The sequence below is a fragment of the Vagococcus proximus genome (assembly GCF_029143285.1).
Classification (GTDB): domain Bacteria; phylum Bacillota; class Bacilli; order Lactobacillales; family Vagococcaceae; genus Vagococcus_D; species Vagococcus_D proximus.
The window spans coordinates 57672-115342 of record NZ_JAPDSH010000007.1; the positions used below are offsets into that span (position 1 = coordinate 57672).

General features: G+C 35.1%; 51 protein-coding genes, 1 pseudogene and 1 other annotated feature (1 of these 53 only partly in view). Of the genes and pseudogenes, 40 read left to right on the forward strand and 12 right to left on the reverse strand.

What is annotated here, in order from left to right:
- Window positions 1-120 precede the first annotated feature (120 nt).
- The 7 genes from rpmG to OL233_RS09235 all read left to right on the forward strand — a co-directional run bounded on the left by rpmG (window position 121) and on the right by OL233_RS09235 (window position 4788).
- Window positions 121-270 (forward strand): 50S ribosomal protein L33, encoded by a 150-nt coding sequence (rpmG, locus tag OL233_RS09205; RefSeq protein WP_023606847.1) that lies wholly within the window; start codon window positions 121-123, stop codon window positions 268-270.
- A gap of 87 nt (window positions 271-357) precedes the next feature.
- Complete coding sequence (locus OL233_RS09210; protein ID WP_275472029.1) at window positions 358-912, forward strand: 5-formyltetrahydrofolate cyclo-ligase; 555 nt, start codon at window positions 358-360, stop codon at window positions 910-912.
- A gap of 1 nt (window position 913) precedes the next feature.
- Window positions 914-1660, forward strand: a complete 747-nt coding sequence (locus tag OL233_RS09215; protein ID WP_275472030.1) for a rhomboid family intramembrane serine protease — start codon at window positions 914-916, stop codon at window positions 1658-1660.
- Window positions 1661-1730: 70 nt separating this feature from the next.
- Window positions 1731-1779 (forward strand) — a sequence feature (sodium ion sensor (DUF1646 type); this cis-regulatory element may regulate processes involved in with the transportation of sodium ions).
- Window positions 1780-1832: 53 nt separating this feature from the next.
- On the forward strand, window positions 1833-3005 hold the full coding sequence (locus OL233_RS09220) for a cation:proton antiporter (RefSeq protein WP_275472031.1): 1173 nt from the start codon (window positions 1833-1835) through the stop codon (window positions 3003-3005).
- Window positions 3006-3182: 177 nt separating this feature from the next.
- Window positions 3183-3383: a YqgQ family protein gene (locus OL233_RS09225; RefSeq protein WP_126832496.1), complete on the forward strand. Its 201-nt coding sequence runs from the start codon at window positions 3183-3185 to the stop codon at window positions 3381-3383.
- A gap of 20 nt (window positions 3384-3403) precedes the next feature.
- On the forward strand, window positions 3404-4366 hold the full coding sequence (locus OL233_RS09230; RefSeq protein ID WP_275472032.1) for an ROK family glucokinase: 963 nt from the start codon (window positions 3404-3406) through the stop codon (window positions 4364-4366).
- A 26-nt stretch (window positions 4367-4392) separates the two neighbouring features.
- Window positions 4393-4788: a rhodanese-like domain-containing protein gene (locus tag OL233_RS09235; RefSeq protein ID WP_275472033.1), complete on the forward strand. Its 396-nt coding sequence runs from the start codon at window positions 4393-4395 to the stop codon at window positions 4786-4788.
- Between the two features lie 82 nt (window positions 4789-4870).
- Here OL233_RS09235 and rnjA read toward each other — a convergent pair whose 3' ends face one another.
- Together rnjA and OL233_RS09245 are read right to left on the reverse strand one after the other, a co-directional pair.
- A complete protein-coding gene (rnjA, locus tag OL233_RS09240) occupies window positions 4871-6547 on the reverse strand; it encodes a ribonuclease J1 (protein ID WP_275472034.1) in 1677 nt (558 codons plus the stop codon).
- A 1-nt stretch (window position 6548) separates the two neighbouring features.
- Complete coding sequence (locus OL233_RS09245) at window positions 6549-6764, reverse strand: DNA-directed RNA polymerase subunit epsilon (RefSeq protein ID WP_126832503.1); 216 nt, start codon at window positions 6762-6764, stop codon at window positions 6549-6551.
- Between the two features lie 457 nt (window positions 6765-7221).
- Here OL233_RS09245 and OL233_RS09250 point away from each other — a divergent pair, with 457 nt between their 5' ends.
- The 3 genes from OL233_RS09250 (at window position 7222) to OL233_RS09260 (ending at window position 11786) form a co-directional block, all read left to right on the forward strand.
- Window positions 7222-8952, forward strand: coding sequence for an ABC transporter ATP-binding protein (locus tag OL233_RS09250; RefSeq protein WP_275472035.1), 1731 nt, complete (start codon window positions 7222-7224; stop codon window positions 8950-8952).
- The gene (locus OL233_RS09255) at window positions 8949-10721 is read left to right on the forward strand and encodes an ABC transporter ATP-binding protein (RefSeq protein WP_275472036.1); all 1773 of its coding nucleotides are present in this window, start codon (window positions 8949-8951) and stop codon (window positions 10719-10721) included. The genes OL233_RS09250 and OL233_RS09255 overlap by 4 nt, the downstream gene beginning before the upstream one ends.
- A 183-nt stretch (window positions 10722-10904) precedes the next feature.
- Entirely contained in the window at window positions 10905-11786 is an 882-nt protein-coding gene (locus tag OL233_RS09260; RefSeq protein WP_275472037.1) for a YitT family protein, read from the forward strand.
- A 27-nt stretch (window positions 11787-11813) separates the two neighbouring features.
- Here OL233_RS09260 and OL233_RS09265 read toward each other — a convergent pair whose 3' ends face one another.
- The 3 genes from OL233_RS09265 to OL233_RS09275 all read right to left on the reverse strand — a co-directional run bounded on the left by OL233_RS09265 (window position 11814) and on the right by OL233_RS09275 (window position 15372).
- The gene (locus OL233_RS09265; RefSeq protein ID WP_275472038.1) at window positions 11814-12479 is read right to left on the reverse strand and encodes a type 1 glutamine amidotransferase; all 666 of its coding nucleotides are present in this window, start codon (window positions 12477-12479) and stop codon (window positions 11814-11816) included.
- 1 nt (window position 12480) lies between these two features.
- A complete protein-coding gene (locus OL233_RS09270; RefSeq protein ID WP_275472039.1) occupies window positions 12481-13824 on the reverse strand; it encodes a Mur ligase family protein in 1344 nt (447 codons plus the stop codon).
- Between the two features lie 147 nt (window positions 13825-13971).
- Window positions 13972-15372: a TrkH family potassium uptake protein gene (locus OL233_RS09275; protein ID WP_275472040.1), complete on the reverse strand. Its 1401-nt coding sequence runs from the start codon at window positions 15370-15372 to the stop codon at window positions 13972-13974.
- Window positions 15373-15594: 222 nt separating this feature from the next.
- On the opposite strand from OL233_RS09275, the gene OL233_RS09280 reads away from it, so the two are divergent.
- From OL233_RS09280 to OL233_RS09380, 21 genes and pseudogenes are all read left to right on the forward strand, one after another.
- Window positions 15595-17307, forward strand: coding sequence for a DNA-binding protein (locus tag OL233_RS09280; RefSeq protein WP_275472041.1), 1713 nt, complete (start codon window positions 15595-15597; stop codon window positions 17305-17307).
- Window positions 17308-17445: 138 nt separating this feature from the next.
- Entirely contained in the window at window positions 17446-19833 is a 2388-nt protein-coding gene (locus OL233_RS11445; RefSeq protein WP_275472042.1) for a cell division site-positioning protein MapZ family protein, read from the forward strand.
- Window positions 19834-19976: 143 nt separating this feature from the next.
- The gene (locus tag OL233_RS09290; protein WP_275472043.1) at window positions 19977-20546 is read left to right on the forward strand and encodes a thymidine kinase; all 570 of its coding nucleotides are present in this window, start codon (window positions 19977-19979) and stop codon (window positions 20544-20546) included.
- Window positions 20547-20591: 45 nt separating this feature from the next.
- The gene (gene prfA / locus OL233_RS09295) at window positions 20592-21674 is read left to right on the forward strand and encodes a peptide chain release factor 1 (RefSeq protein ID WP_275472044.1); all 1083 of its coding nucleotides are present in this window, start codon (window positions 20592-20594) and stop codon (window positions 21672-21674) included.
- Window positions 21658-22506: a peptide chain release factor N(5)-glutamine methyltransferase gene (prmC, locus tag OL233_RS09300; RefSeq protein WP_275472045.1), complete on the forward strand. Its 849-nt coding sequence runs from the start codon at window positions 21658-21660 to the stop codon at window positions 22504-22506. The genes prfA and prmC overlap by 17 nt, the downstream gene beginning before the upstream one ends.
- A 31-nt stretch (window positions 22507-22537) precedes the next feature.
- Window positions 22538-23560: an L-threonylcarbamoyladenylate synthase gene (locus OL233_RS09305; RefSeq protein ID WP_275472046.1), complete on the forward strand. Its 1023-nt coding sequence runs from the start codon at window positions 22538-22540 to the stop codon at window positions 23558-23560.
- Window positions 23561-23621: 61 nt separating this feature from the next.
- Window positions 23622-24866: a serine hydroxymethyltransferase gene (gene glyA / locus OL233_RS09310; protein ID WP_275472047.1), complete on the forward strand. Its 1245-nt coding sequence runs from the start codon at window positions 23622-23624 to the stop codon at window positions 24864-24866.
- Between the two features lie 134 nt (window positions 24867-25000).
- Window positions 25001-25630: a uracil phosphoribosyltransferase gene (gene upp / locus OL233_RS09315; protein WP_126832529.1), complete on the forward strand. Its 630-nt coding sequence runs from the start codon at window positions 25001-25003 to the stop codon at window positions 25628-25630.
- A 158-nt stretch (window positions 25631-25788) separates the two neighbouring features.
- Window positions 25789-26781: an alpha/beta hydrolase gene (locus OL233_RS09320; protein ID WP_275472048.1), complete on the forward strand. Its 993-nt coding sequence runs from the start codon at window positions 25789-25791 to the stop codon at window positions 26779-26781.
- 92 nt (window positions 26782-26873) lie between these two features.
- Entirely contained in the window at window positions 26874-28058 is a 1185-nt protein-coding gene (locus tag OL233_RS09325; protein ID WP_275472049.1) for an FtsW/RodA/SpoVE family cell cycle protein, read from the forward strand.
- A 120-nt stretch (window positions 28059-28178) separates the two neighbouring features.
- Complete coding sequence (locus OL233_RS09330; RefSeq protein WP_126832535.1) at window positions 28179-28535, forward strand: arsenate reductase family protein; 357 nt, start codon at window positions 28179-28181, stop codon at window positions 28533-28535.
- A gap of 32 nt (window positions 28536-28567) precedes the next feature.
- Window positions 28568-28900, forward strand: coding sequence for a glycine cleavage system H family protein (locus OL233_RS09335; protein WP_275472050.1), 333 nt, complete (start codon window positions 28568-28570; stop codon window positions 28898-28900).
- Window positions 28901-29273: 373 nt separating this feature from the next.
- Entirely contained in the window at window positions 29274-30311 is a 1038-nt protein-coding gene (locus tag OL233_RS09340; RefSeq protein WP_275472051.1) for a methionine ABC transporter ATP-binding protein, read from the forward strand.
- A pseudogene (locus tag OL233_RS09345) lies at window positions 30304-30984 on the forward strand (methionine ABC transporter permease); the annotation flags it as partial. The gene OL233_RS09340 and the pseudogene OL233_RS09345, both read left to right, overlap by 8 nt.
- A complete protein-coding gene (locus OL233_RS09350) occupies window positions 30973-31824 on the forward strand; it encodes a MetQ/NlpA family ABC transporter substrate-binding protein (RefSeq protein WP_275472099.1) in 852 nt (283 codons plus the stop codon). The pseudogene OL233_RS09345 and the gene OL233_RS09350, both read left to right, overlap by 12 nt.
- Window positions 31825-32025: 201 nt before the next feature.
- Window positions 32026-33297: a glycosyltransferase family 2 protein gene (locus OL233_RS09355; protein WP_275472052.1), complete on the forward strand. Its 1272-nt coding sequence runs from the start codon at window positions 32026-32028 to the stop codon at window positions 33295-33297.
- Window position 33298: 1 nt separating this feature from the next.
- On the forward strand, window positions 33299-34411 hold the full coding sequence (wecB, locus tag OL233_RS09360; protein WP_275472053.1) for a non-hydrolyzing UDP-N-acetylglucosamine 2-epimerase: 1113 nt from the start codon (window positions 33299-33301) through the stop codon (window positions 34409-34411).
- Between the two features lie 163 nt (window positions 34412-34574).
- Window positions 34575-34961 carry a DUF1033 family protein gene (locus OL233_RS09365; protein ID WP_275472054.1) on the forward strand — a complete coding sequence of 129 codons (387 nt, stop codon included), beginning with the start codon at window positions 34575-34577 and terminating at the stop codon, window positions 34959-34961.
- Window positions 34882-36969, forward strand: a complete 2088-nt coding sequence (locus OL233_RS09370) for a DNA topoisomerase 3 (RefSeq protein WP_275472055.1) — start codon at window positions 34882-34884, stop codon at window positions 36967-36969. The genes OL233_RS09365 and OL233_RS09370 overlap by 80 nt, the downstream gene beginning before the upstream one ends.
- Window positions 36970-37647: 678 nt before the next feature.
- Window positions 37648-38001: a hypothetical protein gene (locus OL233_RS09375; protein WP_275472056.1), complete on the forward strand. Its 354-nt coding sequence runs from the start codon at window positions 37648-37650 to the stop codon at window positions 37999-38001.
- A gap of 337 nt (window positions 38002-38338) precedes the next feature.
- Complete coding sequence (locus OL233_RS09380; protein WP_275472057.1) at window positions 38339-40747, forward strand: FtsK/SpoIIIE family DNA translocase; 2409 nt, start codon at window positions 38339-38341, stop codon at window positions 40745-40747.
- 63 nt (window positions 40748-40810) lie between these two features.
- On the opposite strand, the gene OL233_RS09385 is transcribed toward OL233_RS09380, so the two are convergent.
- Window positions 40811-42928: a cation:proton antiporter gene (locus OL233_RS09385; protein WP_275472058.1), complete on the reverse strand. Its 2118-nt coding sequence runs from the start codon at window positions 42926-42928 to the stop codon at window positions 40811-40813.
- A gap of 176 nt (window positions 42929-43104) precedes the next feature.
- Between OL233_RS09385 and OL233_RS09390 the strand changes: the two genes are divergently transcribed.
- The gene (locus OL233_RS09390) at window positions 43105-43530 is read left to right on the forward strand and encodes a YrvL family regulatory protein (protein WP_275472059.1); all 426 of its coding nucleotides are present in this window, start codon (window positions 43105-43107) and stop codon (window positions 43528-43530) included.
- Between the two features lie 77 nt (window positions 43531-43607).
- A complete protein-coding gene (gene rlmN, locus OL233_RS09395; RefSeq protein ID WP_126832556.1) occupies window positions 43608-44684 on the forward strand; it encodes a dual-specificity RNA methyltransferase RlmN in 1077 nt (358 codons plus the stop codon).
- A gap of 45 nt (window positions 44685-44729) precedes the next feature.
- Here the strand turns inward: rlmN and OL233_RS09400 are convergent, their stop codons facing one another.
- The 4 genes from OL233_RS09400 to OL233_RS09415 all read right to left on the reverse strand — a co-directional run bounded on the left by OL233_RS09400 (window position 44730) and on the right by OL233_RS09415 (window position 48350).
- On the reverse strand, window positions 44730-45551 hold the full coding sequence (locus tag OL233_RS09400) for an NUDIX domain-containing protein (protein ID WP_275472060.1): 822 nt from the start codon (window positions 45549-45551) through the stop codon (window positions 44730-44732).
- Between the two features lie 129 nt (window positions 45552-45680).
- On the reverse strand, window positions 45681-46055 hold the full coding sequence (gene gloA, locus OL233_RS09405; RefSeq protein ID WP_275472061.1) for a lactoylglutathione lyase: 375 nt from the start codon (window positions 46053-46055) through the stop codon (window positions 45681-45683).
- A 59-nt stretch (window positions 46056-46114) separates the two neighbouring features.
- Entirely contained in the window at window positions 46115-47491 is a 1377-nt protein-coding gene (locus tag OL233_RS09410) for an HD domain-containing protein (RefSeq protein WP_275472062.1), read from the reverse strand.
- 4 nt (window positions 47492-47495) lie between these two features.
- On the reverse strand, window positions 47496-48350 hold the full coding sequence (locus OL233_RS09415; protein ID WP_275472063.1) for a lipoate--protein ligase family protein: 855 nt from the start codon (window positions 48348-48350) through the stop codon (window positions 47496-47498).
- A gap of 182 nt (window positions 48351-48532) precedes the next feature.
- Here OL233_RS09415 and OL233_RS09420 point away from each other — a divergent pair, with 182 nt between their 5' ends.
- The 6 genes from OL233_RS09420 to holA all read left to right on the forward strand — a co-directional run bounded on the left by OL233_RS09420 (window position 48533) and on the right by holA (window position 54459).
- Entirely contained in the window at window positions 48533-48973 is a 441-nt protein-coding gene (locus OL233_RS09420) for a YwiB family protein (protein ID WP_275472064.1), read from the forward strand.
- 100 nt (window positions 48974-49073) lie between these two features.
- On the forward strand, window positions 49074-49673 hold the full coding sequence (rpoE, locus tag OL233_RS09425; protein WP_126832568.1) for a DNA-directed RNA polymerase subunit delta: 600 nt from the start codon (window positions 49074-49076) through the stop codon (window positions 49671-49673).
- Between the two features lie 67 nt (window positions 49674-49740).
- The gene (locus OL233_RS09430) at window positions 49741-50415 is read left to right on the forward strand and encodes a helix-hairpin-helix domain-containing protein (protein WP_275472065.1); all 675 of its coding nucleotides are present in this window, start codon (window positions 49741-49743) and stop codon (window positions 50413-50415) included.
- A 99-nt stretch (window positions 50416-50514) separates the two neighbouring features.
- Window positions 50515-51027, forward strand: a complete 513-nt coding sequence (locus OL233_RS09435; protein WP_275472066.1) for a ComE operon protein 2 — start codon at window positions 50515-50517, stop codon at window positions 51025-51027.
- Window positions 50987-53356, forward strand: a complete 2370-nt coding sequence (locus OL233_RS09440; RefSeq protein WP_275472067.1) for a DNA internalization-related competence protein ComEC/Rec2 — start codon at window positions 50987-50989, stop codon at window positions 53354-53356. Before OL233_RS09435 ends, OL233_RS09440 begins: the two co-directional genes overlap by 41 nt.
- A 77-nt stretch (window positions 53357-53433) precedes the next feature.
- Entirely contained in the window at window positions 53434-54459 is a 1026-nt protein-coding gene (gene holA, locus OL233_RS09445) for a DNA polymerase III subunit delta (protein WP_275472068.1), read from the forward strand.
- 40 nt (window positions 54460-54499) lie between these two features.
- Here the strand turns inward: holA and rpsT are convergent, their stop codons facing one another.
- The gene (rpsT, locus tag OL233_RS09450; RefSeq protein WP_126832579.1) at window positions 54500-54754 is read right to left on the reverse strand and encodes a 30S ribosomal protein S20; all 255 of its coding nucleotides are present in this window, start codon (window positions 54752-54754) and stop codon (window positions 54500-54502) included.
- A gap of 206 nt (window positions 54755-54960) precedes the next feature.
- Here rpsT and OL233_RS09455 point away from each other — a divergent pair, with 206 nt between their 5' ends.
- Window positions 54961-55977, forward strand: coding sequence for an inorganic phosphate transporter (locus OL233_RS09455; protein ID WP_275472069.1), 1017 nt, complete (start codon window positions 54961-54963; stop codon window positions 55975-55977).
- Window positions 55978-55997: 20 nt separating this feature from the next.
- Here the strand turns inward: OL233_RS09455 and OL233_RS09460 are convergent, their stop codons facing one another.
- Window positions 55998-57671: the 3' portion of a heavy metal translocating P-type ATPase gene (locus OL233_RS09460; RefSeq protein WP_275472070.1), read on the reverse strand. The gene runs 210 nt beyond the window's last position; the window shows 1674 of its 1884 coding nt (coding positions 211-1884); its start codon lies off the right edge, out of view; it ends in the stop codon at window positions 55998-56000.

A 57671-nucleotide genomic window follows, 5' to 3' on the forward strand; every position in this document is an offset into this window, starting at 1 on the left:
TTTGTAAAGTAGTTTTACTTAACAAATTTGCTCAAAAGGGTAGAAATTCATGATAAAAGATGATATTATAGTTCAAGTGAGGTAATATCACATATACTTATACTATTTGGAGGTCATATCATGCGTGTTCATATCACTTTAGAATGTACAGAATGTAAAGAACGTAACTATTTATCTAACAAAAATAAACGTAACAACCCGGATCGTTTAGAAGTTAAAAAATATTGTCCGCGTGAGCGTAAAGTAACGCTTCACCGTGAAACAAAATAACAACAGTTAGCGCAAGCTACTGTTGTTTTTTTTGTTTAAATTTCATAGAGTATGATACTATATAAGTACTAGATTGGGGTGAAGAGTGTGAAAGATAAGAGGCGTAAACAAGGTTTAGAGCTGCTTAAAACCTTAAAAAATGACCCAAAGAAAAAAGGTGAGTTAGAGGTTAACATTTTTAATCAACTATTTGAGACGAGTGTATGGCAAGAAACGAAAATTATAGCCATAACGATGAGTTTACCTTTTGAATTTAACACAGGACCTATTATTGAAGAAGCATGGCGAACCGGAAAGAAATGTTACGTTCCTAAAGTCTTAAATAATCACGAGATGGCCTTTATACCAATTACACCTGATACAGAATATGAAAAAGGCGTATTTGGAATAGAAGAGCCAATTGGCGAACCAATTTCTGGATTTTCTAAAGAAGCTTTAATGATTGTACCGGGTTTAATTTTTAATCGACAAGGCTATAGAATAGGCCAAGGCGGTGGCTACTATGATCGTTATTTATCAAAGTATGAGGGAAAGACCTTAAGTCTTGTTTTTCCTCAGCAACTATCTGAAGACTGGTCACCAGAAGTATTTGATCGGCCAGTAGACTATATTATCACAAAAGAAAAAGTAATCGAGGTGTAGAATGGGACAAACGATAAAAAGAAAATTTAAATTACTCAATACAAAACCTATAATAGTATGGTTATTTTTAGCTATTCAGGTTCTTGTGTTTTTAGCAATGACTTTTGAGGGATTTCGTAATGGACTTGGTTTTAATGGTTCTCAATCTTCCGAAGTATTAGTGAAATATGGCGCATTAAATAAAAATTTAGTGATGTATTATGGCGAGTATTGGCGTCTACTAACGCCTATGTTTGTTCATATTGGAATCATGCACTTATTAGTAAACTCTGTAACCTTGTATTTTCTGGGGAGTCAATTGGAAGGCTTGATAGGGCATTGGCGTTTTGCAGTTGTATATTTATTGGCAGGGTTTAGTGGGAATGTCTTGAGTTTTGCTTTGAATAATCCTCAAGGTATCTCAGCAGGTGCCAGTACAGCTTTATTTGGACTGTTTGGGTATTTTGTTGCTCTAGGGAGAGTGTACCCGTATAATTCAGCCATTCGTTATATGGCTAAGCAGATGGGGACACTTATCTTTATTAACTTACTCTTTAACCTATTCAGCACAACAATTGATATGTGGGGACATATTGGTGGTGTTATCGGAGGATTCTTATTAGGCTTTATTGTATCTGTTCCTAAAATAAGAGGAACGGCTAATGGTGAATCGGCAGGTGATATTCATCGTAAAATACGAGCAGCAATGGTTTATATCTTTATGATTCTATTCTGTTTGTACTATGTTTACCGCCAATATTTAGTATAGAAAACTTATAATCGTTAACTTTGATATTAGAATAAATATGTGTCATAATAGTATTATAAATTAAATAGACGGTTGGGCAGCTATGCTTTCAAGGTTTTTTCTTCAAAGGGCGGGAAGAAAATTTGAAAGTGGAGCTGTCTATTTTTTTGTCTAAATTGAAAGGAATGTTAGGATGTTAGAAGAATTATTGATTGCTTTGATTGTTATTTTATTAGGAACTAAATTGGCTGGACACTTATGCCAATTGATTAATGTACCTGCTGTTATAGGGGAATTATTGGTGGGGATCTTAGTAGGTCCTGCGGTGTTACAATTAGTTCATCCTTCAGATATGATTCACGTATTTTCTCAGATTGGTGTGATATTGCTGATGTTTTTAGCAGGTCTTGAAAGTGATTTAGATTTGCTCAAAAAATATTTAAAACCTTCAGTATCCGTCGCAATCATGGGGATATTATTGCCGCTTATTTTATGTGGTCTAGTTGGTTCGCTCTTTAATCTTTCTCTGATGAGTTCATTATTCTTAGGGATTGTATTTAGTGCAACATCTGTTAGTATCTCTGTTCAAGTCTTACGTGATTACCGTCGTCTTGATTCACAGGAAGGTTCTGTTATATTAGGAGCGGCTGTGGTGGATGACATCGTTGTTGTTTTATTGGTAAGTATTTTCTCGACAGTTTTAAATATGGAAGGGAATTTTAGTTTAAGTCCTGCTTTTTTCTGGGATTTATTAGGTAAAAAATTATTATTCTTTGTAGTCGTTTATCTTGTTGCTAAATTCGCTATTCAACCGATTTTGAAATTTAGCAAACGTATTATTGCAACAGAAGCTGAAACTGCTATTGCTCTTGTTTTATGTTTTGCTTTTGCTGTTATGTCAGAAATGCTTGGTATGAGTGATGTTATCGGTGCTTTCTTTATGGGGCTGATGTTATCTCGTCAACCGGCTAAAGAAACTATTGAAAAACGTGTGGTTACAATCGGTTATGCCTTATTTATTCCAGTATTCTTTGTTTCTATTGGATTAGATTTGCAGTTCTCAGCTTTTAAAGAGCACGGTCTATTTATTTTAGTTTTATCAGTTGCAGCGATTGTTTCAAAACTTGTAGGAGGATACATCAGTGCTCGTACCTCTAAAATTGACCGTCATAAATCTTGGATTGTAGGTGCAGGAATGGTATCACGTGGGGAAATGGCACTGATTATTGTACAGATGGGTAAAACGTTAGGTTTAGTAACGGGAAGTATTTATTCTGCCATCGTAGTAGCGATTATTATTGCAACACTAGTGTCACCACTTCTAATCAAATTCTTTGTAGAACGTGAACAAAAATTATCAGCTTAAAAAAAGACCTCTATTTTAGAGGTCTTTTTAGTTAGGGTAAAGTAGTAAAAAGTATTTAAAATTAAGGTTGGAAAAGTAGTTGTTATTTAGGTATAATCACAAGGGACAGAAAAAGAAAAAATCACAGTAAAAATGTGTGTTTTTTCATATTTAATGGTATTATAAAGGATGTGTACGATGAGAACACTTTATGATGTTCAGCAATTATTAAAAGGGTTTGGATCAGTTATCTATGTCGGAAAACGTCTATGGGATATCGAGGTAATGGGGATAGAATTAGATAGTTTATATAAAGCAGAGGTTATTGATTTAAAAACGTATCACGCTGCAAAAGTTGTCTTAATAAGAGAACATGAATTAGAACTTAAGAAGCAATAACATTAAAGGAGGACGAGTTTGTGAGTCGTAAATTAATTGGTATTGATTTAGGAGGGACAACTGCAAAGTTTGCCATCTTAACTGAGTTAGGAGAAATTCAACAAAAGTGGAGTATTCCAACAAATATAGCAGAAGAAGGTAGTTTAATCGTTTCAGATATTATTGAATCAATTAAACATCGTTTAGCTATGTATGATATGACAAAAGAAGATTTTATTGGAATTGGTATGGGAACGCCTGGTACTGTAGACCGTGAAAATGGGACAGTTATTGGAGCGTATAACCTTAATTGGAAAACATTACAGCCTGTTAAAGAACAAATTGAAAGTGCTTTAGGTATTCCCTTTGCTATTGATAATGATGCGAATGTGGCGGCTTTAGGTGAAAGATGGCAGGGAGCTGGTGAGAACAGTTCGGATGTTACTTTTATTACACTAGGTACAGGTGTAGGAGGCGGAATTATAGCTGAAGGACATCTTTTACATGGTGCAGTTGGAGCTGCAGGTGAGATTGGTCATATTACAGTTGATCCAGAAGGATTTGATTGTACATGTGGTAAGAAAGGGTGTTTAGAAACAGTTGCTAGTGCAACAGGTGTTGTAAAATTAGCACGGACTCTTTCAGAGGAATACTCTGGTGACTCTAAATTGAAATTCATGATAGATGATGGGCAAGATGTTTCGAGTAAGGATGTCTTTGAATTAGCTGAAACAGGTGATGAATTTGCTTTAATCGTTGTTGATAAAGTATCATTCTATTTAGGATTAGCATGTGGTAATATTGGAAATATGTTAAACCCAACGGATATTGTTATTGGTGGAGGTGTATCAGCTGCAGGTGAATTTTTACGCAGCCGTGTACAAGAGTATTTCAATCAATTTACATTCCCGCAAGTTCATGAAAGTACAAAAGTTAAGTTAGCACAATTAGGTAATGAAGCTGGCGTTATTGGTGCAAGTTCATTAGCTTTAAAATTTAAATAGGGTAAGATAAGGAAGGAAGAATTAGAGTGAGATTTATCGTAGGTTTAAATATTATATTAGCAGCTATTCTTTTAGGAGTAGCAATCAATTGGTTATATATGAAAATGATGGCTAAGCGTTCAGCAACAGAGATTGATCAAGACGAATTTAAAGAAAAAATGCGTAAGGCACAAATCATTGATGTCCGTGAAAAAGATGCTTTTGATGCAGGACATATTATGGGCGCACGTAATATTTCATATTCAACTTTCAAGCAATTACACGGTTCTTTAAGACATGACTTACCGATCTTTTTATACGATCAAAGAAAATCTTTAAGTGTACGAGCTGCAAATATCTTACGTAAAAATGGCTATACTAATGTTTATATCTTAAAAGGTGGCTATAATGACTGGACAGGTAAAGTGAAACGTAGAAAATAGATCATTTAATAAAAATAATCCTATTATAGGGTTATTTTTTTATAAAAAAATAGCAGACACATATGTGTCTGCTATTTTAAGATTAATTATCTTGAGTTAAGACCATCGGCATAATCATTGGATGGCGCTCTGTTTTTTCGATTAAGAATGGTTCTAATGTTTTTGTAATAACGTCTCTAAGCATTGCTTCGTTACAGTTAGGATCTTGTAAGGCTTTATTAATAGCGCGTGATAGAATACGTTGCGCTTGGTTAATAAGACTACCAGATTCACGCATGTAGATAAAGCCACGTGATAGGATATCTGGACCGGCTAAGATTTGTTTTTTCTTATAATCCACTGTCGTAACGGCAAGGACTAGCCCTTCTTCTGAAAGAATACGACGATCTTTTAAAACGATATTTCCAATATCACCGATACCATTACCATCAACATAGACATCTCCAGCATTGAAGTGTCCAGCAATTCTTGCGCTATCAGGTGTAAGAGCTAGGACATCCCCATTTTCAAGAATGAAACAATTATCTTTTTCAACACCAGTATCTTGTGCAAGTTGTGTATGAACTTTTAGCATACGATACTCACCATGAACAGGCATGAAATATTTTGGTTTCATTAAGCTTAACATTAATTTTTGTTCTTCTTGGCCACCATGACCAGAAGTATGAATGTTATTTACTTTACCGTGTATTACTTCTGCTCCAGCTTCAGATAAGCGGTTGATTACGCGATTAACACTAGTTGTGTTTCCTGGGATAGGAGAACTAGAGAAGACAACAGTATCACCTGGTTGAATAGCGATTTGACGATGAGTTCCGTTGGCGATACGGCTTAATGCAGCCATAGGTTCGCCTTGAGAACCTGTACATAAAATTAACATTTCGTTAGCAGGGATATTATTAATCTGTCTTGCATCTACGAAGGTATCATCTGGAACATTGATGTATCCTAATTTTTGACCATTAACAATGGCATTTTCCATACTACGACCAAAGACAGCGACTTTACGACCTGTTTTAACAGCAGCCATAGCGGTTTGTTGAAGCCTAAAGATATTTGAAGCAAATGTTGCAAATATGATTCGACCATCAATTTTTTCAAAAATTTGTTCGATAGATTTTCCAATCGTTTTTTCTGATTTTGTGAAACCAGGGACTTCAGCATTGGTACTATCAGATAGCATACATAAAACACCTTCACTACCAATTTTAGCCATTTTTTGTAAATTTGGTGGCTCGCCAACCGGTGTAAAATCAAATTTAAAATCTCCGGTACATACGATGTTACCAGAAGGAGTTTTTACAACAACTCCTAATGCATCAGGAATACTATGTGTTGTACGGAAAAAACTGATAGTAGTTTTACGGAATTTAATAATAGTATCTTCATTTATTTCATGAAGTTCTGCATCTCGTAATAAACCGTGTTCTTCTAATTTATTTTTGATTAAAGCAAGAGCAAGAGGACCTGCGTAAATAGGTAAGTTCGCTTGTTTTAACAAGAAAGGAATCCCACCGATGTGATCTTCATGACCATGAGTAATCACTAGTGCTTTTACTTTATTAAGATTTTGAACAATGTAACTGTAGTCTGGAATAACATAGTCAATACCAAGTAAATCGTCTTCTGGAAACTTGATTCCAGCATCTACGATAATAATTTCGTCTTGGAACTGAACCCCATATGTATTTTTACCAATTTCACCCAAACCACCAATGCCAAAGACACCAGTTTCATTGTTTTTTATATTGGGTTTCATGTTACTTGAACTCCGTTAAAGTAAACTCAGCGTTTTCTTTTTCGTATTCTAAGTGATTTCCCTCAAGTAGTTGAACTAATTCGATGTTATATGGGGTATTGTCTTCAACTAACATGCGCGCGCTAACTTCGCAATCAGCTTCAACGTAAAGCGATTGTGTTTGTTCTCTTTTTGGGTTTCTTACTTTTGTTTCTTGATAATAAACTTTAAAAATCATATATTTTTCTCCTTTATGTACCCTAAAGGTACTCTATTATTTTTTTAAACGACTTAAAAAATGTCGTAGTAATCGTATCCGATATTATAACAAAAATGACCACACTAAAGTGAGGTGACAAGCACCTCTTAAATTATTAAACCAACTAAATCAAATGAAACGGTTTGGTTGGTTTGGAAACATCAGATGTTTCTGTTGTCTAAGCCTTGTGATGTCTAAATTGAATTAACAAACTGTTCGTTATAATTAAGATAATTTTATCATATTTCTGTTCATAAGTATAGGAAGTTAAATTCTCTAATCGGATATAAATTCAGATGAGGTTTGTTATACATTAAATAAATATGATATATTGATACTATAAGAAAAAACAGATGTTTTTTCAAAAAATAGGGTTCGTTAAAGTGTTATAAAATCGTGTCTAAAATAAGAATGAATAAAGGATGGGTTGAACGGTATGAAATTGATGTGGGAGTATGCGGTACGGCAGAAAAAATTACTCGTATTAAATTTTTTCTGTGTATTTGGATTTATTATAATTGAATTAGGTTTACCAACGCTGTTAGCTAAAATGATAGATGTTGGTGTGAGAAATAAAGATTGGCAATATGTTAAGACGATGGGAATATGGATGATTGTGATTACAATTATTGGTGTGTTGATGAATATCATGTTGACATTTGTAGGTGCTAAGATGAACAATCGGATCATTGTTTCAATGCGTGATGATATGTTTGAATCAATGCAACATTTTTCACATCATGAATATGATCAGCTAGGAGTATCATCTTTGATTACGCGTACAACGAATGATGCCTATCAAGTGATGATGTTTTTAGGGATGCTTCTGCGTTTAGGATTTATGACACCAATGATGTTTATGGCGAGTTTATATATGATTATGCGAGAGAGTGTATCATTATCGATGTTTGTTTTTTTAGGGATTCCATTTTTATTAGCAGGGGTTATTTTGCTTGCTAAGTTGTCAGAACCTCTTTCTAAAAAACAACAGCATAATTTAGACAAATTAAATATGATTTTGCGTGAAAACTTATCAGGACTCCGTGTTATTAGAGCATTTGTTAATGAAAAGTTTGAAGAAGGTCGATTTAAAAATGTAAATGAGAATTATGAAAAGAGTTCAACTAAATTATTTAAATTAGTAGCAACAGCTCAACCAGCATTCTATTTCTTATTTAATATTATTATGGTTCTTATTATTTGGTTTGGTGCCAAACAAATTGAGCTAGGTTCGTTAGAATTAGGAAAACTTTTATCATTTATCGAATATGTTTTCCATGCGTTATTTTCATTTATGTTATTTGCATCTGTTTTTATGATGTATCCAAGAGCAGCTGTATCAGCTGGTCGTATTCAAGAAGTATTAGATACAAAAAGTAGTATTCAAGAAAATCCAGAAGGTATCACTCAAACAGAAACTAATGGTGTGATTGAGTTTAAAAATGTAACCTTCGCTTATCCAGGAGCTGCAGAGAGTCCTGTTATTCGTAATGTGAGCTTTGAAGCACGACCTGGTGAGACTGTTGCCTTTATCGGGAGTACAGGTAGCGGGAAATCAACGTTAATTCAACTGATACCCAGATTTTACGATGTATCTGAAGGGGAAGTTTTGATTGATGGTGTTAATGTTAAGGACTACAATTTATCAGCTTTACGAGAAAAGATAGGGTATATTCCGCAAAAAGCATTATTATTCACAGGAACAATTCGTGATAATTTACGTTTTGGTAAATCAGATGCAACGGAAGAAGACTTCGCTTACGCAATTGATGTGGCCCAGGGTACTGAATTTATTAGTCAAAAGAAATTAGGATTAGATGAACCTTTATCAGAAGGAGGGAGTAATTTCTCTGGAGGACAAAAACAACGTTTGGCTATTGCGAGAGCAATTATTAGACGACCGGCTATCTATGTTTTTGATGATAGTTTTTCAGCTTTAGATTACAAGACCGATGCGACACTGCGCAAGCGTCTGAAGAAAGAAACAACGGAATCGACTGTACTAATTGTCGCCCAACGTGTCAGTACGATTATGCAGGCAGATAAGATTATTGTTTTAAATGAAGGTGATGTTGTAGGAATGGGAACTCATAGAGAGTTACTTAAAACATGTGATATTTATTATGATATTGCATCATCTCAGTTATCGAAGGAGGAATTAGCATGAGAGAGTCGTTAAAATCATTGAAACGCTTATGGAGTTACTTAAGACCGTATCGTTTAATGTTTAGTTTTGCAGTGTTATTAACATTGACTGCTGTGGCTCTAAATGCCATTTATCCAGTCGTAACAGGCTTACCGACAACGGAAATTGCTGCCAATTTAAGTGCAGGAACAGGCTTGAATTTTCCATATATAGTCAAAACATTGATTGCCATTATGGCTATTTCTATTTTATATAGTTTATCTCAATACTTTGCAACGTACTTGATGACTCAGGTTGTTCAACGTGGGATGAGAGATTTAAGGAAAGATATCTCTGAGAAAATTAATCGTTTACCCGTATCGTATTTTGATACGCACCAACAAGGTGAAGTATTATCACGGGTAACGAATGATGTGGATGCGGTCAGTAATGCGATGCAACAAAGTTTTATCGCCATTATTACAGCAATTTTAGGTATTACAATGGCGGTTGTGATGATGTTTGTGATTAATGTCAAGTTGGCATTAGTTGCCCTACTAATGATTCCACTGTCAATGGTGATTTCTAAAATTGTAGTATCTAAATCACAAAACTATTTTCAAGGGCAACAAAATGCTTTAGGTGATTTAAATGGTTATGTAACAGAGCATTTGACTGGTTTTAATGTGATTAAACTTTATGGTAGAGAAGACGAAACTTTAGATGGATTTAAAAAGGTGAGCCATACTTTATCAGATTATGGTTTTAAATCTTCTTTTATTTCAGGCTTAATGATGCCGTTGGTACAAATGACTGCCTATTTAGTTTATATTGTACTTGCGATAAGCGGGTGTTTCTTAGTAATTGCAGGTAATTTAACTTTGGGTAATTTACAAGCGTTAATTCAATACGTGTGGCAAATCAATCAACCTATGGGGCAAATTACTCAATTAGCAACGGTTCTTCAAAGTGCTTCAGCGTCAACAGTTAGAATTTTTGAAATATTAGATGAAATCGAAGCGATAGAAAATGAAGTAGATGTAGTGTTACCTGAAGCCATTGATGGAAAAGTATCCTTCAAAAATGTCGCGTTCAGTTATGATCCGTCACGTCCATTAATCAAGGATTTAAGTTTTGAAGTAAAACCAGGTCAGACGGTTGCCATTGTTGGTCCGACAGGTGCAGGTAAAACAACCTTGATTAATCTGTTGATGCGTTTTTACGATGTGGATTCAGGTGCGATTGAAATTGATGGTATAAACACGAAAGATATGAATCGCAGTGATGTGAGGTCATTATTCGGGATGGTACTTCAAGATGCTTGGCTTTATCATGATTCAATTAGTGAAAATATCCGTTTCGGTAAATTAGATGCAACAGATTATGAAGTAGTAGATGCGGCAAAGACAGCCAATGTTCATCACTTTATTAAAACGATGCCGGAAGGTTACGACATGGTCATTGATGAAGAAGCATCAAATGTATCATTGGGTCAAAAGCAATTGTTAACTATTGCTCGTGCAGTTATCTCGGATCCTAAAATTTTAATTTTAGATGAGGCGACAAGTTCTGTAGACACACGATTAGAAGCATTGATTCAAAAAGCTATGGCTAAAGTAATGGAAGGGCGAACAAGTTTTGTTATCGCTCACCGCTTATCTACAATTCGTGAGGCTGATTTAATATTGGTCATGAATCAAGGTGAAATTATTGAGCAAGGGACACATGATAGTTTACTGGCTCAAGGTGGTTTTTATGAACAACTATATAACAGTCAGTTTGATGAAGAAGGCGATTATGAATTAGCTTAATTTAGTCGATAAAGAGCGAAAACTCAATGTTTTTGCTCTTTCTTTTTTTATTAAAAAAAGATTAAAGAAATTGCGGTTATTTTTTAATAAAACATTTGCAAAAACTGAAGAGTTCTAGTATCTTGAAGAGAGGGGCGAACTAGGCGCTTATTTTTTTGAATTTTTTTATAGGAGGGAAGTCAAATGTCAAAAAAGAACAAAACATTTATTATCAACATCTGTAAGATTACATTAGGGGCTTTAATTTTTGCGTTAGCAGTTAACGTGTTTGCTTTACCAAATAATTTGGGCGAGGGTGGCGTTACTGGTTTAACGATGATTTTATACTACACAAATGGGATTTCACCAGCTTTGACCAATGTACTTTTTAATGCTGTCTTAATGGCGATTGGGTATAAATTTTTAGATAAAAAAACGATATGGTACACAGGTTACGCGATTATCATGTTATCTGTTTTCCTTAAGTTAACAGATCATATTCATTTTGTATCAGACGAGGTCATGATTGTCGCTGTAGCAGCTGGAGTTTTAATGGGTATTGGTATGGGGATGATTATGCGAGGAAATGGTACAACAGCAGGTAGTGCTATTTTAGCAAAATTAATGAATAAATATTTGGGATGGAATACAAGTTATGCGCTATTATTCTTTGATTTAATTGTGGTTATTCCATCAGTATTTGTTATTGGTTTTCCTAGCTTGATGTTTACATTAGTATCATTGACAGTATCTACCAAAGTTTTAGACTTTATTTTAGAAGGATTTAATCCGAAAAAAACTGTTACTATTATTTCTGAGAAACATGAAGAGATTGCTCATGAAATCAGTACTAAGTTAGAGCGAGGCATCACTGTTTTAAATGGAACAGGTTACTATAAACAGAACGAAAAGAAATTATTGTATATTGTGATTAGTCGTCAACAATTGTTACCGATCCAAAAAATCATTAATGAGATTGACCCATTAGCCTTTGTTATTATTAATGATGCACAAAGTGTTATTGGTGAAGGGTTTACTCGTGATTTCTTTGAAGAAGAGGAAAATCAAAATCCGAATGAAATGTAAAAAAAGAAGCCTAAGGGCTTCTTTTTTTTAAGCATTGTTATATTTTTTATCTAAGATTAGATCAACTAATCGATGAGCTAGATGTTCATTACGTGCTAAGACAGGACCGTGAAGATAACTGCAGAATGTATTTTTATAAATAGCACCTTCCCCTTTATCTTTACCGTTGTTTCCATCTCCTTCAAGAACCGTTCCCAAAGGTTTTTCACCCTCACCTAAGTAAGTCACACCGTTATGATTTTCAAACCCAACATAGGTTTCATTAAACTCATCGTTATGAATTTTAACTTCTCCAATAAAACGATTGTTATCTTGACTTAATGTGTAATGATCAAGAGCACTAATACCTTGTATTTTAGTTCCGTTAGCGCCGATGTAGTAGTGACCAAGCATTTGGTAACCACCGCAGATAGCAAGCAGGACACCGTTATCTTCAATATAAGATGTGATGCCTTCTTTCTTAGTTTGGATATCTTTAGATACGATAGTTTGCTCGTAATCTTGTCCACCGCCGAAAAAGACAAAATCATATTTTTCAGGGTCAAATTCTTCATAGATACTGATGATTTCAGAAGTGAAAGACACACCTTTTTGTTTAGCTGCATATTCCATCATTAACATATTTCCGTTATCACCATAAGTATTTAATAGGTTACCATATAAGTGACACGCGCGAATTGTTTTATCTGACATCTTACATTCCTCCCTTTAGGTAACCTTGATTTGTTAATTCTTTACGTAATTCTAAAACAGCTGTGTATGTTGCTAAAATAAATACTTTTTCTGTCGGAGCAGATTTGATTTCATCAATTACTTTAGTTAAATCTGTTGATTCAGTGATGATAGAGTCGTCGATCCCCGCTACTTTCATACGTAGGGTCATATCTTTGCGGCGGTCACCACCAGTGATGACTTTTTGAACTCCCATTTCTGAGAATTTTTCATAGTTTCCATCCCAAATCCAGCTGATATCAAGACCGTCAGCATAGTTAGAGTTAAGTAAGCTAACAAGTGAGAATGGACGTGGTGCTAAGTCAATCATATCGATAACTTGGTTAATCCCGACAGGATTTTTAACTAGAATTAATGTACATTCTTTATCGCCAACGTTGATAATCTCTTGACGGCCAAAGACACGTTCGTCATAAGAAAGACCGGCACGAATTTTTTCCGGAGATAGACCATAGTGACGGGCAACAGCTGTCGCTGAAAGGGCATTATATACATTATATAAACCACCAACTTCGATACTGTATTCTTCGCCATCGACTACAAATTCAGCAGATGTGTTTGTCATATTTTTTAATTCGGTTAACTGGTAGTCTAATTCTGGACGCTTAAAGTCACAGTGCGGGCAGTAATATTTTCCTAAACTACTATACGTAATCATTTTATAGTGTAAGATGTGCTGGCAATTTGGACAAAGGACACCATCTGTATTATGATGTGCCATTTGTTCTCTATCTTCTTCATGGTTAAAGCCGTAATACTCACGAGGGTTTTTAGTTTCAACAGAATTGAAGATAGGTAGGTCACCATTAGCTAAAATAGTAGCATCTGGTGCATTGTTAGCACCGTCTACAATTAGTTTATAGGTTGTATAGATTTCACCATAACGATCCATTTGATCACGGAAAATATTAGTGAAAAGGAATAGCTCAGGTTTGATGTATTGTGTCACTTTACTTAAGCTTGCTTCATCAATTTCTAAGACTGCAAATTTCTTTTGACCTTTTACTTTTTTAGCACCTAAGAATGTTGAGACGATTCCTTGCGCCATGTTAGCGCCGGTTGGGTTAGTTAGGACTTCATCGTATTCTTGACGTAAGACGTTAACGGTTAAAGCTGTTGTCAACGTTTTACCGTTTGTTCCGGTTACCACAATAACTTCATAGTCTTTAGCAAGCGTATCTAAAACCTTAGGGTCTAGTTTTAATGCTAATTTTCCAGGATAGCTGCTGCCACCTTTTGTAAATGTTTTTAAAAACCATTGGCTAGATTTACCAGCAAATATGGCAAATTGACTTCTAATAGTCATAATATTAATTCCTCCTGTAATCAGTCATCCTACGATGTTTGATACTAAATTTAATCCAACTTATCATACCACAATTTGTGTTTTTTTTTAATTCTTTTTGTATTCCTTAATAAAAACCTATCCTCTTTAAAGAGAATAGGTTTGATGTTATCCAATAATAATTTTTTCTGTCGGATAGACGTATCCCTTATCTTGCATTTCTTTTGGAACAAATAGCATCAAGGTATACAGCATGCCAATACGACCAATAAACATGAGACCTGCAATAATTAACTTACCAACTGTTGTTAAGTCATCGGTAATCCCCATAGAAAGTCCAGTTGTTCCGAAAGCAGACGTTACCTCAACAATAATTGAAATAAGAGAATGATTTTCAGTAGCTGAAAGTATTAATACAGAAATGAAGCACATTAAAAGTGAGAGGTTGAAAACAACCACTGATTTTTTTATGTCTTCTTCTGAAATACGACGACCAAAGATACTAATTTTTTCTTCACTTTTAATAAATGAGAACATATAAAGGACAAGAATTGCCACTGTAGTTGTACGAATACCACCACCAACGGAACTAGGGCTACAGCCGATAAACATTAGTGTAGCAAAGAGCAGGAGTGTCGGTGTTTGGAAAGCATTTAAATCATGAATTTGAAGACCAGCATTACGAGTGGTCATTGAGTAAAACATCGAATTAATCAGTTGCTGAGTATGCCCCATATCAGCAAATAAATGTTTACGTTCAAGTAAGTAAATAAACAAGCTCCCAAAAATAAATAGAATTAGAAATGACCCAATTGCTAATTTACTAAATAGAGAAAAGCGAAACGGATAGCCGTGTTTTTTCTTTTTAAAGAAAAGCCATTCTTTTATTTCCATGATAACGGGAAAACCAATTCCGCCAATAATGATTAACATAATAATGCTAATTAAGAAGAAGTAATCGTCAGCATAAGGTGTGATGGACGCACCTGTGACATCAAAACCGGAGTTTGTTACGGCAGAAATAGATTGATAAAAACCGTAGAATATTGCTTCTTTTAATTCAGTATGATGGTTAGAGGTATAAAAATGAATAGAAAAAATAATGCCAAAAATAAATTGAAGCCATAATAAAATACCGAGTGTTGTTCGAATAAGACGAACGATACCACTTAATTTAGGCTGGTTCATGTCAGCCATAATGAGTTGTCTTTGTTTTAAAGAAATCTTACGCCTCGACACAATTAAAAAGAAGGTCGAGACCATCATAATTCCTAGACCACCGACTTGGAATAATAATTCTAATAAAATGACGCCTTTGTGGTTGAATACTTCGTTAATATTGAAGGTACTTAATCCAGTCACACTAACTGTACTAACGGCCATAAAGATATCGTCAAGTAGTGTGGTACTCACCCCAGGATTTCTAAAAAAAGGAAGTGAGAGTAGGATGAAAGAAACTAGGGTCAATATAAGATAGTAGATAACTATCATTTGAATACTTGAAACATGAGTGGAAATAAATCGAGCAAAATCTCGTTTATACCCATAAAAAAAACGCCGTTTGGCCATAACACCCGAGGCTCCTTTCATCGATAAGTTCATTGCTTAGTATAGCATGGTTTTAAATAAGTTCAATTTGAATTAAAAAACTATGATAGTTCCCTATGGATAGAAAAAATGATACTCTAAATATATCTATTGAGGTTAAAAGCCCTCAGACTTTAGTCGGAGGTATTTTAGATGTGTAATCGTGTAAAATAAGAGATATAAACGTTTATAAGGAGGAGTTAGATGTTAGGACAATTAGCAATTAGTAGTGTATTACTTTTTATAATAATAGGGAGCTTTATCGCTCGAAAAAAAGGAAGATTGAATAAAAGGCAATGGCAGGCCTTGATTAGCCTGATTATTGTCAGTGAATTAGTTTATAGCTTGTTTATTTGGGTAGCTTTACCAAGTAAGTCATTATTAAATTATTTAGTTATGAATTTAGTTTTAGGTTTGTTAGGGTTAGGAATTACCACAGTAGTCAATCAATTGGATACGTTGGTTATTGATCATAGAAAACAAACAGCGAAGTGGATTTCAGGTATTATCTTGACGGGTATTATTTTAATGGCAGCGTCTTCTGGCTATGAGATCTATAGCAAAAAACAAGTGTATAACACGCTTAATTTAGTAGAAGGAACAGACACACCTGAATTAGATAAAGAAGACACACCGGTGACGATACCACCGAAAACAGTTCGCAATAAAATGAAGAAATCAATGAATCAGTTTGATAATCAACAGTTCTATAATTTAGGAAATTTACAAGTTCAAAAAGTGAAGGGTGAGGTTGTGTACATCGCACCTTTGGAATTTAAAGGATTTTGGCGCTGGTTAAAAGCAGGGGCTTCAGAAGGGTACTTACAAATGTCCGCAACAGATGTTTATGAGCAGCCTGTTCCTGTTAAAAAGCCTATGACCTATATTCCGAGCGCCTTTTTCTTTAAAGACGTGGAGCGAAAAATCTATTTTGCAACAGCAACTTATAAATCAATAGGCAAGCCTCAACTTGAAGTCGCAGACGATGGACACGCTTATTATGTTCAAACATTATATAAACCAAGAGGGCTATCAGAGAACCCAAATTACCGTAAAATGAAAATAGCAGTACTAGATACAGAGAATGGTAAAGTGGAAGTTTACGATTTAAAAGATGTTCCAGAATTTATTGATGCCCCCATCTCACCAGAAATGGCAACGGAGATGAATAGTGTTTACGGTAAATATGAAAATGGTTGGTTGAACAGTCGATTAGCTAAAAAAGGTGTGAAACTAGCAACTGAAAATGGAACAGAAGATCAAGTAACCCCGATTTTTAACGAAAAAGGTGAGATGCTGTATTTCACAGACTTTACATCGCCGTCAAGTTCAGATGATTCTGCGATAGGCTATTCATTTATCAATGCTCGTACGGGAGAAATTACTTACTATAGTAAGAAAAATATGATGGACAGCGAAGGGCTTCTTAATTTAGTGAACCTTGTTTATCCAGAAAAGAAATTAGAAGGAAATATGCCATTACTTTACAATATTGATGGTGTACCAACATGGGTTGTCTCAATGTTGGATGAAAATGGGATATTTAAAAAAGTCGCGTACGTTAATGCAACAGACAGTGATATTTTAGCAATGGAAGATACTGTTGCAAAAACATTACAAACATATCGTTCAAAACAGAAACAAAAAAATGGAAATGTGTCAGCTATTGATCAAGGAAAACCGACTGAAATAAGTGGAAAAGTAAATCGCCTAACACCACCAATTGTTTCTAATGATGCAACAATAATCAAATTTGTTTTAGAGAATGGCAAGCTTTATACAGTAAATGCTAATTTATATGAAGAAGCTGCTTTCGTCGAAAAAGGGGATGTTGTTACATTTAAGGCTACTATTTTAGATGATGACGTTCAGGGATTTGTCGATGATTTTAAAATTGAAGGCTTTGAAATAAAATAGGAAATATTACATATTTATCAATCGTGTAAAGGAATTAGCGAAAGACTTAACATCTACACATGAGATGTGCTAAAATGTTACTATTGAGAGCCTAATTCTTAGGCTATAAAAATGCTAAAAATAGGAAAGTGATGATAAGTGGAAAAGGAATACACCTGTCCGAATTGTAACGTCGTAACTACCGATATTCCATCGATTTGTCCTATTTGCGATCATGAAAATAGAGAAAAGGCACGAGATAATAGATACAAGTGTCAAAAATGTAGCTATTCTTCAGCTAGCGCGTTTAATTGTTGCCCAATTTGTGAACATGATGAAACTAATGCTACTGATAGCGCGATAGAAAATGATAAAGAGAGTGGGACCTGTCCAATTTGTGAGTATGGTCCAGTAAAACAGGGTGAGATTTGTCCGATATGTGAACAGCAAGTACTTGAAAAAAAAGAGGATAAGTCTGTAAAGGCATGTCCATCATGTGACTGTGAACTTGATGAGGATGTATCAACCTGTCCAATTTGTGACTTTGATTTTCTGAGAAGAGATTCTAATCAGGATAAGAAAAAACAAGACGTAATAGTGGAAATACCAACTCAAATTCTAACCTGTTCGTCGTGTGGTTTTGAGGTATCCGATTTTCCTGTAAGCTGCCCGTTCTGTGAAGCGACGTTCTTGCCTTTGGAAGTAGAAGTCCCTGCTGATACTGGGATTACTGAAATGGAAGGGTATTGTCCGAACTGTGAGTATGCATCAGAAGAATCGTTTGAACGTTGTCCGATTTGTGAGTATCAGGTTGTATCTGATGTTGTAAAGATTGATACACCAGAGGACCAAGAAAAAAGATGCCCAAATTGTGGAGAAGTATCTACTGAGGATGCTAACTATTGTCCGAACTGTGATGGAATAGAGGCTTTAAGAAGGCAAGTTCTTGGCCAATTACCACTGGTTAAAGTAGCGCAATCAGACGAATTAGTAACGAAAGAAACAATACAAAAAGAAGAAGTAAAAGATGTTAAGGACATAACATCAGAAGAAAATAACTCTGGAGGCTGTGCAATAATGACAGATAAAAAAATGAATGATGATAAAAATTTAGTAGATTCGGTTTTAGGAGCTACTAAACAACATGCAAATGAAAAAACAGCACCAAAAATAGAGTCCAACTCTAATACGTCAAACAGACAACCAAAAGAACCTAAAGAGCCTAAAAAACAAATTAATAAAAAACCACTTATTACAGTTGCAGCAGTCGCTGTCTTATTAGGTGGAGGTTATATTGGTGCGACTAAGTATCAAGAAAATATTGAAACACAACGTTTAACAACAATCAAAACACGTAAAGAAAATGTTGAAAAGAACTTAAAAAAACTTTACTTGAATGATGAGAAGATATTCTTAAGCGAAACGTTTGAAGAGCAACATTTAAATGAACTAGCTAAAGAAGTAGCATCGATTGAAGATCCTAAATTTGTGGACAAAGTGTCACCTGATGTTGAAGATTTGACTGCTCGTGCGACACTTCAAGGTAAAGTGAATGATTTATTTGAAGAACCACTTATTGTAGGTGATAAGTTATCAGAAAAAGCAGCTCTTAAAGAAGAGTCACCAAAACTTCCTGATGCTATCAAAGAGCCAAAAGATGGTTTAGAGAAACTATTCAACAAAGGTATTGATAAAACGAAAGAACAAATCAAGACAATTGAAGAGGCTAAAAAAGCCGTGGCAGTAGTTTTCGATAAAGATGTAAAAAAAGAGGCGACTGCTAAACAATTGGATGAGGCTAAAAAATCTGTAGAGAAATTAAAACCTGGTAAATTAAAAGATGGCTATTTAGCTAAGTTAGATAAAGTTTCTGCTACGCTTGATAAAGATAAGAAAGCTAAAGCAGATAAAGATAGTAAAGAAGAAAAAGAGAAAAAAGAAAAAGCTGCTAAAGAAAAAGAAGCAAAACTAAAAGAAGAAGAAAAAGTCAAAAAAGAAGCTGATAAAGCGAAGAAAGATAACGAAGAAGCAGAAGCATTAGCAGATAACGATGCTGGCATATCAGAAGGTGAAACACCGGCAGTACCAGGTGAAGGTGAAGGGGCACAAGCGCCAGCTGAAGTACCACAAGAAGAGCCAACTCAAAATCAAACTAATCAACAGCCAGCACCAGAACAACCTACGGTTCAAAAACAAGGTAATGGAGATGTTACTTATGTTGATCCGGAAACAGGTAAAAAGACAGCTGTTAAAGACGGTATCTCGATTAATGAACGCACACCAGGTTCTACCACAACCGGTGATTGGTCATGGGCTCCCGGAATCTATGATAACTTTATTGCTACAAGTATTGCTCGTGGCTATATTGTTCCTGGTGGTTATGAAATCCGTCAGAGTGAAATCATTAATGGTGAACCATACTATGATTTATATGCTACAAACTTAGAGTCACCAGTTTCAAAAGCATTCTCTGAAAATGAACTGCCGATATTTATTGTTAAAGTAAATGCTAAAACAGGTTGGTTCAAAGGGACTGCTCCTTACTAAAAAATAAAAAAACCATACTCATAGGATTGAGTATGGTTTTTATTTTACTAGAAGTGCCGATAAGTAAGTGATTTTGGATAGATTTTTTTTAAAAAGTAAAGTATACTAACATAGGAAGATTAGCAGAAAGTCAGGTGTAAAAGATGGCCCAATTATTTTTTAAATATGGTGCGATGAACAGTGGAAAATCTATTGAGATTTTAAAAGTCACGCATAATTATGAAGAACAAAATAAACCCGTTGTGTTAATGACGAGTGGTGTAGACACGAGAGATGGAGTTGGCCAAGTGTCGAGCCGGATTGGGTTATCACGTCAAGCAACACCTATATTTAGTGATACAAATGTTTATCAAGTGATAAAAGCCCTTGATTTCAAACCATACTGCATCCTTGTAGATGAGTCTCAATTCTTAGAAAAACATCATGTTTTAGAGTTTGCACAGGTTGTGGATGAGTTAGGGATACCGGTAATGGCTTTTGGTCTAAAAAATGACTTTCGCAATGAGCTATTCGAAGGTTCTAAATATTTATTATTATATGCAGATAAGTTAGAGGAATTAAAAACAATCTGCTGGTTCTGCCATAAAAAAGCAACAATGAATTTACGTATGCTAGATGGAAATCCAACGTATTCAGGTGAACAAATTCAAATCGGTGGAAATGAATCGTATTACCCTGTCTGTCGCAATCATTATTTAAATCCTAAAAAGTAAGAGGGATAACGGATATTAATCAATTATTAGCTAAAGGAGATTATTATGTACGATCAATTACAATCAATAGAAGACCGTTACGAAGAATTAGGAGAGCTGTTAAGTGATCCAGAGGTTATTTCAGATACAAAGAAATTTATGGAGCTTTCAAAAGAAGAAGCAAACACGCGTGAAACAGTAGAAGTATACCGTCGTTATAAAGAAGTGGTAGATGGTATTGCTGAAACTGAAGAAATGCTTGGAGAAAAATTAGATTCAGAAATGCAAGAGATGGCTAAAGAAGAGTTATCTGATTTAAAAAAAGAAAAAGAACAAATTGAAGAGAAAATCAAAGTGTTATTAATTCCAAAAGATCCTAATGATGATAAAAATATTATTATGGAAATTCGTGGTGCAGCCGGTGGAGATGAAGCGGCATTATTTGCTGGTGATTTATTTGAGATGTACCAAAGTTATGCTTCTTCTCAAGGATGGAAGTTTGAAGTGATGGAAGCGAATATCACAGGTATTGGCGGGTACAAAGAGGTTATTGTGATGATAACTGGAGAAAATGTTTTCTCTAAATTGAAATACGAAAGTGGTGCACACAGAGTACAACGTGTGCCGTCAACGGAATCACAAGGTCGTGTTCATACGTCAACTGCAACAGTTGTTGTGCTACCAGAAGCAGAAGAAGTAGAGTTAGACTTAGATGAAAAAGATATCCGCGTTGATATTTACCATGCTAGTGGTGCTGGTGGACAGCATGTCAATAAAACAGCTTCTGCTGTTCGTTTGACTCACTTGCCAACAGGAATCGTAGTTGCAATGCAAGATCAACGTTCGCAATTACAAAATAGAGAAAAAGCGATGAAAATTTTACGTGCTCGTGTGTTTGATCAATTGGAACAAGAAGCGCGTAGTGAATATGATTCTAGTCGTAAGTCTGCTGTCGGTACTGGTGATCGTTCAGAACGTATCCGTACGTATAACTTCCCGCAAAACCGTGTAACAGATCACCGTATTGGGTTGACTGTTCAAAAATTAGATCGTATTCTTTCTGGTGAGATGGATGAAATTGTTGATGCGTTAATCATTTACGATCAAACGGCTAAGCTGGAAGAGATGCAAAATGAAAATAAAATGTAAGTACGTCGAAGCCCTTAAAGGGGCTTCTTCTTTTTTAGAGGGGCAAGGAAAAGAAGGGTATCTTGCTGAATACATGTTAATTGAGCGCCAAGGTTGGAATAAAACCGAACTAGTCTCAAAACTTAGACAAGATATGCCAGAATCTATCTATGATGTATGGCAGCAGGATTTAAAAAAAGTATGTGAAGGAATTCCGCCACAATACATTATAGGAAGTTGTGAATTTTTTGGACGTCGTTTTAAGGTGACCGAAGCAACGTTGATACCTAGACCTGAAACAGAAGAACTAGTAGAAGCCTGTCTTGTAGACAATAAGTCAACTTCAGGATTGAAAGTCTTGGATATAGGTACCGGTACAGGTGCGATTGGGCTAACATTGAAGCACGAAGTACCGAGTTGGGATGTTACTGCAATTGATATTTCTTCTGAGGCATTAGCTGTTGCAAAAAAAAATAAGCTTGAATTTGGTTTAGATGTTAGATTGGTTGAAGGGGACTTGATTGAACCGGTTCAGACAGAGACATTCGATATTATTGTATCAAATCCTCCTTATATTGCAGAGGATGAGTGGGATGTCATGGATGAGAGTGTGCGAGAGCACGAGCCAAAATTGGCTTTATTCGCTCCTAACAAAGGTTTGGAAATCTATCAACGTTTAGCTAAATCGCTTCCATCCGTCACTCATGAAAAAAGTAAAATCTATTTAGAAATTGGCTATTTACAGGGTGAAGCAGTTGTAAATCTATTTAAAAAAGCATTTCCTAAGCATAATGTTCGTTGTTATAAAGATTTTTTTGGTCAAGATAGAATGGTTATAGTAACACCAATATAGCAATTGGATTATAAGAAAGGAGTCGAGAGCAATGAAAACAATTTATTTTACATCTGAAGAATTAGATGAAGCTGCGTCTTTGATTAAACTAGGGGAGTTGGTCGCTTTCCCTACAGAAACCGTCTATGGCTTAGGTGCAGATGCTACCAATTCAGAAGCAGTTAAAAAAGTTTATCAGGCTAAAGGAAGACCAAGTGATAATCCTTTGATTGTTCATCTGTCTGATGAAAAAGAACTCGTTAAGTATGTAGAGAAACTACCTGAACAAGCCTATTCTTTAATGGAGAAGTTTTGGCCAGGTCCGTTAACTTTAATCTTCAAGATAAAAAAAGGAAGCTTGCCATCTGTTGTAACTGGTGGCCTTGATACAGCAGCCTTTAGGATCCCAGATAATAAAGCGACGCTTGAGTTAATTTCAAAAGCAGGTATCCCACTTGTTGGACCAAGTGCTAACACATCAGGAAAACCAAGTCCAACACAAGTGAGTCATGTTTTTCATGATCTACAAGGGAAGATAGCTGGTATTATAGATGATGGCCCAACTCGTGTAGGGCTTGAATCAACAGTTTTAGATTTATCAGCAGATGAGCCAGTTATTTTAAGACCAGGTAACGTGACAGAAAAAGAAATTGAACAAGTGATAGGTAAATTAGGTAATCATCGATTAGAGGTTTTGGGTGAAGAACAACCTAAAGCACCAGGTATGAAGTATAAACACTATTCGCCTAATACGTCTGTATGGTTAGTTGATGAATCTAAATTGTCTTGGAACGAAGCTATCCAATGGGCTAAGAGTGAAGGATACCGAGTAGGGATATTAGCTCCTCTTGACGTGTGCTTAAGTTTTAAAGATGAAGTTACAGATAGTTTCAATTTGACGGATAAAAATAACGTTGAAGAAGCTAGCCAACTGTTATTTTCAGGGTTACGTTATTTAGATGACAGTTCGCAAGATCTTGATGTTATTTTAACATCAGTTTACCCTGAAATAGGTATGGGATTAGCTTATATGAATAGATTGAACAAAGCAGCAGAGGGACATGTGCCGTCTTAATAAATAGCTTACCTAAAATGTTATATGCTATAATGTAAAAAAAAGTACAAGGGTGATAACTATGGAAAATTACTTAGAAGAATTAGATCCTCAGATTTGGCAAGCGATTGTAAAAGAAGATAATCGTCAAAAGAATACCATCGAGCTCATTGCCTCAGAAAATTTTACTTCCCGTGCTGTTATGGAAGCACAAGGGAGTATTTTAACAAATAAATATGCTGAAGGTTATCCTGGTAGACGTTACTATGGTGGATGCGAGTATGTAGATATCGTTGAAAAATTAGCGATAGATCGAGCAAAACAATTATTTTCTGCTAAATTCGCGAATGTCCAAGCGCATTCTGGCTCACAAGCGAATACTGCAGCATATAAGGCTTTAATTGAACCAGGCGATACTGTATTAGGTATGAATTTATCGCATGGTGGTCATTTGACTCATGGTGCTTCAGTTAACTTTAGTGGTAAAATGTATGATTTTTATGATTATGAAGTAGATCCAAAAACTGAAAAAATAGATTATGATGTGCTTCGTATAAGAGCAAGAGAAGTATCACCAAAATTAATTGTTGCAGGTGCAAGTGCTTATAGTCGTTATATTGACTTTAAAAAATTCCGTGAGATTGCTGATGAAGTAGGAGCATTATTGATGGTAGATATGGCGCATATTGCAGGCTTAGTGGCAGCGGGATTACATCAAAATCCTATGGAATATGCAGACGTGGTAACAAGTACGACACATAAAACTTTAAGAGGTCCCCGTGGTGGTTTGATTTTAACTAATAACGAAGAGTTAGCTAAAAAAATAGATAGTGCTATTTTCCCAGGTATTCAAGGTGGACCGTTAATGCATGTTATTGCTGGAAAAGCGGTGGCATTTAAAGAAGCTATGACAGAAGAATTTGTTGATTATCAAAAACAAGTTATCAAAAATGCTAAAGCAATGGCTGAGGTATTTAACACTTGTAAAAAAGCACGTGTGATTAGTGGTGGAACAGATAATCATTTGTTATTGATTGATGTGACTGGTTATGGAGTAAATGGTCAAGAGGCTGAAGCTATTCTTGAAAAAGCTAATATTACTGTTAATAAAAATAGTATCCCGTTTGAGATATTGAGTCCATCTAAAACAAGTGGTATTAGAATAGGGACGGCTGCGGTGACAACACGTGGAATGTTAGAGCCTAATGTTGTCAGAATTGCAGAATTAATTGATATGGCTTTAATATGTAAAAATGATGATAATAAGTTAGCTGATATCGCACTTCATGCAAAATCTATTACTCAAAAGTTTCCATTATATCGCTAATAAAATAAAGTTTATAAAAAAAGAGTGTATGACTAGTCATACACTCTTTTTTCGATTACAATAGTTAGTGATAAAAAAATAGATGTTGGTATTATAGTATTTTATACCAATACTAGAAGAAGGAGAATAAGGCTATGGGAAAATTTCAAGTTATTGATCATCCGTTAATTCAACACAAACTAACAATTATTCGTGACAAAGAATGTGGTACGAAAGTATTTCGTGAGGTAGTAAATGAAATCGCTATGTTAATGGCATTTGAAGTATCACGTGATATGCCGTTAGAAGATGTTGAAATTGAAACACCAGTTGGAAAATCAATTCAAAAAACATTATCAGGTAAAAAAGTAGCAATTATTCCAATTCTTCGCGCAGGTATCGGAATGGTTGATGGAATGTTAGAATTAATTCCAGCTGCTAAAGTAGGTCATATTGGGATGTATCGTGACCATGATACATGGGAACCAGTAGAATACTTCGTTAAATTACCGTCTGATATTTCAGAACGTCAATTATTTGTTGTAGATCCAATGCTTGCAACAGGTGGGTCAGCAATTTTAGCTGTTGATGCACTAAAAAAACGCGGCGGAACGAACATAAAATTTGTTTGTTTAGTAGCTGCTCCAGAAGGTGTTAAAGCATTACAAGATGCTCATCCAGATATTGATATTATCACAGCAGGTTTAGATGAAAAACTTGATGAAGATGGTTATATCGTACCAGGTTTAGGAGATGCGGGAGATCGTTTATTCGGCACTAAATAATAGATTAAAGAGATAAGTTAGCACTTTTGTTAACTTATCTTTTTTTGGTGAGGATTTAAGTTGTGATTGGTAAAAAAAAACGATACAATAGTACTAACTGTATAATAGTTAAAGGATGTAAAATGAAAGCGACAGTCAGAAAGAAAGGTTTAACTTAGATGAAAGATATTTTAAAAAACACAGGAATTGTGTTATTTTTTTGTTTCGTATTTACCCTATTTATCGTGAGCTTTACACCGTATCCAGCAAGTTATCTCGTACATCAGTTATTTTCAAATGGTGGTCCAGCTAAACCACCGAGTGATTATAAAACTGTTAAATCAACTATTACGATTGAAAAAGATTTAACGTATGATTCGCTATTACCAAATAATCGTTATGATTTGATTAGACCGAAAGAAGTTAAAGGTAAACTTCCTGTTATATTATGGGTGCATGGTGGTGCATTTGTAGGCGGCCAAAAGGAAGATGTTAGTATCTATGCGAATACATTAGCTGCTGAAGGGTATGCCGTAGTTAATATGGAATATGCACTAGCACCTGGTAGCAAATACCCAGGTCCATTAATTCAAATGAGTGATTTATACCAAGAATTAAAAACGCAAGCAGATCATTATAAGCTAGACATGTCATCGCTCTTTTTAGCAGGAGATTCAGCAGGAGGGCAAGTGGTTACTCAATTTGAATTGGCTCAGTTGGATAAAGCATATAGCAAGTTGATAGGTTTACCACAAGATATTAAACCTGAAACAATTAAGGGCAGTCTGTTATTTTGCACACCATTTTCGTTGAAAGAAATGGGACAATCAACAGGTTCAACAGTTGCAGATTATTTCATAAAAAATATCGGTTGGGCCTATACTGGTGAGGCCAATTGGTCAGAATCTTCACTAGTTAAAGAAGCTGATTTGCAAGAGCAAGTTAACACGACTTTACCACCCGTATTTATCACGGATGCAACTGCAAATTCATTTACAGAACAAGGTCAAGCCTTTGGTAAAAAAATGAAAAAATTAGGTACTGAAGTAACCGAAGTGTATCATGATAACAAAGAAAATCTACAGCATGAATACCAATTTGATTTAACACTACCGGCTTCTAAAAAAACACTGAATGCTGTAAAAGACTTTTTAAATCAAAATAAAGACTAAAAAATGTTTAAGATTTTGTATAAGAGGGTACGATACACACTGATTTCAATATAATGAAGTAAGTAAACAATGGGATAGAAAAGAGATGTGGAATGAAAAATAATAAACAGACGTATAGTTTAGATAACAGGATTGACTATGGTATTATCTTACCTGTTTTTATCTTAATTTTAATGGGGTTAGCGGCTTTATATGTGGCACTTACTCATAATCCGCTTGTTGACGCAGTCGGAACGACTATGCTAAAACAAGTTTTGTGGGTTTTAATTGGTGGAGTGGCTGTTATCATTTTAATGCAGTTCAGTTCAAAGTTATTATGGAAGTTGACACCCTTATTTTATGTATTAGGATTATTGGTTATGACGGCATTGATTTGGTTTCATGATGCAGATTTAGCAGCTGTAACAGGATCACGAAATTGGTTTAACTTTGGTGGATTGATGTTCCAACCGTCAGAGTTGATGAAAATTGCTTATATTTTAATGTTAGCATATGCAGTTACACAGCATAACTCGAAATACCCACATACTGTAAAAAATGACTTTATATTAATAGGAAAAATGGTCTTAACGACCATTCCGGTTATTGTATTATTAAAATTTCAACAAGATTTAGGAACAACTTTAGTTTATGTTGCCATTTTAGGTGGTGTATTTTTAATGTCTGGTATTAGTTGGAAGATTATTATTCCAGCGATTTCAATATTTGCAGTTGTGGCCATAGGGGTTATTTACTTAGTGACGACCGAGTCTGGCAGAGGTTTTTTATATGATGCAGGTGTTAAACAGTACCAATTAGCTCGTATTGATTCATGGTTAGATCCTTTCCATGACCCATCAGGGAAGTCGCTACAACAAGCACAAGCTTTAACAGCAATTGGATCAGGTGGCTTTTTTGGTAAAGGGTTCAATGTATCCGACGTTCATGTTCCAGTTAGAGAATCTGATATGATTTTTACAGTTATTGGTGAAAATTTCGGGTTCATCGGTGGTTGTTTTATGATATTAATGTATTTTGTTTTGATTTATCGTATGATTCGCGTTTGTTTTGACACTAATAATGAGTTTTATGCTTATATTTCAACGGGAATTATCATGATGATTTTATTCCACGTGTTTGAAAATATTGGAGCTAATATTGGCTTGTTACCTTTAACAGGTATTCCATTACCGTTTGTCAGTCAAGGTGGGTCATCCTTACTCGGTAATATGATAGGTGTTGGAATAATGTTGTCGATGAGGTTTCAAAAAGTAGATATGAAACATGCACGACGTTAAACTTAAAAAGGCTAGAGAATTCCATTCTCTAGCTTTTTTTAATTTCCTGTCAAATAATGAAATATGTTATACTAAATTATGAAGACATGAAAAAAGCAAAATGGGAAAGAGGTAATTCATATGGTTAATTTTTATTGGTATCCGAAATGTTCAACATGTAAGAAAGCAATTGCGTGGTTAGATGAAAATAAAATTGAGTATAATTTAATCGACATGATTGAAACACCTCCAGCTAAAGAACAATTAGTCGCATGGATGGAAGAAAGTCCATTACCAGTGCGTCGTTTTTTTAATACAAGTGGCGTTCGTTATAGAGAACAAGGACTTAAAACTATCGTGAATGATTTTTCAAATGAAGAGGCAGCAGGTCGTTTATGCGTAGATGGTATGTTAATTAAGCGTCCAATCTTAGAGAAAAAAGGAACACCAGTTTTACTTGGTTTTAAAGAGGCAGACTATGAGGCACTTTTAAAATAGTCCATATCATAGATTAAGGGAGTACGAATAAGATGAAGAAAATTAATAACAATCAATTGTGGATTAAAAAAATAAATGAGACATATCGTATTGGATTAACTAATGTTGGTCAAGATGATTTTGGTAGTGTGACGTTTGTAATGCTACCTAAAGTGGGCGATGTGTTAGATAAGAACGATACTTTTGCAGAGCTAGAAGCTGAAAAAGCCGTTACAGAATTAGTAATGCCATGTAAAGGGACCGTCTGTGAAGTTAACCCAGCTGTTGTTAAAGAAGCTTCAGCCTTAGACAACCCTGTAGAGGAAGAAGCTTGGTTGATTAGTATTTCAGATGTTTCAGAAGAAGACCTTTTAGCATTGGCATAGTGGTTTTTATTTGACAGAAAATCTATAGCTTGGTAAACTTTAAAAAATTAGATAATCGACACGCTTTGAAAAGAAGAGTACTTATTTGGAAAGTTTAAAGAGAGCCCTGTTAGGTGTGAGTGGGTAACTGAAAGAATAACGAAGATGGTCTTTGAGCAATAATGGGTGAACCGTCATGTGAGGGTAAGGTCATTACGTCCGCACCCGTTAACGTGCAACAGTATCAGACTTAGTCTTGTACTGAATGAGGTAATCTTTGTGAAGAGGTTACGATTATAAGGTGGTAACACGAAACTATAGCTTTCGTCCTTTGTTTTTTAACAGAGGATGAGGGCTTTTTTTATTATAAAAAAGTATGAAAAGAGGGCTAGATATGTCATATATTGAATTGCATCAAGTAGCTAAAACCTACGTCACGAAATCAGGAACAGTTACAGCATTAAATAGTATTGAATTAGCAATAGAGTCAGGGACTATTTTTGGAATAGTAGGCTATTCTGGTGCAGGAAAAAGTACGCTATTAAGATTACTTAACGGTTTAGAGCAAGCAACAGAAGGATCGGTTGTAATCGATAAACAACTCGTCAGCTCATTAAAAGGAAAAGACCTTCGTGAGTTTAGAAAAGGAATAGGCATGATTTTTCAACATTTTAATTTATTATGGTCGCGTACATTGTTAGAGAATGTTGCGTTACCGTTAGAATTAATTGGAGTTGGAAAAGCTGAACGATTGGAAAAAGCTAGAGAACTTTTAGCTCTTGTTGGGTTAGAAGGTAGGGAGGAAGCTTATCCTAGTCAATTATCAGGTGGTCAGAAGCAACGTGTGGGGATTGCGAGAGCACTTGCTACAGAACCTAAGCTTCTTCTATGTGATGAGGCAACTAGTGCATTAGATCCACAAACAACAAGTGAAACACTAGCACTACTTGCAGATATTAATAAAAAAATGGGTGTTACGATTGTTTTAATTACACATGAAATGGAAGTGATTAGGACGATTTGTCATAAAGTCGCCGTAATGGAGCAAGGAAAGATTGTTGAAATGGGAGATGTTATCAACGTATTCAGTCGGCCAAAAAAAGAAGTGACGAAACGCTTTGTACAGCAAGAGACTGTACCTGATGGCGGTCAACAAGTTGATATTTTAAAAGAGTTAGCTAAAAATTATCCAGAAGGAAAAATTGTGAAACTAACATTTACTGGTGAACGAGCTCAGACACCTGTTATTTCTAAATTGATTAGGCATACAGATGTAGATGTTAATATTATTCAAGGTCAAATCCAGCCTACTCAAACAAGTTCTATTGGAACATTGGTACTAGAACTTTTAGGTAATGATGATGAGTTATTAAAAGCTATAGATATTTTAAATACCCAAGGAATTGGAGTGGAGGTAGCAGAATATGAATAAATGGATTGAAACCTATTTCAATTTTGAAAAAGTGGATGGGAAGCAGTTAATTAAAGCAACATGGGAAACGTTATATATGACTACATTCTCTATGTTAGCAGTTACGATTATTGGGTTAATATTAGGATTAATTTTATTTTCTTTACAAAAGCAGGGAACTAAAGTATCAAAAGTCTGTTATGCAATATTATCTGTGTTTACAAATATTTGTCGGTCAATCCCTTTTATTATATTGATTATTTTACTCATCCCAATTACGAGACAAGTATTAGGGACGTTCTTAGGACCGACGGCAGCTATTTTTGCGTTAGTGGTATCTGCAGCACCCTTTTATGCTAGATTGGTTGAGATGGCGCTTAGAGAAGTAGACGAAGGTGTGCTAGAAGCATCTCGTGCTATGGGGATGACTCATTTTGAAATCATTCGAAAAGTACTGCTGCCTGAAAGTTTGCCGGCACTTTTATCCGGTGGAACAGTTACGACAATAACAATGATTGGTTTTACTGCTATGGCAGGAGCTATTAATGCAGGTGGTCTTGGAGGGATTGCGTATCAAGATGGATTTATGAGAAATAATTTGACGGTGACCTTAGTTGCCACTATTTTACTATTAGTTATTGTGTTTATTGTCCAGGGGATAGGCGATAGTGTGGTTAAAGCTGTGGATAAACGACAAAATAAACAAGAGACAAGAAGTTTAAAAGTTTGGGGAATAATCGGAAGTTTAGCGTTAGTTGTTCTTCTTGGCTTTAGCTTAACTACTAAAAATGAAACGACTGATTTAAAAGTATTAAAAGTAGGAGCTTCTCCAACACCTCATAGTGAGATTTTAGAGCATATCAAACCCTTAATGAAAAAGGAAGGTATTCAACTTGAGGTTGTTAAATTTGATGATTTTATCTTACCCAATAAAGCTTTAGCAGAAAAAGAAATAGACGCTAATTACTTTCAACATGAACCATTTTTCGATTTAGCAGTAGCTGAAAATAATTATGACTTTGTTAATCAAGGTGCTGTTCATATTGAATTGATGGGATTATATTCCAAGAAGTGGTACTCTATTAAGGAGTTACCTAAAAATGCAACCTTACTTGTTAGTAATTCTACAGCCGATTGGGGGCGTGTGATTACAATTTTACAAGAAGCGGGTTTAGTAAAAGTAAAGCAAGGTGTCAGCTTACTTAATGCAACCTTTGATGATATTGTGGAAAACCCTAAAAATATTAAATTTAGTCATCAATTAAATCCAGAGTTATTAACAACAGCGTATGAGAATGATGAAGCAGATTTAATTGCAATCAATGCTAATTATGCGGACACGATTGGATTATCCCCTAAAACGGATGGACTATTGGTGGAGAAAGAACAATCCCCTTATGGAAATATTCTCGTCTCTCGAAAAGATAATGACTCTTCAAAGGAAATTGAAACATTAAAAAATGTCATTCATTCAGAGTCTGTAAAAAAATGGATAATGAAAAAATGGGATGGAAAAATCCAGCCAATTGATTAAATCGAAAAGTTATTGGACACAAAGAATATATTTAATTATATAAAGAATGATACTTTTTTATTTGTTGATAAATCCCAAAAATAAAATGTAAAAATATAAAGACGTGATATGTTACTCTAAAAAAAAGTAAAAATGAAATAAAACTAACCATACTTTCGTCAAATAGGATTAGTTTTATTTCTAGTTTTTTAGGAGGAATAGATGGCTAATATTTTATCAATGTTGGTTTTGTTATCATTCGTAGGCGTCTTTATCTACTTTTTTTGGAGTGCCTTTTTATTTGTATTTCCTAGACATCGAAATGATTGCTTCAAAATCTATGAGCCATATACAATGTATATCATGATACCAATGATGAATGAGTGTTATGTCGCACGTTCAACGGTGGAATCTTTTTATAAACATTATCAGAAAAAAATAAACGATAACATAAAGATTAATTTACTCGTTATTGATGATGGTTCAGATGATGGGACGACAGAAATTTTAGCAGAGCTAGAAGAAAAATATGAGACACTTCATGTTTTAAATCGTGTCTTACCTGAGGCTCAAACGGGAAAAGGCGAAGCGCTTAATGCTGGACTTACTTATATTCGACTTTTAAATGAAACACCTCTAACTCATACGTTAATTGGTATCATGGATGCAGATGCATTCATATCGATGGAAGACTTTGAAAAAGTATTTAATACATTTTTTAGTTACAAAGATATTTCTATGGTTCAGATAACAGTCGGGATGAACAGTACAAAGAAGTGGTTACATATTATGCAGGACATTGAATTTCAATCGTGTAATTACATGATTCAAAATACTCGGAATTATTTTGGAAATAGCGCGGCATCAGGTAATGGGCAATTTTTTAGGCTATCTGATCTGCCTTTAACAGAAGTTTGGGGAAATTCTTTATTAGAAGACTTTGAATCAAGCACAAAGCTGCTTCTACGTGGTAAAAAAACTTACTATTTGGAAGATGCAAAAGTGATTCAAGAGCCCGTAAGTTCTATTAAGACACTTGTGAAACAAAGAACACGATGGGCACAAGGTGGAATCGAATGTATTGGTAAATATAGTGGAATTATTTTAAAAAGCAAAACGATTCCATTAAGAGCAAAATTAGAGATGTACTTTTATATGTTTTTACCTTTTGTAACAGCTGTTTCGGTTATTGGTCATGGTGCTGTAATGATGTTACAATTCTATGGAGTAGTAAAAAAAGGATTGGATTTAAATGGGGTTCTTTTAGTTATTATTCTTTTATCTCTACTGATATCACTGACTTTAAGTACCGTATATTGGCGAAGGACGGGTTTAAGCTTCTTACGCTGTTCATTATATGGTTTGACTATTCCGGTATATAATTTAACATTAATACCAGTAGCTTATTCTGCAATTTATCGCTACATTACTAATAACAGTACATGGGAAAAAACTGTACACCTAAATACATCACAAGAATTAGAGGAGGCATGATATGAAAAATTTGAAAGTAGTGACGTTATTTGGAACGAGACCGGAAGCAATTAAAATGGCACCACTTGTGAAAGAACTAGAAAGTCGTGAGGAAATTACATCTGTTGTCGTTTCAACAGGTCAACATAAGGAAATGCTACAGCAAGTTTTAGATATTTTTGACATTAGTCCTGATTATGATTTAGAGATTATGAGTAAAAATCAAACATTAGTAGGAATTACTACAGCTATTTTAACAAAATTGACACCTATTTTAGAACAAGAGCTACCTGATGTTGTTCTTGTTCATGGTGATACAACGACCGCTTTTGTAGGCGGGTTAGCTGCTTTTTATAATCAAGTTCCAATAGGGCATGTCGAAGCAGGATTAAGAACATATGACAAGTATTCACCTTTTCCTGAAGAGATGAATCGCCAGTTGATTGATCGTTTGGCAGACTATTATTATGCTCCGACACCTGAAAATAAAGAGAGTTTACTTAAAGAGAATATATCTGAAAAAGCTATTATTGTGACAGGAAATACGGCAATTGATGCGATGAGTTATACGGTCGGTAAGACCGACATAGATGAGATTGTTCAAAAAAATAATAAAGAGTCTAAATTAATGCTGTTAACGATGCATAGGCGAGAAAACTTGGGAGAACCAATGAAGCAAACACTTAAAGCGATTAGACAAGTGTTGGACAATCATCCAGATTATGAATTAGTTTTTCCAGTTCACTTAAACCCTGTCGTACAAGATACGGCGAAAGCTATTTTAGGCGATCATGACAGAGTACACTTAATTAGCCCACTAGATGTAGTTGAGTTTCATAATTTAATCGCGCATTCTGCTTTGATTTTATCAGATTCTGGAGGTGTTCAAGAAGAAGCACCTCATTTGAATAAGCCAGTTCTAGTATTGAGGGAGTCAACTGAGAGAACAGAAGCAGTAACGAGAGGGACCGTTAAGTTAATTGGAACAACTTATGACGGGGTACTCGCAGAAATCGAAGATCTTTTATCTCATCCTGAAATCTATACAAGAATGGCAGAGTCACAGAACCCTTATGGGGATGGGCAAGCAAGTCGACGTATTGTTGATCATTTGATTGATTCACTAAAAAAATAATTGACTAAACCGCTACTTGTGTTTGAAAGTGGTGGTTTTTTAGTATTAATAATAGTGTTCTCTTTAATATTGTACAAGGAAACACAAATCAATAAGTTGCAGTATCCTAAAAAAGCAATTAAACTAGGTTTATTGATAAAAGTTAGTTAATGGGGTGTTATATATGTATCAAGTGATATCGATCTATGGAGAAAATGAACCGTGGTGGTTTTTTGAAGATTGGGAACTGGATATTGTTGAAGAAGAAGTGTTTGAGACACTCGAAGAAGCTAAAGAATGTTATTTGAAAAAATTTACCCACTATCATCGTGAGTATAGTATGATTAGGGATAAAGAAGACTATTTAGTGGCGTTTTGGAATGAAGGAGAACTTCGTTATTGTGAGGATTGCGACGAAGACCTTCAACTTTACAAAGGGCTTATGCTTCTGAAAGAGTGTAAAAAACTTTCAGAAGATGGAAAGGATCAGAATGAAACAGTTAATTATCGCAGAAAAGCCAAGTGTTGCAAGAGACCTGGCCAAAGTATTGGGAGCAACTCAGAAGAGTAAGAGTTATATTGAAGGACCTAATGTTGTCATTACATGGGCATTAGGACATTTATTAGGTTTAAAAATGCCAGAAGATTACAATAAAGACTGGGCACAATGGAACATGGAGAGTTTACCTATGATTCCTAAAAAAACAGGCATTAAACCTCTACCTAAAACAGGTGGACAATTGAAAGCAATCAGTCAACTGGCTAAACGAAAAGATATTAAAGAAGCCGTTATCGCGACTGATGCTGGGCGTGAAGGAGAACTTGTCGCACGTTGGATTTTAGAATATGTAAGATTCAACAAACCAGTCAAACGTTTATGGATTTCGTCACAGACACCTAAAGCGATTAAGGCTGGATTTGCCAAATTAGAACCAAGTAAAAATTATGATAATTTATATCAATCAGCTTTAGCAAGAGCAGAAGCTGATTGGTTAGTTGGATTAAATGTAACACGTGCTTTAACCGTTAAGTATGATGATAATTTATCAGCTGGACGCGTTCAAACACCAACGCTGGCTCTTGTAAGAAAACAAGAACAAAAAATTGAAAGTTTTAGGGCTGAGAATTTCTTTACGGTAGATTTGATGTATCAAGGCTTAGCAGGCCGTCTTCAATTAAAAAATCCACGCCAGTTTAAAACACGAGAAGAAATAGAAAGCTATGTAACAAGAGAGAGTTTAAAGAGCGGTAAGGTTACGTCTGTTAAGACTAAAGAAAAAGTTGAAACAGCACCATTGCCATTTGATTTGACTGAATTACAGCGTGAAGCCAATCAACGCTATGGTTTTTCTGCTAAAAAAACATTAGGATTAGTTCAAAGTTTGTATGAGGTACACAAAGTGGTCACTTACCCTAGAACAGATTCTAAGTATTTAACACAGGATATGAAAGAGACGATGAAAGAACGTCTTCAAGCTGTTGCGAGTTATTATCCACAAGAAGCCAAAGCGGCTATCAGACAAGGAGCTAGGGTAACGGTTACTAAAGTATTCCAAGATAGCAAAGTAACAGATCACCATGCCTTAATTCCAACCGAGCAAACACCTCGTGCGGAAAAAATGGATAATGATGAACAAAAAATTTACCAAATGATTACAACTCGTTTCTTAGGTTTATTCTCAGAGGCTCATGTTAGTGAGAATCAAACGGTAGAAGTTAAAGTAGGCTCTGATTTATTCTTATTCAGACAAACTAAAATTAAAACACAAGGTTGGAAACGTGACGATAAAAGTACAGTTAAAAAGGAAGTCGCTTTTTCTGAAGGTCAAACTATTCCGGCAAATTATCAATTTAACAAAGAAGTAACAACACCTCCTAATGCTTTATCTGAAGGCACGTTACTTGGTCAAATGGAGAAACATCAGTTAGGAACACCTGCTACTCGTGCTGAAATTATAGAAAAATTGATTAAATCAGAATTGATGGAGCGTAAGACGAATAAGCTAAATGTGACACCTAAAGGAAAACAATTATTAAAATTAGTCAATCCGTCTCTAGTCACCCCTGATTTAACAGAAAAATGGGAAAAAGAGCTAGAAGAGATTGCTCAAGGAAAACGTAATAGTCAAGTCTTTATCAAAGAAATTGCCCAAGAGACAGAACAATTGGTTAAAGAAATTAAATATAGTGAAGCAACGTACACTGATTTTTCTTTAACATCAAAAGAGTGTCCTGATTGTGGCTCGGCTTTACGAGAAAAAAATACGCGTGATGGTAAGGTTTATGTGTGTACAGGTGAAACATGTAAGTACCGTCGTCGTAAAGATCCTAAAGTATCAAATCGTCGTTGTCCACAATGCCATAAGAAGATGGAAATACATGAAGGTAAAAATGGTCAATTCTTCAAGTGTAAGTATTGTGTCATTACTGAAAAAGTAGCGTCTGGTAAAGAACGTAAGAAGAAAATGACGAAGCATGAAGAAAAAAAATTATTGAAGAAATATAGTCAGAATCAACAGGCAGAACCAGAAGAAAGTCCGTTAGCACTTGCTTTAAAAGCTGCTATGAAAGATAACTAATAATCAGAAAGTCCTATCTGTCACATTATTGTGACAGAACTGATCCATAGGTTGTATGTCAAATGCTATGGATAATTAAAATCTTATCTTTATAGTTAATAATTAGGCAGTTTTACCATTTTAGGTAAAACTGTTTTTTTGTATAATATTAAATTTGATCAGTATTGATATGTATGTCGATGCATCCTAAAAGCAGTTATAAAAGGATGTAAAAAAACAATTATAAGATTTTCAACAAATGGGACAAGCCCATTTAAGAAATTTATGGTTATGCTAATTTCCTGAAGAAAGAGGATGTTATAACTGAAGTTAAAAAAAGTATAAAAATTGAGAGAATTTAATATTTTATCAGTAATGAATTTTTTAGATTTAGATAATTTGTAACGAAATATAGCCAAGGGAAATAGATTATCGACTTCTTAAAGTAGCGTTTCAACAGTTATTAAACTAAGTAAAGAACGATTGTTATGGGCGGACAAAATTAATCATGTGCGGTTAAAAAATCCAAAAGAGGTAGTAGAAGAATTATTAAAAGGCTATTAAATTAACCGTGAAGCCAATCTAACTGTTAGTGTAGAATTTATTTGTCAAAAGCTGACCTTTTTTATCTGGAGTAGAAAATGATATTTCTTTGCCTAATTTTTATGTTATAATTTTTTTATAAAAGGGGTGATTTTTATGTTATTTATTTGGAAAAACAAGGGATTTCTCGTACCCGTAGCTATTATATTAGGATATGTTCCATTGATTGCTTTGGCAGGGTTCGGTATTTCAGAAAACTATCCAGTTGGATCTATTCAACAACGCTTAATAGGAATGTTAGCTATTTTAACAGTATTTTCTCCAGCCTTAATCAATTTTTTATTTACTAAATATTTTATCAAAAATGAAGCTATTAAAATTGTTACTGATGAGAATGGTAAAGAATATAAGCTTAATAATATCAGTACTTTCTTCTTTATAAAAAATAGTACATGGACTAAATTGTTGGTTATTTTTCCGATGTTAACCTTGATAAAGTCATTTTTTTAAAATAATTTTCAAAAAAACTTAACCTCATTTTGTCGATTCTTTTAAAATGAGATTAAGTTTTTTTATATCGGTCATTAGAGATATTTAGAAGTGTCCACTGGTTTTATAAAAAATAAATCATTTTCTTTTACTTTAAGTGGATAAGTAATTCTTTTTCATAGTAAAAATAGCCCGTTGAATTCATTTTACATAAATTCAACGGGCTATTTTTATAGTTGTATCAATCTAAGTGTCAGTTCTGTCACATTATTGTGGCTCGATAGGGCTTTTTATTTATATCGACTTTGTAGACGTTGATTTTTATAGTATAATGGATAGGACTTAAAGGAGGAACGACATGGCACAAAAGAAAAAGAGTCGTCCTAAAAAGATGACAAAGAAACAGCAAGCACAACAAGAGAGAATGTATTATGTTGTTGCAGGATTAATTATTAGTATATGCGGTATATTAGGCCTATTTAAATTAGGATTCCTTGGTATATTATTTGCAAATATTTTTAGAATGTTTGTCGGTGTAACTTTTCCGATTTTAGCAATTTTATTTATTTTAATGGGTGTTCTTTTAATTTTTATGGGCCCTAATTTTTCATTTGGTAAAACAAAATATATCGGAGGGACTACTTTATTTTATTTTGGATTGCTTCTAATGTTACATGCTATATTATTCCGTGATTTTGTGAAATTAGATATTCAAATTATGAATGTAACGTGGCATAATTTATGGACAGATTTACGTGGTGGTTTAATTTCACAACCGGTTGGTGGTGGTTTAATCGGAGGGGCTTTATATAGTGGTGCACATTTCTTAGTCTCACAAGCAGGTTCATATGTTGTAGCAGGACTTCTAATGTTTGCTGGTATTTGTGTTGCTGTAGGTGTTTCAGGTTTTGAAATCTTTGATTTTTTCAAGAGTCGTACAGAAAGTATGACAAAAAAGTTAAGTGCATCAGCTGAAACAAGAAAAGAATTAAAAGCGAATAGACGTGAGGAACGTGAGAAAAAACGCGCTTTAGCTTTAGAAAAAGCAGAAAAAGAAAAGAAATCAGAACGTAAAGCTGGGAAGGTAAATAGCCAACCAGAACCTAAAGTGGCACCTGTATTTGAACCACAAGTAGAACCAGAGCCAGTACCTGTCGCCATTGACACGTATCAAAGTCAGTACCAAGAGTCGTCAATTAAGAAACCTGAACCAGCTAAAGCAACTAAAGTAGAGGTGGACGATGAAGATAATGGTGAGGATTTAGAATTTGATATCCCTCAAGAAACAGAAAATACAGATTATATCTTACCGCCGTCTACATTATTAAATGAAATACCTTTGACGGATCAAAGCGAAGAATACAAATCAATTGAACGCAATGTAGAGGTTTTAGAGCAGACTTTTGATAGTTTTGGTGTCGATGCCAAAGTAGTTAGAGCAAGCTTAGGACCATCGGTTACAAAATATGAAATTCAACCAGCAGTTGGTGTGAAGGTAAGTAAAATTGTTGGTCTTACTGATGATTTAGCCTTAGCCTTAGCTGCAAAAGATATTCGTATGGAAGCACCAATCCCAGGTAAATCATTAATTGGGATAGAGGTACCAAATAATACAGTCAGTACTGTTTCATTTAGAGATATTATTGAAGCACAACCTAAAAATCCAGATAATTTATTAGAAGTACCATTAGGGCGTGATATTTCTGGGTCAGTCATTTCAGCTGATTTGGCTAAAATGCCTCATATGTTAATCGCTGGTTCGACAGGGAGTGGGAAGTCCGTATGTATTAACGGTATTATCACAAGTATTTTAATGCGTGCAAAACCACATGAAGTTAAAATGATGATGATTGATCCTAAAATGGTAGAATTAAACGTCTATAATGGGATTCCTCATTTATTAACCCCTGTTGTAACTAATCCTCGTAAAGCCTCTCAAGCTCTTCATAAAGTAGTAGCAGAGATGGAAAAACGTTACGAACTATTTGCAGCAAGTGGTGTTAGAAATATTACAGGTTACAATCAAATGGTTCAAAAAAATAACACACTTGAAGGCGTTAATCGTCCTATTCTACCTTTTATTGTTGTTATTGTAGATGAATTAGCAGACTTGATGATGGTCGCAAGCAATGAAGTAGAAGATGCTATTATACGCTTGGCCCAAATGGCTCGTGCCGCAGGGATTCACATGATATTAGCAACACAACGTCCGAGTGTGGATGTTATTACGGGGATTATTAAAGCGAATGTTCCTTCTCGTATTGCCTTTGCCGTATCAAGTGGGATTGATTCACGAACGATCATTGATACAACGGGTGCTGAAAAATTATTAGGCCGTGGAGATATGTTATTTATGCCAATGGGTCAAAATAAACCAACGCGTGTTCAAGGTGCGTTTATTTCTGATTCGGAAGTAGAGGATTTAGTTAAATTTGTGACAGAGCAACAAGGTGCTGATTACCGTGAGGATATGATGCCGACTGATGAACCTGAAAAAGGAAGTGGACCAGATTCGGAAGTAGATGATTTATATGATGAGGCAGTTAAGTTTGTAGCGTTCGAAGGGAAAGCAAGTGCCTCACTCATTCAGAGACGATTTAGAGTCGGTTATAACCGAGCAGCACGTCTAATAGATCAAATGGAAGAGAACGGAGTTGTAGGGCCGTCAGAAGGAAGTAAGGGACGTAAAGTCTTAATGGGACCGCCGTCTTCTTTACCAGAAGAAGAGTCAGATGATACGATTTCGCCAAATGATTTACCCTTTTAAAAAATAAAACACTTAAATCTAGTCAAACCGTCAATGGTTTGAAATGAGATTTAAGTGTTTTTTTTAGTGTTCAGCTCGACTTTGTAGAATGGAGCTTTCATAATAATTCAAGGATTGTCGTAAATGATTCGCCATACTTAACGTAATCTGACCTTTTTGATAGAGATGTTGAACAGTTTCTCGTTCGGCATCAAGAGCTTTCATATGAAATTCTTGAACAATCTTTTGATAGTCGGTACGAGATTGATTGCTTAGATTTTTAATACGATGTAGTTTATTTAAATACTCATAAAGTTTTTGATTCACAATATGTTTATGTAAATCATAAGCCTCACATTCAGGATCTAATTCAGCTTTGTAAGCCTTTAACACACTAATTGCGCCGACGGTACTTTGTTTTTCTAATTTAACAATGGCTGTGTCACCTAAAATAGTGTCATCTTGGTGTTGGGCAGACTTTAAACGCCAGAAGGCAATATTACTTTGTTTTCTTAGTACAAAGAATAAGCGTTTTAAAGAATTAAGCAAACCTGGTTCGAAAGCGACACGTTTGGTTTCAACAATTTTCTTATATCGACGAGCGACAACTTCTGACACTTCACCTGAATCAACAGATTTTTGAATGCCATCTTTTTCCCCTTTAATCGCAATATCTTGGACTGTTTTTTCAAGTTTGGCGTACAAACGGTTAGTTTGTTCATCATTTTGTTCACGGTATAAGTGACGTAAACGAGATTCAAATTCTTGAATTAAGTCAGTTAAGATTAAGTAGTTTTCCGAATGTTCTGATTCTTGTTTTAGAATAGTAATCGCATCGCGGACCATTTCTTGACGAGCCTCTAGTTCTGTTAATTTTGTAACAGAAGAAGGTTGCGTAGCATTAACTAATGCTTCATTACTTGAAGGATCATTTCCGACAAGTGGCAGGCGCTGACGTTTTTTTGTCAAGATAGGTAGGGTGATTGTTGCAACCAATAAACTGGTTAAGACAACACCACAAGCAAGCGTGACAATAAGTGAGCGTTCAATAAATGGCGTACCATCTGCTAAAAAGAACGGCATAGACATGATAGAGGCCATTGTTACAGCGCCCCGTACACCCGTAATACCTGTCATAAGAGCGGTGTTAAATGAAGGGGGTGTTAATTTATCATCATTTTTTCTAAGGTAAGTTAACCATAAGTAAATGTAAGACCACACCACGCGAACAATAAGTAAGACAAACCAGATACTTATAATGTAGAACAGGAGTGTTCCGTTGTGGATAGAAGGATTAACAATGGTTTCTCTCATCGCAATTGGAAGCTCTATTCCTAGTAGAACAAACACTAGACCGTTCAATAAGTAAACTAACATATCCCACATTTTATTCGTGATAAGTCTCGCTTCCGAATGTTGACTTCTGAAGATCGGACTTTGATTAATAGAAAGAACGCCTGCTGATACGACGGCAATAACACCAGAAGCACCGGCTACTTCATCAGCTAAAATGTAGATAATAAATGGTGTTAAAACTTGAATAGTTGTATGAAGAATAGCATCTTGTATTCCCTGTTGTACGAGGAATAATCGAATAAAGTGAATAATCGATATAGATACGATACCGATAAGTACACCTACAAGTGACATATAAAGAAAATCACCTGTTGCCTGTGTTAATGAAAATTGGCCAGTCATAAAGGCGGCCAGAGCATATTTGAAGGCGATTAAACCACTAGCATCATTAATTAAACTTTCGCCACTAATTAAGCTGAGAATCTTTTTAGGAAGTTTAATTTGTTCCGCAATACCGTGAACAGCGACGGGATCTGTCGGTGATAGAACGGCAACAAGAGCCATAGCCAGCGCGAGCGGAACATCTGGAATAAGCCAGTGAATAAAGTAACCACCTATAACAGTTGTTAAAAGTACGAGCCAAATAGCGTAAGCAAAAATTGGAGCCTTTAAGTCCCATAATTCATTTTTAGGGAACATTTTCCCATCATTAAACAGTAAGGGGGCAACAAATAAGAGCATAAACCAATCGGCCTCTAAATTAATATTTAGATCAAAAACTAAGGCTACAATCAATCCCACTGCGATTTCTATTAAAGCAGTTGGGATGGATACTAAATAGTGACTAATGATATTAGAAATTACGACAAGTACTATCATTAAGATACTTGCGATTAAAACGGTCATACACATCACCTCTCTAATAAGTTTCTTCTATTATTATAGCAAAAAAATTATAAGATAACTAAAAATAAATACAAAAGTTTTAATCATTAGTAAAAACTTATAGCGATGTAAAAAAAGACTTGTCTTTATTTATAGAATTAGGGATACTATAGGATGGAGAGAAAGTAGGGAGACGAATGAAGAATAAACTAAAGGGTGGGCTAGGAATAGTACTTATAGTGTTTATTATCGCAATTTTTGGTATGCTTCTTGTTGGCGCAATTGGGGGATTATTAAAACTATTAGGAATTCAAACTGTTTCAACGATGAGTTTAATTGGGTTTCTTTTACTATATATAGCTATAACATGGACACTTGATGCTATTCTAGATGTTACAATTAGAGCGAGTTGTCGGGCATTTCAAGTACCCGTTAACAAAGGCTTTTTCTTTTTTATTGTCAGTGATTTTTTATTAGAAATCCTAGTGTTGAAGGTGTTAGATAGTTTAATGACAAGCATTGTCGTCCCTGATGCAACAGCTATTTTGTTTGCAACATGTGGAACTGTTTTAACCGTGTTGATTGAAAAAAAAGAAGGCGAATGGGTTCATGTGGAATCGTAAGTGAACATAGTCATTGCCAAGCTATTTAATTTACGCTATAGTATCAAAGAGAGACGAAACAGAAATGAGGAAACAGCATGACGAAGCAGTCGATATATGGTATGACTCAAGACAACCTAAAAGCATGGTTTGAAGAGCATGGAGAAAAGAAATTTAGAGCAACACAGGTGTGGGATTGGTTGTATATAAAACGTGTCCGCACATTCGAAGAGATGAGTAATTTATCTAAAAAAACAATTGATTTATTAACTGAAAATTTTGATATGAGTCCACTTAATCAAGTAGTGGTTCAAGAATCAAAGGACGGTACGATTAAGTACCTATTCCAACTAGAAGATAAAAATATGATTGAAACGGTATTAATGCGCCACGAATATGGCTTATCTGTTTGTGTCACAACACAAGTTGGGTGTAATATTGGCTGTACATTCTGTGCCAGTGGGTTATTAACAAAACAACGTGATTTATCAGCAGGTGAAATTGTTGCACAAATTATGCAAGTTCAATTCTTCTTAGATGAACGTGGAGACGGTGAACGTGTGAGTCACATTGTTGTAATGGGTATCGGTGAACCATTTGATAACTATGACAATGTGATTGACTTCCTATACATTGTGAATGATAAAAATGGACTAGGTATTGGAGCGCGTCATATGACAGTTTCTACAAGTGGTCTAATTCCTAAAATTTATGATTTCGCAGATAATGGCTTGCAAGTTAATTTAGCGATTTCATTACATGCACCAAACAATGAGGTTAGAACATCAATTATGCGTATTAACCGCAGTAACCCTGTTGAGAAATTAATGGATGCTGTAGATTATTATTTGGAAAAAACAAACCGTCGTATTACATTTGAATACATCATGTTATCTAATGTAAATGATCGACCAGAGCATGCACGTCAACTAGCTGAGTTGTTAAAAGATAAGAAGAAATTAACGTATGTTAACTTAATTCCTTATAATCCAGTAAGTGAGCACGATCAATACAGCCGTAGTACACGTGAAGACGTGATGGCTTTCTATGATATCTTAAATAAAAAAGGTGTTAACTGTGTCGTTCGTAAAGAACAAGGAACGGATATTGATGCGGCTTGTGGTCAATTACGTAGTAAACAAATTAAGAAAAAAGAACGTCCAAAACGTTCATAAGAATAAAAAAACTTCAACCATCATATCATGGTTGAAGTTTTTTGTTTATTCAGCTAAAGGTTTTAAACGATAAATCTTAGATGGTCGTCCAATCCCAGTGGCTCGTTGACCGATTTCTTCTAAGTGTGGAAGCAAAGCTTTTTTAAAGTTTGAATGGTCAATCGCTTTAAAATCAAGGCCTAAAAATTTAGCAAATACTTTGCGAGCTTCTGCTACTGAGAAATCATCACCCAGAACTTGTAAAACTTTAGGTTCATGATACATTTTGTTTAAAACACGGTTGAAAGCCTTTAAAATAATTTGATCATGGTCAAAGGCTAAGGTCTCTTTACCGATAGATTGGTTAGTTTCTAAATCTAAAACAATGGCATCATGTTCATCATTTTCAAGTTTCAATAAATTATCTTCACGTTTGAAGGTAAACCATTTAGCCGCTTTAGCATCGTCACCAGCAAATAATGGCTCTTCACCAATAAAAGCAAGGTAACTTACTGTAATAACCCAGCCACGTGGGTCACGATTCGGGGTACTAAAGGTGTGAAGTTGTTCGATGTTTTCATGAGTAATAGCGACACCAGTCTCTTCTTGTGTTTCTCTGATGCAACTTTCTTCAGTAGATTCGCCGCGTTCTACAAAGCCTCCGGGAAGTGCCCATGAGTATTGGTAAGGATGGGTGTTACGTTGGATAAGTAAAATTTTCAGTTCATCATCTTTACGGTTATAACAAAGTAAGACATTGTCGATCGTAACAGATGGTGTGTCGTATGTCGGTAAATCTTGTTCAGCGTACCAAGTTAAGAACTCTTCTTCGGTCGCTTGACTTTCGTAGTAGTGTTTTTCCGCTTCTTTAGAAGGAAAGTCTTTCATAAAGACAACCATCCTTTCGTTTAATAGTTAGTATCATTGTAACAGAAAACTGTAGTCGGTTAAACTCCTTTAAGACGATAATCCGCGTAATAAAATGGACAAAAAAATAAGACCTTTAAGGTCTTATTTTTATTTGTAGCGAATGACTTCGATTTTATAACCATCAGGGTCCACGATAAAGTAATATGATGGTGGAACGCCAGGGAGTGCTTTTAAGTCAGTAACGTCAAAGCCAGCCGCTTTATGCTTAGCATGTAGGCCTTCTAAATCTTCAGAGGCGATGGCAATATGACCGTAACCATTTCCTAAATCATAGCCTTCATGTCCATAATTATAAGTTAACTCTAATTCGTAATCATCACCAGGTAATGTTAGGTAAACTAAGGTGAATTTGTGTTCTAGGAAATCACGACGGTTTGTTTCTTCAAAATCAAAAGCATCTTGGTAAAATTTAACGGATGCTTCTAAATCTTTAACGCGCACGCATGTGTGTGCCATTTTCATAATGTATCATCCTTTCATGTTTAGCGTAAGATAATTGTAGCATAGAAAAAGTGAAGCCTCTAGTTTTCAGTCTGATGCTTAGAAGGTACTACGACTTGTCCATTTAAAAGGTGAGCTTGAAAGTCTTTAAGACTGTCTGAAAATAAAGAACTTCCAGAATCATCTAACATTTCTTTAGGGAAGAAGAAACGCTCATCTCCGTGGGTCTGTCCTGCTAAGGCAGCAACTAAGGCACTAGCTTTTGATAATTCTACTAGAGAACCATCCTTTTGCATCAGTTCAATCTGAGTGCGATTTTTAGTTTGATTCGGTCGATAAAAATCATAAGGTAAGTCGTAGCTAGTGTTAACGGCTGTGTATGATTTTGAATTAAAGCCTACAGTTTCAATTAAACGAGTCATTTCTGTTAAAAGGTGTTTGTCCTGTTCAGGATTAGTCCGTACTGATTTTAATGGTTTCCTATTCAAAAAACGAGCAGCTAAGTCGCTGAGAATAGGGTCACTATCGTCCAACCACATTGTAAAGTAAGTGTTTAGTACACCGTCATCTAATTTTAAATAATCTTCCAAAGTATAGTTGTTTTCAAAAAAAGGAACGAGAAGACCGGCTTGTTTTTGGTGGTAAGTGTGATCATGTTCGTGTAAATAAGTACCACGCTTTAAGAGATGATCTAAAATAATTTCCATGCCCCTAGAAACAGGGTGAAAATAAACTTGCATATACATTTGATAACGGCTCACAATATAATCCTCAACGGAATGCATCCCATTAGCCAGGAAGGTAATGCCGTTTTTATAAGGCCGAATAATACGTAAGATACGCGTTAAATCAAAGGTGCCGTATTGAATACCAGTAAAATAAGCATCGCGTAATAGATAATCCATCCGATCTGCATCAATTTGACTAGAAATCATCTGTACAACTTGTGGATTAGGATAGGTCTTCTGAATCACACTGGCTACTTTTTCAGGAAACCCTTCTTCTACTTTATTAAGGATTTGAAAAATTTCAGTTTCTGGTGATGTTAAAATTTGTACCGTGATATCTTCATGGTTAGTATCAAATATTCCTTCAAAAGTATGAGAGTAAGGTCCATGTCCAACATCATGAAGTAGAGCAGCACATAATGTGACAAGTCGTTCAGCATCATCCCACCCATTTTCAGGGTCTTTTTCAATAGAATAGTTTTGTTCAAAGAGGTCACAGATTTGTTGTGTGATTTCATAAACGCCCAAAGAGTGTCCGAAACGACTGTGTTCACCGCCGTGGAAGGTCAGAGAAGTTGTTCCCAGTTGTTTAATTCGACGTAGTCGTTGGAATTCTTTTGAGTTGATTAGGTCAAGAACAACTTGATGGCTAACGTGAATGTCATCATGTACAGGATCCCGAAAGACTTTTTCAATCGGTAAACGCTGCTCCTTATAAGGTGTCATCATAGTGTTAATTTCCTTCCATTAGTTCTGTAATAGGTAAATTTCTTTTTTGCATGTTGGCGACAAATTTTTGAAAGTCGTCGTACGTATTTGTTTCATCTAGATAAGCTTGGAATGAATAAGGCGCAACATTTGCTTTAAAAATAAACTCGCTCGCTGCAATTAGACGGGCTTTGACATCGTCAGTGGTTAAGTCAGTTTGAAATAAATCAGACAATGTAGCCATTGAGCTGGGGTCTAAGTCGGGATAGCCATTTGTACCGAAGTCTTCTTTTAACCCTTTTTTATAAAAATGTTTAACTAGTTCTCCGCGGTCGGATTGAGGACCTGAGACGCTTAAATAGATCATAACAGCAATACCATTTCCGATACGACGCTGTGAGATACCCGCAAATTTCTTGTCACCAATACTCAAATCGTAGTCTCCGGGACAATAAGATTGAGCAATTTCTTTGGCTTCAATGGGTTGTTTGAAATCAGAGAATGCAATTGAAATAATTTCTTTCATCATCTCGTACGCATCGGGCACACTTTTCTTATTATCAGGATCATTAGGAATGATAAATGAAAAGTTTAGGATGCCATCATCTGATACGACAGCTAGCCCACCAGAGTTACGTGCTAAAAAATTATAGTCAGCTTCTTTAAAGACTGTTAGTCCCTCTTTTAAAAAAGGAAGTCTGGTATCTTTCATCCCTAAAATTACAGTAGGGTTGGTTTGCCAAAAGTGAATAAAAGAATGGTGTAATTTATCGGCTTGTCTGATAAATAAATCAGTAGCCGCAAATGGGGCAAGTGCTCCTAAAAGGTTATCATGTGGTTGGTCCAATAAAATAAGATTGGATGGTTGTGTTAGTATCATGGGGTATTAACCTCGTCTTTCATTGAAAGTAAGTGTTGATTTATTTTATCTCTTTTCCTATTATATACGATTTTAAAAGGAAATGTGACTATCTGGCTTTAGAGAATTAAAATAAGAAAACTTGAAACTATTGGCAAAAGACTATAAGATAAGAAAGAAGAAAAAAGTAGAGGATGACAACTATGAAAAATGGAAACCCGATTAACATAAAACTAGCAACAACAGTCGTACAAGAAGGAACAGAAGAAAAACATAACTTTGATGTGGCTGGCTTTTCAGTAGAAAAAGGCGGACATACTTACTTACGGTATGAAGAAACACATCAAGTAGAAGGTAACCAACTAACAGTCCCTGTGACAATTAAATTAGCAAGTGACGGTATGGTTCATCTAACACGTACGGCAGCAGGTCAACGCATGAAATTTGTCTTTTCAGAAGTAGAACCAACGATTACACATTACGCGACACCTTATGGCATGATGCCGTTAATGGTAAAAACAATTGCAATGAGACGTTCTGTAGAAAATGAGGGAACAAGCGGCACTTTAGTTGTAGATTATGAATTATATCAAGATGAAGAAAAAGTAGGCGATTATAATTTAAACCTAGTTTTTTCAAAATAAGAAAATCGCATTAAAATAGGATAAAAATACAAGTTTTAATTGCATTTTATCCTCAAACTATTGTATGATAAAGAGTAGACTACGAAAGGACGTGTGCCGTTTGGAAATAAAAGCTTTTGAAGGTGTCATTAAAGAAGAATTATCAATGATTGAAGTAGCACATGCTATTTTAGAACAACGTGGAGATGTTATGGACTTCTCTGATTTAGTTAACCAAATCCAAAATTATTTAGGTAAAGCAGATAGTGAAATCCGTGAAAACTTACCACAATTTTATACAGATTTAAATATTGATGGTAGTTTTATCTCATTAGGAGAAAATCGTTGGGGATTACGTTCATGGTACCCAATCGACTCTATCGATGAAGAAGTATCTCACTTAGGTGAAGACGAAGATGAAGATGCTCCTCGTCGTAAAAAACGTAAAAAAGTAAATGCATTCCTAGATATGAATGATGAAAATGCGATTGACTACAACGATGATGATCCGGAAGATGCAGATTTAGTTGCTGATGACGATACGGATTACATTGATGACGAAGACGATGAAGAAGAAGAAATCGCAGAGTACAATAAAGATTTATCTGAAATTGGTGCGGACACTGATGACGATGAAGAAGAAACAAACATTGAAGATCAATTAACTATCGTTGATGAAGATGATATTGATTATGACGATACAGATGAAGACGAAGAGTAAAAGTTTTAAAGCCTAGCTGAAAATGCTAGGCTTTTTTTGCGTACTTTTATTAAAAGGGGGAGGGAAGATGTTTGAACGAGTTAATAGATTATTGGTTAAAGAAAAAATAGGGCTAGGGATTGTTAGTTTTTTTTTACTATTAGGAGTATCTTTTATGGGATATAAGCTAGTCCACCATCTAGATAATGGCTCAATATCTGTTGATGTTACTAAGGAAACACTATGGCAAGATGATGGAAAGTCAACTAAAGATAGTAATGAGGAAAGTGAGCCAACTGAAACAGAGCACCCCACGACGTTGTATGCGGACATTAAAAGTGCTGTACAACATCCAGGCATTTACAAAATTGAAGATAACATGCGCGTGAATGATTTGGTAGAGTTAGCTGGTGGAATTTTGAAAGAGGCAGATGACAAACAGGTTAATTTTGCAAAAATTGTAACGGATCAAGCTGTTATTTATATACCTAAAAAAGGGGAAGAGATACCAATAACGCTATCTGAAAATCAAGAAAATAAGAAGGGAGAAGATGAAGGTGAGGCAAGTGGAGGAAAGGTAAATATTAATACGGCAACAAAAGAAATATTACAGACAGTATCAGGTATCGGCGAAAAAAAAGCTGAGGCCATATTAACATTCAGAGAGGAAAATGGAAGTTTTAAAACAGTTGATGATTTGAAGAATGTATCAGGTATAGGTGAAAAAACAGTTGAGAAACTTAAAGAAGAATTGACAGTCTAAATTATAAAGAAAGGGTTGGATTAAGTGAATATAAGTTGCCAGTACACCTAGATAAGCTTTACAATAGAGATATTAAACTAAAAAGGATAGGTGAGAATAGTGACGTTTCAACGAATTCCGTGGGATCAATATTTTATGGCACAGAGTGTTTTATTATCACTTAGAAGTACATGTTCGCGTTTAGCTGTAGGGGCAACTATAGTGAGAGACACACGTATTATAGCGGGGGGCTACAATGGGTCAGTTAGTGGTGATAGCCACTGTATTGATGAAGGGTGTTATGTTGTAGATAATCATTGTGTCAGAACAATTCATGCAGAGATGAATGCTATTCTACAATGTGCAAAATTTGGTGTTCCAACAGAAGGGGCAGAACTTTATGTGACCCATTTTCCGTGCTTACAGTGTACAAAGATGATATTACAAGCAGGTATTACAAAAATTCATTATTTAACGGACTATCGTAATGATGAGTATGCTATAAAATTGATTGAGCAAGCAGGTGTTACGGTTGAAAAGGTTCAGCTATCAACTAAATATTTTGCTGATATCCAATTTGGGAATGAAGATATTGTTAAAAACTTTAATAACGATTTATTTAAAGAAGATTAAGCAATTAGGTCAATTAAAAGGGTATATTATAGTTCCTTGCGTGTGTATGGTGTTGGTCAACTTTATTGTATTAAAAAGTAGTCTTATTGCAGTTGCAGTGGGGCTACTTTTTTTTATACGTATTTTATTAAGTCGAAATACAATAGTTCAACTTGCTTGTATAGTGACGATTGTGATAAGTACTATTGTATTCTTTTCGATTATAAAAAAAAGTACGGTTAACAAATCACTAGCAAAAGAAGCGAGTGCTATCACGTCGGTCTTTAGGATTAATCCCAATTCGATAAAGGTAAACGGTGAATCTGTACAAATGCAAGGTCAGTCTATTGACAAAAAACAAAAGTATACCATTTCTTACTATGTTAAAACAGAAAATGAACAGTTGTTTTTCAAAAAAACAACGGACTTTATTAACATAAAAGTAACAGCTGACCTGATAGAGCCTAAAGGAAAACGGAATTTAGGGTCATTTGATTATAAGGAATTTTTAAATCAACACGAGATATACCAACAGGTAAAAATAAAGCAAGTACTCAGTGTTACCAAAGGAAATATTGGAAGTTTATCAGACTACCTTAGTATTATTAGGAGTAGGTTGTCACATCATATAGATAAGAATCTGACGAAAAGTGTAGCGATGTATGTTAAAAGTTTGTTTTTAGGTTTAAAAGATCAAGAATTCAAACGTAATCAGGAGGCGTTGAGTCAGTTAGGTATTCTTCATTTTTTTAGTATTTCAGGTTTACATGTTTTCTTTTTTTTAAGACTACTAAGATACATAACATTGAGGAGCGGGGTAATAAAAGAGCATATTTATTGGTTAGAACTTGTTATGTTATTTTGTTTTTTTATTATTTCAGGTTCGGCTACAAGTGTAGGAAGAAGCGTTGGATATAGCACGATAAGCTTAAGTAATGACAGATTTAAGTTAGGCTTCAGTCAGTTAGATTGTTGGGCGTTGACCATGGGCATCTTTCTGATTTATTCACCGTATATTTTGATGCAAGTAGGGGGGATTTTTTCATTCACGTTGACTTTTTTTATGATTTATCTGGATCCTCTATGTGCTAAATTTCCCTCTAGATTCTTAAGGGACGTCTATTTTTCAAGTTGTTTAACTTTATTTTCTATTCCGACATTGAGTTATTTTTTTTATGAATGGAATATAACAGCGTTTATTTTAACACTTCTATTGGTACCTTTTTTTAGCACACTATTACTACCAATGTTAGTTATTGTTCTTATTATGAGTTTTGTTTATTTACCACCTATTATATTGACCATAGCGACAGTGGGATTAGATAATTTAAATAACTTATTTACTTCTATTAGTCGAGTCAGTATAGGAAAAATAGTAACTGGAAAGATACCAATTGGTCTTTATCTCCTAACCCTACTCTTGATTTTCATTTGGTTGGGGTTAGAGAAAAGAAGAGTTGGACGCTCTATATTATTGCTAGTGATGATTGTATTATTACCTTCGATGTTTAAGTGGGTTAATCCAATTGGCCAAGTTGCCTTTGTAGATGTAGGGCAAGGGTCTGGCTTAATTGTGGACTTACCCTTTCATAAAGGAACAGTTCTCATTGATACAGGGGGAGAAAAATTAACAAGAACGTATGGTGCTGATGATTGGCGTTACTATGATGGAGCAAAGAGTCAGGCTAATTATACTGTTATTCCATTCTTAAAAAGTAGGGGCGTTACAACTGTAGATAAAGCATTCATTACTCATGGGCATGAGGATCACTATGGTAATTTACTAGAGATAAATAAGGTAATTCCTATTAAACAGGTGTTATTTCCAAAAGGAGCAGTTAATCAGGTTGGCTTTTCTAAGGTTGTTCAGCAGTTAATAAAAGATAAAGTAGAAGTGAAAAATATAATGAGGGGAGTACGAACTGAATTTAGAGGGATAGGATTTAAAAGTTTGTATCCTATTGACGTTGGTGACGGGGCTAACAATGATTCATTAGTGATGAGTATGCGTGTAAAAGATAAACGATTTTTATTGATGGGAGATTTAGAAAAAGAAGGGGAAGATAGATTGATGAAAGTTGAACCGACTCTTGAAGCTGATATTTTATCTGTTGGACATCATGGAAGTAAAACCTCAAGTAGTCCAGCTTTTCTGAAACAAGTTAGACCACAAGTCGCAATTATTTCATGTGGTCTTAATAATAAATTTGGACATCCTAACCAAGAGACATTAACAGGTTTAAAAAAGGTACGGGCTACTGTTTACAGAACAGATCAAGAGGGCATGATTTATTTTAATTGGAACGGTTGGTCATCAAAACTCTCACTTCCAAATACTGTGATTGAGTGAATGGGGCTAGGAAAAACAAGGAGATAATGATAGGATAATAAGAGATAAAAGGGAATAAATATAGAGGGTGATTAATAATGAGCTTACAACAAGAAATTAGTAAAATAAAAGCAGGTAATTTGGCACCTATCTATTTAGTCTTAGGTGAGGAACGTTATCTAAGTGATATGTTTAAGCAAGCATTGTTAGATAGGATTGTAAAAACAGAGGATGATGAATTAAATACTGCAAGTTTTGATATGAAAGAGACTACTTTAGCTTATGCTTTGGAAGAAGCTAATACGATCCCATTTTTTGGAGAGTATCGGTTAGTAGGCGTGGAAAACCCATTTTTCCTGACCGGTGAGAAGAATAAAAGTGGGATAGAGCACAATACAGATGAGCTTATTACTTATTTGGAAGACCCTTCATTATCAACTGTTCTTGTTTTCTACGCACCATATGAAAAGTTAGACGAACGAAAAAAAATAGTTAAGCTTTTGAAGAAGAAAGCGATACTTATTGATGCTTCTAAAATGGAAGAACGTGATGTAAAAAATTATACACAGCAAGTTATTAAAAATGAGGGGTATGAGATTTCTCCTGAAGCTTTTGAGTTGTTTCTACATTTGACAGATATGGAATTGTCTAAGATTATGGGAGAGTTGACGAAGATTTTCTTATTTGCTTCAGATACTAAACAAATAACTAAAGATATGGTTGAAAACCTTGTACCGAAATCTTTGGAGCATAACATTTTTGCTATGATTAACTATGTTGTAGCAGGACAAAGTGATAAAGCGTTGATGCTTTATAAAGACCTCTTATTACAAGGGGAGGAAACAATCAAGATTAATAGTATTTTGATTGGTCAGTTCAGATTATTATTACAACTGAAAATTATGCAAGCAAATGGTTATCAACAGAGCAATATGTTAGATGTTATAGGAGGCCATCCTTTCCGTATAAAAAAAGGAATTCAACAGGTTAAAGCATTCGATTTGGAAGAATTAAAGAGCATTTTAGGTGAGCTAGTAGAAAATGATTATAAGATGAAAACAGGGCAACTATCTAAAGAGCTTGTCTTCGAATTGTTTATTTTAAAGTTTGGAAAAGCAAAATAGTGCAATAAAAAAAACCTTAATTAACTTAAGGTTTTTTTTATTATTTAGCTAATTTAGCGTGTAAACGTGATTTATCACGAGCAGCTTTGTTTTTATGGATAAGACCTTTTGTTTGAGCCATATCAATAGCACGAGCAGCAACTTTGTATAACTCTTCAGTGTTAGCCGCACCAGCTTCTAAAGCTTGTTCGTATTTTTTGATTGCAGTACGCATAGTGCTTAATTGTCCAGAGTTTAACTCATTAGATTTTTCAGCTGTACGTACACGTTTGATAGCAGATTCAATATTTGGCATGTATTTCACCTCCGATGATTATAAATTTACATTCAACAGGTGCCGAACGTAACTCAACGTTACAATTATACCTAATGATTATCGAGTTTGCAACAACTATTTATACACTTTTAGTGTCAGTTCGCTAGATAGGTTATTGTTCTAATATTTTTTAAAGCTATGTTATTATAAGGGTAAATAAAATAACACATTATGAGGTGATGGAGATGAATGCGGCTTTAATCGTAACGCTAATATTAACAATGGGAGTAATTTTTGTAAATGGGTTTACAGATGCACCGAATAGTATTGCGACAGCTATTTCAACAAAGGCATTAAAACCTAAGACGGCTATTTTGATAGCGGCGGTCATGTGCTTTTTAGGGGCACTCACGATGACATTTATTAATGCTGAGGTAGCAGAAACGATTAGTAATATTGTAACGTTTGATGAAGGAACAGGCTCACAGGCTCGCATAGCATTGATGGCATCACTTTTTTCTATCGTAACATGGGCGTTAGGGGCATGGTGGTTTGGTATTCCCACAAGTGAAAGTCATGCTTTAGTTGCTGGTTTAACTGGAAGCGCCCTAGCATTAGGGGGGATTGGTTCAGTTAATTCGGCAGAGTGGCTGAAGGTTGGGATAGGTTTAGTAGTTTCTACTATTGTTGGGTTTGGTGGTGGGTGGCTAATGACTCGGTTGATTCAACGTTTTGTAAAAGACCCTACCAGTAAGAAAAATAACGAACGCTTTAAAGGGTGGCAAATTCTCGGTGCCGTGCTAATGAGTTTTATGCATGGCATGCAAGATGGTCAAAAATTTATGGGCGTCTTTATGTTAGGGCTATATTACAATGGTCTGGCAGAGATGAATGGTAATGGTGGCTTCACGATTCCGATATGGGTAATGGTGTTATGTTCAGTCACAATTGGTTTAGGTGTAAGTTTTGGTGGGATGCGTATCATTGAGAATTTAGGTGATATGGCTGAGATTGACACTTATCAAGGTTTTAGTGCTGATGTCTCTGCGGCAGGTGCCCTTTTAGGTGCAGGATTGTTTGGTGTTCCGATGTCAACGACGCAAACTAAAACAACTGCTATTATGGGAGTTGGTGCGGCCCGAGATACTGCATCAGTAAAATGGAGCACAGCAAAAGAAATGATTTTGGCATGGGTCTTAACATTTCCGGGATGTATGGCGATTGCTTACTTTATAACACGAGTATTTTTATTAGTATTTTAGTAAAATAAAAACCACAGAATTTAATCTGTGGTTTTTTGTGTGCGTAATAGTCTCAATCCGTTGAGAATAACTAAAATAGTACTTCCTTCGTGACCAATAACACCAATTGGTAAGCTAATAATTTTAAAGAAATTTGAAATTATTAGTAAACAAATGACACTAACAGAAAAAATAATATTTTGTGTCACGATACGTTTTAGTTTTTTTGATAATCGGTGTGCCATTTGAAGTTTACTGATGTCATCTTGCATCAATACAACATCTGCAACATCAATTGCAATATCAGTCCCTTGACCCATTGCGACTCCTATAGAAGCATTTGCAAGGGCTGGAGCATCATTAACACCATCGCCAATCATTGCGTTGACACCATAGGTTTCTAATTGTTCTTTGATTAAATCAGTTTTTGTTTCAGGTGTACAGCTAGCATGTATTTCATCAATATTAAGCATTTTCCCAACAGCATGAGCTGTTTTGGGATGATCACCTGTCATCATAACCGTTTTAATATCTTGTTCTTGGAAGTATTTAATAGTTGAGATAGCTTCTTTTTTCGGAATATCTAATAGTCCAAAGAATGCAGTAATCTGATTATCTTTTGATAGAAATATGACAGTCTTTCCTTCTTCTTGTAATTGTTCAATGGTTTTTATATGGGAAGGTGGAAGTGGCTGAGTTGTAGCGAATTCTAAATTACCGACACGCCATTCCGATTGATCTTGTATGCCCAACATTCCTGAGCCTGTCATATCTTTTATTTCAATAGTTTGAAGTTGTTCTGTTACGTCATTCCTAAAATAAGAAGTTACTGCTTGAGCTAGTGGGTGAGTACTTGTTTTTTCCATAGCAAAAAGTGTATTTAAACTCGTCTCTTTTTCTTGTCCTTCATTTAAAAAGAAAGCATCGGTTATCACAGGTTTTCCTTTTGTTAGAGTTCCTGTTTTATCAAAACTGATCGCTTTCAAGTCAGATAATTGTTCTAGGAAGACACCGCCTTTAAAAAGAACACCATTCCTAGCACCAGAAGATATTGCTGCTAGTGTAGCAGGCGTGGCCGAGGCAACTAAGGCACACGGTGATGCAACAACAAGTAAGACCATACCACGGTAAAAACTTTCGTTCCAAGTCCAACCAAGGAAAAAATAAGGAATTAAAATCATCAATGGAACTGCTAATAAAACAACTTTAACATACGTGTTTTCAATACGATCTAAAAAGCTTGATGTTTTAGACGGTGTATTTTGTGCGTCTTCAACGAGTTGAACAATCTTACTGAATAAAGTATCCGAACTATTTTTTGAAACAGTCATTTCAAAAGCATTACCTAGGTTTATTGTTCCGGCGAAAACATCTTCACCTAAATACTTTTCAACAGGTAAAGACTCCCCTGTAATAGAGGCTTCGTCACATAGGACCTCTCCTTTTGTAATCATACCGTCAATCGGTATATTCGCCCCTTTTGGTACAAGTAACGTTTCACCAATAACTAAATCTTCTACAGCAACCTCTTCGGTAGTTTGATCAGGTAGGAGTCGAAGCGCATTTTCTGGCTGCATTTCGAGTAAGCTATATATTTCACGCTTACTTTTGTTAGTTGTGTATTCTTCTAAAGAGCCACTAAGAGAAAAGATAAAAGTTAACATAATTCCTTCAAACCAATAGCCAATTAAGCAAGCTCCAATTGCAGCCAGTGC

What these genes read in the sequence shown, in the direction of transcription:
- rpmG (WP_023606847.1), top strand. Translation starts at nt 121, where the DNA reads ATGCGTGTTCATATCACTTTAGAATGTACAGAATGTAAAGAACGTAAC.
- OL233_RS09215 (WP_275472030.1), top strand. Translation starts at nt 914, where the DNA reads ATGGGACAAACGATAAAAAGAAAATTTAAATTACTCAATACAAAACCT.
- OL233_RS09220 (WP_275472031.1), top strand. Translation starts at nt 1,833, where the DNA reads ATGTTAGAAGAATTATTGATTGCTTTGATTGTTATTTTATTAGGAACT.
- OL233_RS09225 (WP_126832496.1), top strand. Translation starts at nt 3,183, where the DNA reads ATGAGAACACTTTATGATGTTCAGCAATTATTAAAAGGGTTTGGATCA.
- rnjA (WP_275472034.1), bottom strand. Translation starts at nt 6,547, where the DNA reads ATGAAACCCAATATAAAAAACAATGAAACTGGTGTCTTTGGCATTGGT.
- OL233_RS09245 (WP_126832503.1), bottom strand. Translation starts at nt 6,764, where the DNA reads ATGATTTTTAAAGTTTATTATCAAGAAACAAAAGTAAGAAACCCAAAA.
- OL233_RS09250 (WP_275472035.1), top strand. Translation starts at nt 7,222, where the DNA reads ATGAAATTGATGTGGGAGTATGCGGTACGGCAGAAAAAATTACTCGTA.
- OL233_RS09255 (WP_275472036.1), top strand. Translation starts at nt 8,949, where the DNA reads ATGAGAGAGTCGTTAAAATCATTGAAACGCTTATGGAGTTACTTAAGA.
- OL233_RS09260 (WP_275472037.1), top strand. Translation starts at nt 10,905, where the DNA reads ATGTCAAAAAAGAACAAAACATTTATTATCAACATCTGTAAGATTACA.
- OL233_RS09265 (WP_275472038.1), bottom strand. Translation starts at nt 12,479, where the DNA reads ATGTCAGATAAAACAATTCGCGCGTGTCACTTATATGGTAACCTATTA.
- OL233_RS09270 (WP_275472039.1), bottom strand. Translation starts at nt 13,824, where the DNA reads ATGACTATTAGAAGTCAATTTGCCATATTTGCTGGTAAATCTAGCCAA.
- OL233_RS09275 (WP_275472040.1), bottom strand. Translation starts at nt 15,372, where the DNA reads ATGGCCAAACGGCGTTTTTTTTATGGGTATAAACGAGATTTTGCTCGA.
- OL233_RS09280 (WP_275472041.1), top strand. Translation starts at nt 15,595, where the DNA reads ATGTTAGGACAATTAGCAATTAGTAGTGTATTACTTTTTATAATAATA.
- OL233_RS09290 (WP_275472043.1), top strand. Translation starts at nt 19,977, where the DNA reads ATGGCCCAATTATTTTTTAAATATGGTGCGATGAACAGTGGAAAATCT.
- prfA (WP_275472044.1), top strand. Translation starts at nt 20,592, where the DNA reads ATGTACGATCAATTACAATCAATAGAAGACCGTTACGAAGAATTAGGA.
- prmC (WP_275472045.1), top strand. Translation starts at nt 21,658, where the DNA reads ATGAAAATAAAATGTAAGTACGTCGAAGCCCTTAAAGGGGCTTCTTCT.
- OL233_RS09305 (WP_275472046.1), top strand. Translation starts at nt 22,538, where the DNA reads ATGAAAACAATTTATTTTACATCTGAAGAATTAGATGAAGCTGCGTCT.
- glyA (WP_275472047.1), top strand. Translation starts at nt 23,622, where the DNA reads ATGGAAAATTACTTAGAAGAATTAGATCCTCAGATTTGGCAAGCGATT.
- upp (WP_126832529.1), top strand. Translation starts at nt 25,001, where the DNA reads ATGGGAAAATTTCAAGTTATTGATCATCCGTTAATTCAACACAAACTA.
- OL233_RS09320 (WP_275472048.1), top strand. Translation starts at nt 25,789, where the DNA reads ATGAAAGATATTTTAAAAAACACAGGAATTGTGTTATTTTTTTGTTTC.
- OL233_RS09325 (WP_275472049.1), top strand. Translation starts at nt 26,874, where the DNA reads ATGAAAAATAATAAACAGACGTATAGTTTAGATAACAGGATTGACTAT.
- OL233_RS09330 (WP_126832535.1), top strand. Translation starts at nt 28,179, where the DNA reads ATGGTTAATTTTTATTGGTATCCGAAATGTTCAACATGTAAGAAAGCA.
- OL233_RS09335 (WP_275472050.1), top strand. Translation starts at nt 28,568, where the DNA reads ATGAAGAAAATTAATAACAATCAATTGTGGATTAAAAAAATAAATGAG.
- OL233_RS09340 (WP_275472051.1), top strand. Translation starts at nt 29,274, where the DNA reads ATGTCATATATTGAATTGCATCAAGTAGCTAAAACCTACGTCACGAAA.
- OL233_RS09355 (WP_275472052.1), top strand. Translation starts at nt 32,026, where the DNA reads ATGGCTAATATTTTATCAATGTTGGTTTTGTTATCATTCGTAGGCGTC.
- wecB (WP_275472053.1), top strand. Translation starts at nt 33,299, where the DNA reads ATGAAAAATTTGAAAGTAGTGACGTTATTTGGAACGAGACCGGAAGCA.
- OL233_RS09365 (WP_275472054.1), top strand. Translation starts at nt 34,575, where the DNA reads ATGTATCAAGTGATATCGATCTATGGAGAAAATGAACCGTGGTGGTTT.
- OL233_RS09370 (WP_275472055.1), top strand. Translation starts at nt 34,882, where the DNA reads ATGAAACAGTTAATTATCGCAGAAAAGCCAAGTGTTGCAAGAGACCTG.
- OL233_RS09375 (WP_275472056.1), top strand. Translation starts at nt 37,648, where the DNA reads ATGTTATTTATTTGGAAAAACAAGGGATTTCTCGTACCCGTAGCTATT.
- OL233_RS09380 (WP_275472057.1), top strand. Translation starts at nt 38,339, where the DNA reads ATGGCACAAAAGAAAAAGAGTCGTCCTAAAAAGATGACAAAGAAACAG.
- OL233_RS09385 (WP_275472058.1), bottom strand. Translation starts at nt 42,928, where the DNA reads ATGACCGTTTTAATCGCAAGTATCTTAATGATAGTACTTGTCGTAATT.
- OL233_RS09390 (WP_275472059.1), top strand. Translation starts at nt 43,105, where the DNA reads ATGAAGAATAAACTAAAGGGTGGGCTAGGAATAGTACTTATAGTGTTT.
- rlmN (WP_126832556.1), top strand. Translation starts at nt 43,608, where the DNA reads ATGACGAAGCAGTCGATATATGGTATGACTCAAGACAACCTAAAAGCA.
- OL233_RS09400 (WP_275472060.1), bottom strand. Translation starts at nt 45,551, where the DNA reads ATGAAAGACTTTCCTTCTAAAGAAGCGGAAAAACACTACTACGAAAGT.
- gloA (WP_275472061.1), bottom strand. Translation starts at nt 46,055, where the DNA reads ATGAAAATGGCACACACATGCGTGCGCGTTAAAGATTTAGAAGCATCC.
- OL233_RS09410 (WP_275472062.1), bottom strand. Translation starts at nt 47,491, where the DNA reads ATGATGACACCTTATAAGGAGCAGCGTTTACCGATTGAAAAAGTCTTT.
- OL233_RS09415 (WP_275472063.1), bottom strand. Translation starts at nt 48,350, where the DNA reads ATGATACTAACACAACCATCCAATCTTATTTTATTGGACCAACCACAT.
- OL233_RS09420 (WP_275472064.1), top strand. Translation starts at nt 48,533, where the DNA reads ATGAAAAATGGAAACCCGATTAACATAAAACTAGCAACAACAGTCGTA.
- OL233_RS09430 (WP_275472065.1), top strand. Translation starts at nt 49,741, where the DNA reads ATGTTTGAACGAGTTAATAGATTATTGGTTAAAGAAAAAATAGGGCTA.
- holA (WP_275472068.1), top strand. Translation starts at nt 53,434, where the DNA reads ATGAGCTTACAACAAGAAATTAGTAAAATAAAAGCAGGTAATTTGGCA.
- rpsT (WP_126832579.1), bottom strand. Translation starts at nt 54,754, where the DNA reads ATGCCAAATATTGAATCTGCTATCAAACGTGTACGTACAGCTGAAAAA.
- OL233_RS09455 (WP_275472069.1), top strand. Translation starts at nt 54,961, where the DNA reads ATGAATGCGGCTTTAATCGTAACGCTAATATTAACAATGGGAGTAATT.